Here is a 43373-nt window from a genome sequence, read left to right on the forward strand (position 1 = left end):
CAGAACAGAACAGAACAGAACAGAACAGAACAGAACAGAACAGAACAGAACAGAACAGAGAAGTCTTATTCAAACTACTTTCTCTGTTAAAACGAGCCACATCCTCTGCTGACTTAGAAAAGCCTATTCCTAAAATAAAGCTCATCACATTTGAAAAAACCTAGCACGAGTGGTGCTAGGTTACTTAATGCCAGGTGGATTGAATGACAGATTAATTAATTTCTTTAAATTGAATCAAACTTTCCCCTGAAAAATCAGGTTGTTCATCATCTTCATCAAATTTTAATGTCGTAGGCAATTCTTCTTTATCGAAAGCAATATCTCCCACAATCCCGTCCATTTGTTGACCATGTTGAATACCCTGGAAATCAAATAATTTCGGATCGCACAAATGGGATGGCACCACATCTTGCATCGCCGCAAACATCGTTTCTAAACGTCCCGGGTATTGACGATCCCAAGTATTAAGCATTTCTTTGACCACTTGACGCTGTAAATTAGGTTGGGAGCCGCAAAGATTACAAGGGATAATTGGGAACTGTTTTGCCACAGCATATTTTTCAATATCTTTTTCTTTACAATAAGCGAGAGGGCGAATCACGATATGTTTACCATCATCACTCATTAATTTAGGCGGCATAGATTTCATTTTGCCCCCGTAGAACATATTTAAAAATAAGGTCGCTAACATATCATCACGGTGATGACCTAAAGCAATTTTAGTTGCGCCTAGTTCTGTGGCGGTGCGATATAGAATCCCACGGCGTAAACGAGAGCAGAGCGAACAAGTGGTTTTACCTTCAGGAATTTTTTCTTTCACAATACCGTAAGTATTTTCTTCCACAATTTTGTAGTCCACTCCGATAGATTGCAAATATTCAGGCAAAACATGTTCGGGAAATCCCGGTTGTTTTTGGTCTAAATTTACCGCCACAATATCAAAATGAATCGGTGCGCTCAGTTTTAAGTTCAACAAAATATCAAGCAAGGTGTAGCTGTCTTTTCCGCCTGAAAGACAAACCATCACTTTATCGCCATCTTCAATCATATTGAAATCAGCAATGGCATTGCCCACATTGCGACGCAAGCGTTTTTGCAATTTATTTAAGTTATAAATCTGTTTTTTCTCTTTTTCAGTTTGCTCGTTCATCAAAATCTTCTTCTACGCTAAGTTTAAAATAAATGTCGCGTATAGTACGTTTTTATTTATAAAAATCAAGCTGTAAGATCTGCATAAAATACTGTATAATCGGCAAAATTTTTTGTGTCTTGAGAAAAATCAATGTCTGAAACATCACAAACTATTCCGGAACTGGTTTCTTGGGCAAGAGAACGCGAGTTTTCCCTAAACCTAAATACAGAACGTTTAGCCTTTTTACTGGCCATTGCCCTTTTTAACAACGAACGCTTCGACGGCGAAATGCAAGAGAGTGATTTGGTGGATATTTATCGCCAAGTTTCAAAAGAGTTCGAGCTATCAGAAGCAGTCACAACACGTGCGAATAATGCGATTAATGATTTAGTAAAACAACGTTTTCTTAATCGTTTTAGCAGTGAATTTACCGAAGGATTATCTATCTACCGCCTCACCCCATTGGGCGTAGGTGTCTCAGATTATTATATTCGTCAACGAGAATTTTCTGCATTGCGATTGTCTGTACAATTAGCTATTGTTGCCGATGAAATTCAACGTGCCGCCAAATCTGCGGAAGAAGGTCATCTCAAAAATGAAGATGAATACTTTTGGCGTCGCAATGTATTTGCACCACTGAAATATTCTGTTGCAGAAATTTTCGATAGCATTGATTTATCTCAACGTATTATGGATGAAAATCAACAGAGTATTAAAGAAGAAATCGCCGAACTCCTCACTAAAGATTGGCAAGCGGCAATTGCGAGTTGTGAGCGTTTATTAGATGAAACATCAGGGAATTTGCGCGAGTTACAGGATACCCTAAATGCTGCCGGCGATAAATTACAAGCTCAATTATTACGCATTCAAGACTGCGTTATTGAACATGATGAATTGTATTTTATTGACCAACTTATCATTGATTTGCAAGCGAAATTAGACCGTATTATTAGTTGGGGGCAACAGGCCATTGATTTATGGATTGGATACGACCGCCATGTGCACAAATTTATTCGTACTGCCATTGATATGGATAAAAATCGGGTATTTAGCCAACGTTTACGCAATTCTATTCATCACTATTTTGATGCGCCTTGGTATTTATGGACGGCACAAGCAGAACGTTTAATTGATTTACGTGACGAAGAATTGACATTGAGAGATGAAGATGCGCTTGGTGAGTTGCCTGAAGAATTACAATATGAACAACTCTCTGATTTACACGATCAAATCGTAGAAGCGATGCAAGCCTTATTAATTAATCACCGTGAACATAATCAACCGATTGATCTAAGCTTGGTATTAAAACAACAGCTTGATAACTATCCATTATCACGTCATTTTGATGTAGCACGCATCATTGTTGACCAAGCTGTTCGTTTAGGCATGGCAAGCGCGGATTTATCAGGCGTTTATTCCCAATGGCATGAAATCAATGATTACGGTGCTGAAGTACAAGCCAATGTGATTGATGAATATAAATAGCAATCGGAAACGAATTTTATAAAGAGAAGAAAAAATGAACGAAAATCTTCAAGACTTAATTTCAACAAAATTAGCCGCAGCCATTGCAAATCCGTTATTTCCTGCGGTGGATAGCCTGTTACGTTCGGGCAGACATATTGGGCAGGAACATATTGATAATTATGCGTTTTTGGCTGATTTCCAAAATGAATTAGATGGTTTTTATCGCCGTTATAATGTAGAGCTCATTCGCGCGCCTGAAGGCTTTTTCTATTTGCGTCCGAAAGCGACAACGTTGATTGCCCGTTCAGTGTTGAGTGAATTGGAAATGTTGGTGGGTAAGGTGTTGTGTTATTTATATCTTAGTCCGGAACGTTTAGCGCAACAGGGCATTTTTACCGTACAAGAAGTGTATGACGAGTTATTAAATTTGGCGGATGAAGCAAAATTGCTGAAAGCCATTAATTTGCGTGCTAGCGGTTCGGATTTAGATAAACAGAAATTAGCAGAAAAAGTGCGAGCAGCCATTGGGCGTTTACGCCGTTTAGGAATGTTGCATACGGTCGGTGAGCAAAATAGCGGTAAATTTACCATTTCTGAATCTGTGTTCCGTTTTGGGGCGGAAGTGCGTGGTGGTGAAGATTTACGTGAAGCGCAGTTGCGTTTAATTCGCGATGGGGAAGCCGCAACACCAGAATCCTTGACAGCGGAGAAAAACGCTTTGGACGAGGAAAGTGCGATAGAAAATGAAGAAGATTTTGAAGATGATAATAATCAAGAAGGAGCGGAATAATGGCGGAGTTTGAATTAGAGCAAGATGTGCTTGAAGCGGAAGAAGTGATTGAGACCGCCGAAAGTGAAGATGAAACTCTCGATAATTTCACCGCGCTTTCGCCCTTTGCTACACCGGCCGGCGTTGAGCGGGGTAAATTCCGTTCTTTAACCTTAATTAACTGGAATGGTTTCTTTGCGCGTACCTTCGATTTAGACGAACTGGTGACCACTCTTTCAGGGGGGAATGGGGCAGGTAAATCCACCACCATGGCAGGTTTTGTGACAGCCTTAATTCCTGATTTAACGCTGTTACATTTCCGTAATACCACAGAAGCGGGCGCGAGCGGCGGTTCGCGCGATAAAGGCTTGCACGGTAAATTACGCCCGGGCGTTTGTTACGCGGTGTTAGATTGCGTGAATTCACGTCATCAGCGTGTACTGGTGGGCGCGCGTCTACAACAGGTTGCGGGACGTGATAAAAAAGTGGATATTAAAACCTTCAGCTTGCAAGGTATCGAATTATCCATCAATCCGACCGCACTTTTCACGGACGTGGTGAATGAACGTCAAGCTAAAGTCTTAGGTTTAACGGAACTTAAAGACAAAATCGATCAACTTGGCGGTCAATTTAAGCAATATCATTCCATTGCTGATTATCACGGCATGATGTTTGATTTGGGCATTATTCCAAAACGTTTACGTTCATCTTCTGACCGTAGCAAATTCTATAAACTTATCGAAGCTTCGCTTTATGGTGGGATTTCCAGTGCCATTACAAAATCCTTGCGCGATTATTTATTGCCTGAAAACTTGGGCGTACGCAAGGCGTTCCAAGATATGGAAAGCGCGTTGCGTGAAAACCGTATGACCCTTGAAGCCATTAAAGTGACCCAATCCGATCGTGATTTATTCAAACATTTGATTACGGAAACCACAAACTATGTGGCGTCAGATTATATGCGCAACGCCAATGAGCGTCAGGGTAATATTGAAGCGGCATTAACCTTCCGTAAAGAATGGTATCAAGCGAAATCTGAACAAGATTTATCCCAACATCGTTTGGTTGATTTAAGCCGTGAAGCGGCAGAATTGGCAGAGAGCGAGAAAACTCTTGAAGTGGATCATCAAAGCGCGGCGGATCACTTAAATTTAGTGCTGAATGCTTTACGCCATCAAGAAAAAATCGAACGTTATCAAGATGATGTGACCGAGCTAAATGAAAAACTCGAAGAACAAAAAATGGTGGTCGAAACGGCGAATGAGCAGCTTGAAGAAAGCCAAGCGCAATTTGAGCAACTTGAAACCGAAGTGGATCAAATTCGTAGCCAATTAGCGGATTACCAACAAGCACTTGATGCGCAACAAACCCGTGCCTTGCAATATCAACAAGCGATTCAAGCTTTAGAAAAAGCGAAAACCTTATGTGGTTTAGCGGATCTTGCGGTGAAAAATGTGGACGAATATCACGAAGAATTTGCGGCACAAGCGGAAACCTTGACAGATCGCGTCCTTGAACTTGAGCAAAAAATGGCGATTTCCGAAGCGGCGAAAACCCAATTTGATAAAGCCTATCAGTTGGTTTGTAAAATTGCCGGCGAAGTCCCTCGTTCAGCGGCTTGGGAAAGTGCAAAAGAATTATTGCGCGAATATCCAACCCAAAAAGTGCAAGCGGCACAAACGCCACAATTGCGCGCGAAATTACACGAATTAGAGCAGCGTTATGCACAACAACAAAGTGCGGTGAAATTATTAAATGATTTTAATCAACGCGCGAATACCAGCCTTGAAACTGCCGATGAGTTGGAAGAATGCTATAATGAGCAAGAAGCTTTATTAGATGACTTAAATGCGGAACTTTCCGAGCAAGTGGAAAATCGCTCCACTTTACGTCAAAAACGCGAGCAGTTGAATGCGGCTTACAATGAAAATGCAGCCAAAGCTCCAGCTTGGTTAACGGCTCAAGCCGCGTTAGAACGTTTAGAAGAACAATCCGGCGAGCGTTTTGAAGATAGCCAAGATGTGATGAATTTCATGCAAGGGCAAGTGACTAAAGAGCGCGAATTGACCATTCAACGCGATAAATTGGAACAAAAACGCCAACAATTAGATGAACAAATTACGCGTTTAAGTCAACCGGATGGTTCAGAAGATGCGCGTTTGAATATGTTAGCGGAACGCTTTGGTGGCGTGTTGCTGTCTGAGCTTTATGATGATGTACCAATTGAAGATGCGCCATATTTCTCCGCACTTTATGGACCGGCACGTCATGCGATTGTGGTACGTGATATTCAAGCGGTAAAAGCACAGTTAGCAACCTTAGAGGATTGCCCTGATGATTTATATTTAATCGAAGGGGATCCGTCTGAGTTTGATGACAGTGTATTGTCGGCACAAGAGCTTGAACACGGTGTGGTTGTTCAGGTTTCAGAACGCGAAGTCCGCTATTCAAAATTTCCTGAAATTCCATTATTTGGTCGTGCAGCACGTGAAAAACATTTAGCTGAACTGGAAATTCAACGTGATGAAGTGGCGGAAAACTATGCGCAAGTGGCATTTGACGTACAAAAATGCCAGCGTATCCATAGTCAATTCAGTCAGTTTATTAGCTTGCATTTGGCGTTAGCATTTTTACCTAACCCTGAAGAATTGATGCGCGAAATCAATGTGGAACGTAATGAAATTGACCGTGAATTGACCGCACTTTCTACTACAGAACAACAATTACGCATTAAATTAGACAACGCCAAAGAGCGTATGCAGTTGTTAAATAAACTCATTCCACAATTAGCGATCATTGCCGATGACAGTTTGCTTGATCGTATTGAAGAATGTCGTGAACAATTGGATACGGCGGAACAAGATGAAATCTTTATTCGTCAACATGGCAACAGCTTGGCGCAGTTAGAACCGATCGCCAATACCTTGCAAAGCGACCCTGAGAATTATGAACGCTTAAAAGGTGATTTAGCGCAAGCGATTGAACAGCAAAAACAAGTGCAACAAAAAGTGTTTGCGTTGGCAGATGTGGTTCAACGTAAAAACCATTTTAGTTATGAAGATGATGTGCAAACGGAAAGCAATGGCTTAAATGAGCAATTACGTTCGCGCTTAGAACAGGTTCAAGCCAAACGTGATGTGCAACGCGAACAAGTGCGTCAAAAACAAGCACAATTTGCCCAGTACAATCAGGTATTTATTCAATTACAAAGTTCGCAAGTGAGTAAAAATCAGTTATTACAAGAGTTAATGACTGAGGTTTCAGAACTGGGTGTTCGTGCGGATGTTGGTGCAGAAGAGCGTGCGCGTGTACGTAAAGATGAGTTGTATCAACAACTTTCCACCAGCCGTCAACGCCGTTCTTATGTAGAAAAACAGTTGACCTTGATTGAAAGCGAAGCAGAAAATCTCAGTCGCCGTATTCGTAAAGCGGAACGTGATTACAAACAACAGCGCGAGCTTGTCGTAGCAGCAAAAGTAAGTTGGTGCGTGGTGTTGCGTTTATCTCGTCATTCAGATGTGGAAAAACGTTTAAATCGCCGTGAATTAGCTTATTTATCTGCGGATGAATTGCGTTCAATGTCGGATAAAGCGTTAGGAGCGTTGCGTCAAGCCGTGGCGGACAATGAATATTTACGTGACGCATTGCGTTTATCGGAAGATAGCCGTAAACCTGAAAATAAAGTGCGGTTCTTTATCGCGGTGTATCAACATTTGCGCGAGCGTATTCGTCAAGACATTATTAAAACCGATGACCCAATTGACGCTATCGAGCAAATGGAAATTGAGTTAAGCCGTTTAACGGATGAATTGACTAACCGTGAGCAAAAATTGGCGATTAGCTCAGAATCCGTGGCGAATATTATGCGTAAAACCATTCAACGTGAGCAAAATCGTATTCGTATGCTTAACCAAGGACTACAAAATATTGCCTTTGGTCAGGTGAAATCTGTGCGTTTGGTGGTGAATATTCGCGATACACACGCCATGTTATTAGACGCACTTTCAGGTAGCCAAGAAGATTATCAGGATTTATTTAATGATAATCGTATGACCTTCTCTGAAGCGATGGCAAAACTTTATCAACGCTTAAATCCACATATTGATATGGGACAACGTACCGCGCAAACCATTGGGGAAGAATTACTGGATTACCGTAATTACCTCGATCTTGAAGTGGAAGTGTACCGTGGCGCAGATGGTTGGTTACGTGCAGAAAGTGGGGCATTATCAACAGGTGAAGCGATCGGTACAGGGATGTCAATCTTACTTATGGTGGTGCAAAGCTGGGAAGAAGAAAGCCGCCGTTTACGCGGTAAAGACATCTTACCATGTCGCTTATTATTCTTAGATGAAGCGGCGCGTTTAGACGGTAAATCTATTAGCACTTTATTCGAATTGTGCGAACGTTTAGATATGCAATTGCTCATCGCCGCCCCTGAAAATATTAGTCCGGAAAAAGGCACAACCTATAAACTGGTGCGTAAAATTTCAGGCAATCAAGAACATGTACATGTTGTTGGGTTGCGTGGTTTTGGGGCAACAGAGTAGCATACTCAAGTAATTAAGTCAGAAGTGCGGTTAAAAAATCAATTACTTTTAACCGCACTTTGTCTATTTCCGCTATTACTGAAGCAAAATGACATTATGTTTATGTCTAAATACCATTTGGGTTCTCAACAATCAAGCCTTCAAATCAATCCTCAATCTACAAATTGAAGATGGGTTGGAATGATGGAATGAATTTGACCATAAATAATAGGACAAATAACTTGCCCCGAATACCTAAACCCGAATACAAACGCCCCACTCAAATTCTGTTTCATTCAGACGATATTTTGTTTTTAAGGCAGGACCGCAAGAATTAGAGCCCACACCACTCATTTTATAATCTATACATAATACCCTTGAAGGGTATTCCATTAAATCATAGCAATGAGACTTTTGCGTCATTTCTTCTTGAGTATAAGGCAAAAAGCTAAAACTAAACGGTGTATTTGCAGTAATAGTTAGCTTATCTGCTGTCACAAAATGGGTGCCATAATGGCTATTATTTTCCTGTGGTTTAACATATGGCATTGTGTAATCAGCCAGATCGATTTCATAACGCCCTAGTTTTGCTAAATGATGTTTATCTATATAGCTTTCCGCTTCACCATAGCCAAAATATTGCACTTTATCTTGTATTTTAGGCAAGAAGAAACGCAAGCCAAAGCGCGGCAAATAAGGCAAATGAGCAGGGCGGTTGGCGGTAACTTTTATCGTTAATTCGCCGTCAGCATGGATTTGATAACGAACATGCAACGTTAAAATTCGGCTTTTTGATGTAGCAACGATGCCTAAATCAGCGTCAATAATGGCCGCGCTTTCTGTCTGCTGCCAACGAGTTTTATAAGCACGAGTATAAGCCAGATGATAGCCTGCATTTTGCCATTGTTCACGAATAAGGCGATCGTTATCTGTTGGTGCACGCCAAATGTTGAAATCTAAAGGCTGTTCAATGAGAGCCTCTCCATTTTTATTAATTTCCGTGAAAATACCACGATTTTTATCGAATTTGTAACGATAATGCGCATTTTCAATGATAAATTCATGGCTGCTCTCAATGACATTAAATGACGAAAGTGCGGTTAAATTTTCACGTATTTTAGGGCAAACTAATTTATCGTTGTTAATCACAATTTGATCAAAGCCCAAGGAATGACCGATATTAACTAATGGCTGAGCTTGACGCTGAATATATTCTAAATCAAGGGTGACAAATCCATTTGGATATGATGGAATGTCGAGAGGTAAATAAACCCGTTGTTTTGGTGGGCAATTCACTTGTAATTCACCTTGTTTCACTACATCGCCATTGACGACAAAGGCAAATCGAATCGAAACAACATCTTGTAGATTGGTAAAATCCCAATGGTTGGTTATTTCTATTTTATTATCTACAAGTGCAGCACGAATTGGGCGATTCACATTTTTTAATTCCAATAAATTTGTGTGCGGAATGCGATCTTGGGAAACTAAGCCATCCATACAGAAATTGCCATCATTAGGCGTGTCGCCAAAATCCCCACCGTAACCTACGCGACCTGAATTATCAGGTAGATATGGCGCATGGTCGCACCATTCCCACACAAAACCACCGCAGGATTTTTCATATTTTTCAAAAGTTTGCCAATAATCTTCCGCATCGCCATTAGAGTTCCCCATGGCGTGCGTATATTCGCAAAGAATATAGGGTTTCGTTTTGCTTGGATCGGTGCAATAACGGTCTAAGGATTCCGTTGCCGGATACATTTCGCTGTAAAAATCTAAATTAGACACATCATTTGGGTGTTGACTATGTTGATAAATTGAACTTTCATAATGAACTAAACGGCTCGCATCACGTTGTTTAATCCAAGCCGCTGCGGCTTCAAAATTTTCACCATAACCACTCTCATTGCCTAGCGACCAAATCACCACAGAAGTGCGGTTTTTATCTCGTTCAATATTCGCAAAAGTGCGGTCTAAAATAGCGGATTTATATTCAGGCGCGCGTGCAAAATAACAGAAATTATCGATAGTTTGCTGACGGATTTTTTCATCATGATTGATACAAGGGTCATTAAGGAAAATACTTTTTTCCGGTGTTTCCACATAAACCATACTTGCACCATGACTTTCTATATCGCTTTCTGCAATAAGATAGAATCCATATTGGTCACAAAGTTCGCTAAACCAAGGTGCGTTAGGGTAGTGCGCTGTACGAATGGCGTTGATATTATGCTGTTTCATTAAGGTCAAATCCACTAACGCTTGTTCGCGTGAAATAGCATAACCGGTTCTAGGATCGCTATCATGTCGATTGACTCCTTTAAACTTAATCGCTTGCCCATTCAGTTTTAACACGGCATTTTCTACATAGATTTTGCGGAAACCGATTTTTTGTTCAATCACTTCATTGCCCGATGTCATCATTAAGCGATAAAGTTGCGGATTTTCCGCATTCCACAAGATCGGATTATCCAAAATCAGAGAAAAGGTTGTCGTATTCTGACGTGCGATTTCAGTCCCTTTCGGATCGAATAAAACAAATTCAATAGGTTGTTTTTCTTGATAAAATAGTGTTTCTACGGTGAGCGTTGCTTGATTGAATGTATCATTTAAATCCGTTTTAATAAAAAAGTCTTGTAAATAATTCACATCTCGTGTTAACAAATAGACATCGCGGAAAATCCCCGACATGCGGAATTTATCTTGATCTTCTAAATAGCTCCCGGCACACCATTTCAACACCACGACATCAAGTTGGTTTACACCTGATTTTAGATGATCGGTAATCTCAAATTCGTTCGTGCTATGGCTAATCTGCCCAAAGCCTACAAATTGTTGATTGACGTAAACAAAGAAACAACTGTCTACGCCCTCAAAATTGAGCAAGTAACGTTTATCTACCATTGGCGTGAAATCAAAGCAATGACGATAATGCCCACAAGGATTATCTTTCGGTACAAATGGTGGGTCAAATGGAAAAGGGTAGTTGATATTGGTGTAATGATGTTGATCAAATCCTTGTGTTTGCCAATTAGATGGCACAGGGATTTGCGTCTTTAATGGTGCAGTCAAGAAATTCTCTGGCAACTCCTGCATGCTGTGATAATAAGTAAAATCCCAATTTTTTCCCGAAAGTGCGGTAAAAAATGAAGAGGTTTCGCGCGAAAGCGAGGCAGCGTTTTGCCCTATTGCAAATGGCACAAAATAAGCATGATGCGGTTGACGATTGATATGTAAGGTTTCAGGATTTTCAAAATATTGTGGTAATTGCATAGGAAACTCCATTTTAGCGTAATGAATTGCGTTTATGTAATTGGTAGCGTTCAGATAAGGACATTTTGCCGGTTAAGGTGAACGCAGAAATTAAGGTAAAGGTAACAGCTATACAACCTAAAATAAAGTAGGTATGTTGATAACCGTAAATATCATAGCCTATGCCAACAAGCGGCGATACAATCATATTACCTACTTGTTTGGCAAAATGGCAGGCGACTAAATAAATAGTGGCAGAAAAATGTAACTCAAACGTATTGGCGATATATTTGAATACGCCCACAAGGTAAAAAGGTACTTCAAACATATGTAAGGTTTTTAATACAACCACATGCCAAGCTTCTGTTGCAAATGACGAGCCAATAATTCGAACACTCATAATTGAACCGGCAATCAATAGGGCATTTTTCGCTCCAATACGGTTAATAATCAATGGAACAAAGAACATAATCAATGCATTTAGCATTTCGCCGGCAGTAGTCACATAGCCAAACATTTGAATGCCTTCTGCGTGAGAAGTGAAAAAGGTATTAAAAAAGTTACCGAATTGTTGGTCAAAAATATCATAAATACAAGCCACACCAACTACATAAGCCAGCAATGCCCAGAATTTTGCACGTTTAAAAATAGCGATAGCTTGTTTTAAAGTCACGGGATTTTTGTTAGATACAAGTTGCTCAACCACTTTAGTCGTTGAACTTTCCTGTGGATTGGCAAGGGCAATAAGTACCAATAACACCAACGCACCTGCAGAGCCTAACCAAAATACTGCATTAGGGTTATGCCCATAGAGATTGCCTGCAATAGAGGCACAAATCGCCCAACCGAACATGCCAAACATCCGCGCACGACCATATTCAAATTGGCTTCGGCGGCTAACGCGTTCAATATAGGCTTCGGAAGCAGGGGAACCTGCTTGGAATACAAATCCCATGTATGCCCCACCCACTAAGGAACCTAGCCAAATATTCGTTTTGAGCAATGGCGCAAATACATAAATAAAGAATGGGGCATAAAAGACTAAGGTAATAGCCAGCACCCAAAGCAAATGTTTTTTCACACCTAATTTATCAGAAACATAACCGAAAATAGGTTGAAAACAAAGAGCAAAAAAAGACATCATGGCAAAAACCATGCCTGCATCTTCGCCTGAAAGCCCGTTAATATCGCCAAGCCAAATCCCCAAGAAAGGATAGCAGGTCGCCATAATAAAGAAGTAAACAAAGAAATACCCACCAAAAAGCCAATAATTTTTATTGGCAAGATAATAAGTTTGTGGATTTGTTGCTTCCATAGAAACTCCTATTTCAAATTAGTTAATGATTTTTAGCGAATGTTAACGTTATCATTTATCATTAACAACAAATTTTTGATAAAAATGTGAAGTAGATCACATTTTTTAACGTTAACATTTTATTTCTATGACAAAAATCACAATTTTCAAAGTTAACGTTAACTATAGCGAAAAAAGAAGGTAATATATAAGGCACAAGCGTAGTAAAAATGGGAGTTGTTATGGCATCATTGAAAGAGGTAGCAAAATTAGCCGGGGTTTCATTAATGACAGTGTCACGGGCATTAAATAATCCCGAAAAGCTATCAAAGTCCACTTATGATGTAGTAAAAAAAGCCATTGATGAATTAGGCTATGTCCCTAATTTTGCTGCACAAAATATCCGTGGGGTAGCACGCAAAACCATCGGTGTTCTATCGCTTGGCACAGCAACGACACCGTTTTCTGTGGAAATATTATTAGCTATCGAAAAAACAGTGCGAAAATATGGTTGGCATTCCTATGTGATTAATACCTTTGAAAATGATGAAGATGAGCTTGAACAAGCGGTTGAACAGCTGATTTCTCATCGTCCCAATGCCATTATTATTGCGCGGAATGGACTAAAAAAAGTCAAAATTCCCGAAAGATTGCGACAATTTCCTATTGCGCTCGCAAATTGTGTCACTGATGATGCAGCTGTTGCTAGTTATATTCCTGATGATTTCCATGGACAGCAAGCCATAGGGGAGTTGTTGGTCAAAAAAGGTTATAAAAAAGCCTTATTTTTGCATATACCACGTAATTATATTGCTACCAAAGCCCGTAAAGCTGGTTTTGAGCAGGTTTTTGAAACCAATCGGAAAAGTGAAAATGCGGTTAAAATTGATCACTTTTTTATGGAAGATGATGGTGAAAATTATTTTACCGGCGCAAAACCTCTTATTGATTTGCTACAACGTCACAAAAAATTAGATTATGATGTCATCGTTTGCGGAAATGACCGAATTGCTTTTGTGGCATATCAATTATTATTACAGCAGGGATACCGTATTCCTGAAGATATTGCTGTTACAGGTTATGATAACATGGTCGGTGTAACGCATTTATTTTTACCGTCATTAACTACGGTGCAATTACCACATTATGAAATGGGAGAGCAAGCTGCGTTACATTTAATTGAAGAACGCACATCAACAGAAGCGGTTTTAATTCATTGCCCATTGATTATTGGTGAATCTTGTTAACTTTATCTTAAACATTTATTTAAATTCATTTCTATAAAATCCGGCAACGTTTACAAGAAAAATCTTTTATTTTTCACGTAGCGTTGCCATTTCTATTTTTTATTTCTGCAAATAATCACGTATCTCATCCCACATATTAAATATAAAAAATAAATATTCTCACAACAAAATAAATCGCAAGAGTAGCCCTTCTCACAAAAGTGACTTTTTGTAATTAATTATTTAACATAATATAGATTATGCGAAATCAGTTATCTGGTTAGGAAATACTACGATCTAAATAAATCACAAGGTTATCAACAGGTATCTTGTATCGGTGAAGCTAGATAATGATTGATTGAATTGTGTTATTTGAGTGATTCTTTTAGCAAGTTATTACAGTAAAATTATAAAAATACTGCTTAGATAATACATGAATGTGATATACTGATTACAAGGTAGCAACGTTTTGAACTTAAAAGGAAGAATAATGATAGATAATATGATTAAATGCCCATTTTGTTTTACAGAATCTGAACGAGGAATCTCTGTATGTCGAGGTTGTCACGCTACAGTGAAATATGGAGAAAGTATAATACCTTATTTCGTTATATCTTTAATTTTTGGCTTAGTTGGTGGATTTTTTCTATTACGTTTTTTAGGAGAAAATGTATTTATATCAATACAAAATTTAAGTAAAGAAACTGGGTTGACTTTATTTATAGTTATTGTTGCAATACTCTTTTCATTATCGCTTTATATTCTGCTAAGCTATGTTAGAAGTCCCAATGCAAGAAATAAAGTGACATTTCATCGATATATGCCTAAATAACATCAAAAAAGCCGACAATCCGTCGGCTTTTTATTTAGTTCACTAATATGCGCTACACTGTCACAAAATAATTACAACAATTTCATCGCGTATTCATAAACTTGATGCAATAACTGCAATTTTTCTTCATTACCTGAATACTCCTGTACCAAATTATGCATCCGTTGTTCGAAATCTATCACACTATTTTCCAATTTACGACGGCGATAGCGTTCCCATTGCAGCTGCTCTGTTCGACTTAAAGTTTTAAAGAAATGACGCGCTCGATAATGTAGCAACAAGTCAGGAATACGTTTATCTTCAAAAGTTAATCCATTTTCAATCAGCTTTTCTGGCGGTAATTGGCGTAAAATTGCCATATTGTTTTTATCATTGGAACTAAAGAAACCATTATATAATTCAGTTTCCACGTTATCGCTAGGCTCAAATTGACGTTCTTCCTTGAAAATCTCTTCTATTTTTGACCGCACTTCAGGTGAATGCTGTAATTTCTTGAGATTATCTAGACAATATTGACGATCAATCCCTAATCGTTCTGCGTTTTCAGGTAATAACACCTTAGCGGGTGCAAGAATGGGGCATTTATTAATATGAACCAATTTCAGCGGAACCGGCACAATCCCCTGTTCTTCTAACACTGATTTTTTAGTATACAAATTTTCGCGCAATTCCACCGCACTTTTTGTCAGTAGATCATCAATATTTTGCGATAAATCACAAACAATGACTGCATTTTGATTGATTGGATGCCACGCAATAGGAGCAACCCAAGTACAATTACCACGATAATTGCCTAACATGCCGGAAACATGTACCAATGGTGTCATCTCCGCTGTATTAATCAACTTCTCTACTTCCCTTTTACCCCGATTTTCAAAGAAAAATTGGAATAATTTAGGTTGTTTCTCTTTGATTAATTTCGCCATAGCAATAGTCGCATAAACATCGGACATGGCATCATGGGCATTTTCATGGGCAATACCATTGGCTTCAGTTAGCTTCTCTAAGCGGAAACTCGGCATTCCTTCATCATCATACGCCCATTCAATACCCTCTGGACGTAAGGCGTAACAGGCTCGAACTACATCTAGCAGATCCCAACGAGAATTACCATTCTTCCAACTATATTCATAAGGGTCGATAAAATTACGATAGAACGTGTATCGCGTCATTTCATCATCATAGCGAATATTGTTAAAGCCCATAACACAAGTATTCGGCCGGCTAAATTCAGCGAGAATTTTCGCCGCAAATTCAGGTTCACTAATCCCCTTTTCATTACATTCTTGTGGCGTAATTCCCGTTACCAAAACCGCTTCAGGTGAAGGCAAATAATCGTTGGTCTGTTTGCAATACAACATTACAGGATCACCGATAATATTAAAATCTTTATCGGTTCGAATTCCTGCAAATTGTGCCGGACGATCGCTGGCTGGATTAATACCAAAGCTTTCGTAATCATAAATAAAAAAGGTAAAATCCGTCATTAAATCCGTCTCACCTGCCAAAATACTTTATTCCAATAGGCATTATTCAGTGATGAATAAATTACACCACCTTTTGTTGAAGCGTGTAAGAATTGTCCATTTTTGACATAAATGCCCACATGATAACCATTCGGTCCTCGACCTGTTTTGAAGAAAACCAGATCACCTGTTTGAATTTGCTCTTTAGGTACTTTCTTACCGTATTTCGATTGTTCCGTTGTGGTTCGTGGCAACTTAATATTAAACCGATCCATAAAAGTGACACGCGTAAAACCGGAACAATCTACACCACTACGCGTATTGCCCCCCAAGACATAAGGTGTCCCTTGCCATTCTCTTTGCTGTTCACTTAATAAGGTAATCACCATAATAGGGTCATTTAATTGACCTTTATAACCAATACCATCATATTCTTCACTACGTAGCCCTGAACAGGCGGCAAGTGAAAAAAGTGCGGTAGTAAAAAGCAGTGCTTTAATTGAAATAAATCTCATATAAATAATTTTGTGACGTTGTATCAAATAACGCAAAAGAAAGAAAAGCTACCCTTTCGAGTAGCTTCTATTTATTTATTTATTTATTTTGCTTTGGTTTTCTCTACACGAGCGCGTAGTTTTTGCCCCGGTTTGAACACAACAACGCGACGCGCAGAAACAGGGACACTTTCGCCGGTTTTAGGATTGCGACCCGGTCGAGATGATTTGTCACGTAATTCAAAATTACCAAAACCTGAAAGTTTCACATCAATACCGCTAGCTAAGGTTGAACGAATTTCTTCAAAAAAACTTTCAACAATCGCTTTCGCTTCCGCTTTTGTTAAACCATGTTTATGCACAAGGTTATCTGCAATTTCAATTTTCGTTAACGCCATAATTAATCTCTCAATGTTGCATTAAAACGTTGTTTTAATTCGGTTAGTACCATAGAAATTACCGCATTAATATCTTCTTCTTCCAAAGTTTTCTCTGTATCTTGAATAGTTAAGCTAACGGCTAAGCTCTTATAACCATCCGCCACACCCGGACCTTGGTAAACATCAAATAAATTTACAGCAACTAATTTATCCCCACCCACAGCACGGCAAGTAGCAAGAATATCACTCGCTGGCGTAGAATCGGCCACAACTAACGCTAAATCACGGCGGTTTGCCGGGAATTTAGAAATTTCTTTTGCTACGGTTACATTACGTTGAGTGATTTTCTCAACTAAAATTTCTGCAGCAAATGCTTTGCCATTTAAACCTATTTTTTGTGCGATACTTGGATGGATTTGACCAATGAAGCCAATTTCCTCGCCATTCAACATAATTGCTGCAGATTGACCGGGATGGAATGCATCATAGGTTTTGGCTACAAATTGTACTTGATTTCCGACCGCAGTTAAACTAAGAACGTTTTCAATATAACCTTTTAAGTCATAAAAATCAGCAGGTTCAGATTTTAATGCCCAATGTTCATTAAATTTCGCTCCAGTCATCACCATGCCAAGAACAAATTCTTGACGCACACCAAACTCAGCGTTCGCATCAGGAACAAAACGTAAACCAGTTTCAAATAAACGTACACGTGATTGTTGACGATTTTGGTTATAGGCAACAGCACCCAATAAGCCCGTCAATAAAGACACACGCATTGCCGACATTTCGCTAGAAATTGGGTTTGGTAACACCAATGGCTGTACCGTTGGATGTAACAAACTTTGAATTTTCGGATCAACAAAGCTATAAGTAATGGCTTCATGGAAATCTGCAGATACAAGTGCGGTCTTGATACGCGAAATTTCTAAATCCGCTTCTTTGTGTTCACGCATACGTAAATGGGCTAATGGCGCATTATTTGGAATACTGTTATAGCCGTAAATACGCGCCACTTCTTCAATTAAGTCTTCTTCAATTTCAATATCAAAACGCCAGCTTGCAGAAGTCACTGTCCAAATATCGTTTTCATAACGAACAGGTAATCCTAAACGTTGGAAAATATCTGTCACCGTTTCTGTTTCAATATGATGACCTAATAAACTATCTAGTTTTTCACGGCGTAACTGCACGTCTTTCACTTTTGGTAAAGCTTGTTCACTGACAACTTCACAAATTTCACCGGCTTCACCACCACAGATCTCAAGTAAAAGTGCAGTCGCACGCTCCATCGCTTTGTGTTGCAATTCAAAATCCACACCACGTTCAAAACGGTGTGAACTATCGGTGTGCAAACCATATTGACGGGCGCGACCTGTAATGGCTAATGGCGCAAAGAATGCTGCTTCTAAAATAACCTCTTTCGTTTCGGCATTCACACCACTTGCTTGACCACCAAAAATCCCTGCCATGGCTAAAGGCCCGGTTTGATCCGCAATAACCAAGGTATTGCTTTGCAATTTTGCTGTTGTACCGTCTAAAAGGACTAATTCTTCACCTTCTTTTGCCATACGCACTTGAACCGGTTGTACCACTTTTGCCGCATCAAAGGCATGCATTGGTTGACCAAATTCAAGTAAGATATAGTTCGTAATATCCACAATCGGGTCGATAGAACGAATACCGCAACGGCGAAGTTTTTCTTTCATCCACATTGGTGTTGCCGCATTCACATTGACATTTTTTACACTACGCAATAAATAACGTGGACAAGCTTCAGGGGCCTGTACATCAATTTCTACTTTTTCATCGGAAGTCACCTTAACCGCATCAAAGTGCGGTGTATTAACAGGTAATTTATTCACTACACCGATTTCACGCGCAATGCCGGCAATACTTAAACAGTCTGCACGATTGGGCGTTAAGCTGATTTCAATCGCATTGTCGTTAAGATTTAAATATTCACGGAAATCAACGCCAATTGGCGCATCAAATGGTAATTCAATAATACCACTATGATCTTCTGAAATACCTAATTCACTAAATGAACACAGCATGCCTTCTGAAGGTTGACCACGTAATTTCGTTTTCTTAATTTTAAAATTACCCGGTAATACCGCACCATCAATTGCACAAGCCACTTTCAAACCTTGACGACAGTTTGGCGCACCGCAAACAATATCCAATAAACGTTCGCCACCAACATTCACTTTGGTAACACGCAATTTATCTGCATCAGGATGTTGTGCACATTCCACAACTTCCCCAACAACCACACCCGTAAATTCACCCGCTGCAGCTTCAACGCCGTCAACTTCCAAACCAAGCATCGTAATTTGATCACATAATTGCTCGGTAGTAACGGTTGGGTTAACCCACTCTCGCACCCACTGTTCACTAAATTTCATTCTTTTTTCTCACTTCTTATTTTATTACTGTAAATTTCAAATCTTTGAAAATCGCATTATTAAATTGCGTATCTAATTTATATTCCCCAATAGGATCGTTGGCATTAAATTTCCAACAGAACATAAATTGATTGTTAGGCATTTCTGCTTTGACCACATTTCTTGAGATTAAATAATTTTTCTTTTCTTCCACAGATTCAATTTTTGCGATTTCAGGCGGAATATCCAAGTCAATTGCAGCAGGCGCTTGCAAATATTGTGCAAAGAGGTTGTCCTCTTCCACCACAACATTTCCCACCGTAACACAAACATTACGTGCTTTGGCACGAGATAAGCGATTCCCTTTCAACAACTTTGGTTCTTTACCACTCGTATCAAACACCTGAAGCACTGCAATGGGTTGGGCCACTTGTGGTGACGGCTGTGAGCCAACTTCATTAGCATTAGCAACCGCGCTTATCGCCAAACCCAGTGAAAGCATGATGAATTTTTTCATTGCACATTCCTATTTAAATTGTTTTAAGAATCGTAAGTCATTTTCAAAGAATGAACGTAAATCTGTGACGTTGTAGCGAAGCATGGTTAAACGCTCGACCCCCATGCCTACAGCGAAACCGCTATATTCATTCGGATCAATACCCACGTTACGCAATACATTTGGATGCACCATACCGCAACCCAAAACTTCTAACCATTTACCATTTTTCCCCATAACATCCACTTCCGCAGATGGCTCTGTGAATGGGAAATAAGACGGACGGAAACGTACTTGCAAATCTTCTTCAAAGAATGCTCGCAAGAAATCGTGTAGCAACCCTTTCAATTCAGTAAAGTTCGCTTTTTTATCCACGTAAAGCAATTCAATTTGATGGAACATAGGGGTATGCGTTTGGTCGTAGTCATTACGATAAACACGCCCAGGTGCCATAATGCGAATTGGAGGCTGTTTTTTCTCCATGGTACGAATTTGCACACCCGATGTTTGAGTACGTAACAATAATTCAGGATTAAACCAGAATGTATCGTGATCTGCACGAGCCGGATGATGTTTCGGAATATTCAACGCATCAAAGTTATAGTAATCACTTTCAATTTCAGGGCCACTTTCAACACTAAAACCTAATTCAGAGAAGAATTTCGTCACACGTTCAATAGTAATAGAAACAGGATGCAAACCGCCAACTTCCACTTTACGCCCTGGTAAAGACACATCAATACGTTCATTTTCTAATTTAGCATTTAATGCCGCACGTTCAATGTCTTCTTTTTTTCCATTAAGTGCATCTAGCACGATTTGTTTGGCTTCATTAATTTTAGCACCAATAGCTGGACGCTCTTCAGCAGAAACATCACGCAAGCCTTGCATTAATTGAGTGAAATGGCCTTTTTTACCAAAATATTCTACTCGGAAATTTTCTAATGCCTCTAAGCCTTTATCCTGTAAATTATCCAGTGTCGCAAGTGCCTGTTCGGTTAATTCTTTAAGGTTTTGCATACCCATCCTTCTTTAATCACAATAATAGTTTAAAAACAGCCACAATGATAATACTAACTCATTAAAAAATCACGCATTTTCACTGTTTATTTGCGAAATTTGCTGTTGAACAGACATTTTCTTAAAAAACTCACCACACTTTGCCATTTTTTCAGGCGAAAAACAGACATCATAAGTTTTACCGAGATACTCAAATTCTAAGCGATAAGCATGCAAATAAGTGCGGTCAATATTCCTCTGATTTCCTCCATATAGTTCATCCCCCAAAATAGGGCTACCCAAACTTTTCATAGCAACGCGCAACTGATGCGTTTTGCCGGTTTGCGGTTTTAATAGAAATAAACGCAAATGAGGTTCACAGCTTACGGAATAAAATCGTGTAATCGCAGGATTTTCTTTAGATTTCCGTAACTTCCAAGCTCCACGCCGTGCTTTTTCCATATCTCCGATAATCAATCCTTGTTTTTTCTTCGGCTTAAACTCCGATAATGCAAGATAGGTTTTTTGAATTTTATGCTGAGCAAATAAGCCTGATAAGGTTGCGGCGGCCTTTTCATTTAAGGCTAAAATTAATAATCCAGAAGTCACCTTATCTAAACGATGAACCAACCATACTTGAGGTAACTTTAATTGTTGTGCGACTAATGTGGTTAACCCAAGTGGTTCAGCATCCTTATGTACACTGATTCCATGGGGTTTATTGATAATGATAAAATCATCAGTTTGTATTATAATTTCAAACAATTGCATAATCTCACAGAATAAAAATGACAGAGCATTTTAGCACAGACCAAAACACTTCTGTTATCTGTGCTTGCGCTTAAAGACATGAGGAATACCACGATGAATACCGTTAAATTATTGCAAACTCGCCGTTCAAATAAAAAGCTTGTTGCACCGGCACCAAATCAAGAACAACTGGAACAGATTTTTCAAGCTGCCCTACGCACCCCTGATCACGGCAAATTACAGCCCTATCATTTTATCGTCATAGAAAAAGAAGGCTTAACCCGATTAGCGGCAATACTCAGAGAAGACGCGACGACTATGAATTTAGATGAACGCCAATTTCATAAAATTGAAGGTATATGTCAAAAACCTATGATTATTGGCGTGGTAGCCAAAATAGATAATAACATAGAAAAAGTGCCGGCATGGGAACAATTATTAACCGCCGGTTGCGCGGCCTATGGTATCCAACTTGCTGCCCAAGATTTAGGTTTTGATAATGTTTGGATTACGGGAAAATGGGTCAAAGGCCCGGCTCTACGCCGAGCTTTTCACTGTCAGGAACAAGATGAAATTGTGGCATTAATTATGCTTGGCACAGCAGAAGAACGTGTGGAAAAAGAACCTAAGACCGGTAAATTAGAAACATTTGTCAGTTATTTATAGTGCGTTCTTTAGCACTAGCCGGATTGAGTTTAATAAACCTAGCACGGCGCGTGCTAGGTAACCTATTTCAACACATCCCAAATTGGCTTTATATTTTCAGGCAACCACAAAGATTTACCTAGCTCAATCCAACCACAAGGAAAATGGAAGTCAGAACCTACGGATCCCAACAATTCATGCTCTTTTGCCCAACGTGCAAGTAAATGGCGTTGGTCAGCGGTTTGTCCGCTTCCGGCGACTTCTAAACCATCACCACCCCATTCCTTAAATTCCGCAATAAGACGTTTAAGCCAACGTGTCGTCATAGTATAACGCAAAGGATGAGCAAGTACCGCTAAGCCACCTGATTGATGAATAACATGAATGGCAGTGGGAATATCTACCCAAGCCGATTTGACATAACAAGATTTACCTTGCGAAAGATATTTCTTAAAGGCTTGATTTTCATTCGACACCTTACCAATTTGCACCAAATAACGCGCATAATGTGCGCGCGTCACTTCCCCATTGGCTAAACTTTTCGCACCTTCAAAGGCATGAGGTACACCGATTTTTTCTAGTTTCTCACCAATTTGGATAGCACGTTGTAAACGCGTTTCTGCTTGTTGTTGCAAAAGTGCGGTCATTTCAGGGGAGGTTTCATCAAACCCTAAGCCGACAATATGAATACCGCGGTTTTCCCATTCTGTCGAAATTTCCACACCATTAATCAGTCTAATACCGCATTGTTCCGCTTGCTTTCGCGCGTCAGGAATGCCGGAAATACTATCATGATCCGTTAAAGCCAATACATTGACACCCTGCTCAGCCGCGCGTTGCACTAATTCTGCCGGTGTTAAAATACCGTCAGATGCCGTACTGTGGCAATGTAAATCATAGACTGGTGTTGTCATTTAATTTCTTGAACCAACTGTTTAACTAAAGCAGGTCCATGATAAATTAAACCTGAATATACCTGTAATAATTCCGCTCCGGCAGCCATTTTTTCTTGTGCATTTTGAATACCATCAATACCACCACTCCCAATAATTGGAATCTCACCTTTTAGTTCCTGATGTAACCGGCGAATAATTTCCGTACTTTTATGCTGTAACGGCTTACCGCTTAACCCACCCATTTCTGTGGCATAAGGCAATCCGGCAACCGTATCACGAGAAATGGTCGTATTTGTTGCAATCACCCCATCCATTTTGTGACGTTGTAATGTATCAGCAATTTGCACTAACTCCGCCTCCGTTAAATCCGGTGCAATTTTAACCGCAATAGGCACATATTTATTATATTGATCGGCTAGAATTTTTTGACGTTCTTTAATGCCTTTTAACAAATCATCTAAAGCATCACCATATTGCAACGTACGTAAATCCGGCGTATTGGGAGAGGAAATATTCACCGTAATATAATCCGCATAGTTATAGGCTTTATTCAAACAGAAAATATAATCATCTTTACCATGCTCAATAGGGGTGATTTTATTTTTTCCAATATTAATCCCCAATGTACCGTCAAAGCGTGCTTTTTTTACGTTTTCAATTAAATAATCAATACCGTTATTATTAAAGCCATTACGATTAATGATCCCTTCCGCTTCAATTACACGGAATTGACGCGGCTTGGCATTACCGTCTTGTGCCAATGGGGTAACTGTCCCCACTTCAATAAAACCAAAACCCATTGCGCCAAAACCGTCAATGGCTTCTGCATTTTTATCTGCCCCGGCCGCCAAACCGATAGGGTTTTTAAATTTCACCCCCATCACTGTTTTTTCATTGCCTTTCGGACAAGCCAACAAGCTTTTAAGCAGTTGATTTAATAAAGGATGACCTGCAATTTTTAAGGTTTGAATAGCAAGATCATGCGCTGTTTCAGGTTCTAACGCAAAAATACCTTTTTTAATCAATGGATATAGCATGATGTGTTTTTTCTACTCCGAGTTAAAAGTGCGGTCAATTCATCAAGAATTTAACGCTTTCTCAATTTTTTCAAATAAATCTTTAGATAAATTTTCTACTTCATTTAAACGTTCCAATGCACGTTTCATCAAGGTTTGACGTTGACCATCATAACGCCCAAAACGAATTAAGGGTTCAATTAAACGTGCAGCAACTTGTGGATTGCTCTCATTTAATTTAAGCAAAATATCCGTTAAGAAACGATAACCTGAACCGTCTGCACGATGGAATGCCTGTGGATTTTGATTGACAAAACTTCCGACCAACGCACGCAACCGATTTGGATTATTAAAATTAAAGCTTGGATGTGCCATTAATTGTTGCACAATCGACAACACATTCCCATCAGGACGTGTTGCTTGTAAGGCAAACCATTTATCCATCACCAAACCATCTTGATGCCATTTTTCTTCAAAATCACGCAACAAATTATCGCGACACATTAATTGTGCTTTCGTGGCGGCATTTAAGGCACTCAAACTATCCGTCATATTATTGGCATACAAATAATGCTTATTCACCAAGGTGTTACCAATATCCGTAAAGGCAAGATATTGTAAACAGGCATTACGTAACCCACGTAATGCAATGTCTTGAGTATTAATACGATATTCATCCAAATGAATTTGGTTGTACACCTCTAAAAGCTGCGGTTTTAAATGTTCCGCAATGGCACGTTGCATAAAATCGCGTACCATAAAAATCCCTTCAGGATCGATTGTTTTAAAGGTTTCTGCAAACTCTGTTTCTTTTGGCAAAGTTAAAATCAACGTAGTCAGCTCAACATTTTGCTTGTAGTCTGTAAGAATATAAGAAAGTGCGGCTAAAATTTCTGGTGAAAATTCAAGTGGCAACCCGTCTTGATGTAAGGCCAAATTGCGACGTAATTCCTGAGAGAATAGCATCTGCATCGCATCCCAACGCACAAACTCATTTTGAGCATATTGAAGTAACGTAATCAACTGTGCGGTGCTATAATCGTAATCTAATTTTACCGGTGCAGAGAAATCACAAAGCAACGCGGGTACCGGGCATGATTTAATATCTGCAAATTCAAAAATCTGATCACGCTGTGTCACATTCAACACATCACTCACCACTTCCCCATTATTGACCAACATTTGCGGCATGCCATTCAAATCATATAACGCAATCTTTAATGGAATATGCAAATTCGCTTTATCCATTTGATCCGCTGTCGGCGGAGTCATTTGTGACACAATAAGTTGATAACGATGTGTCTTTTCATCATAACGGTCTGAAATACTCAATTCAGGTGTCCCTGATTGGCTATACCAACGACGGAATTGGGTTAAATCCACACCGGAAGCACGCTCCATCGCTGAAACAAAGTCTTCACAAGTCGCCGCTTTTCCGTCATTTTCCGCAATATACAGTTTCATCCCGGCTTGGAATCCTTTTTCCCCTAACAGGGTATGCATCATCCGAATGACCTCTGCCCCTTTTTCATATACCGTCATCGTATAGAAGTTATTCATTTCTAACACTTTTTCAGGACGAATTGGATGAGCCATTGGACTCGCATCTTCGGCAAATTGTGCGGTACGTAATAATTTCACATTATTAATTCGATTTACCGCACGAGAGCCGGTATCTGAAGAAAATTCTTGATCACGGAAAACCGTTAAGCCTTCTTTTAAGCTCAACTGGAACCAATCGCGACAAGTCACACGATTACCTGTCCAGTTATGGAAATATTCATGACCGATCACCGATTCAATAGCAAGATAATCATCATCCGTTGCAGTTTGTGGATTTGCTAAGACAAATTTTGAATTGAATACATTCAAGCCTTTATTTTCCATCGCACCCATATTAAAGAAATCCACCGCAACGATCATATAAATATCTAAATCATATTCCAAGTCAAAACGGTCTTCATCCCATTTCATGGCTTTTTTCAGGCTCTGCATTGCCCAATGGGCGCGGTCTAAATTACCGCGATCCACATATAATTCTAAGGCAACCTGACGACCACTTTTAGTCACAAAACTGTCTTTCAACAAATCAAAATCACCGGCCACCAAAGCAAATAAATAACTCGGTTTCGGGAACGGATCTTGCCATTCGACCCAATGGCGACCATTGTCTAATTCCCCACAAGCGATACGATTACCGTTTGAAAGCAAGAAAGGATAATGGGTTTTGTCTGCCGTAATACGCACATGATAACGCGCCAACACGTCAGGACGGTCTAAGAAATAAGTAATTTGACGGAAACCTTCCGCTTCGCATTGGGTACAGATGCCTTCGCCTGATTGATAAAGCCCTTGCAATGACGTATTCGTGGCGGGCACTAAATTCGTCACAATTTCTAATTCAAATTGCTCCGCACTTTGCCCACTTAAATCTAACGTCAAGCCTTCGCCATCTTGTTGATAGGCGGTGAAATTTTCGCCGTTAAATTTAATAGAAACAAACTGAAAGCTGTGTCCATCAAGGCGTAATTCCGTAGCAGCATTGTTTAAACGTTGGAATGTTGAAACCGCGGTAACAACGGTATGGTTGGGATCTAATTGAAAATCAAGGGAAATATCGGTAACGGTAAAATCAGGGGTTTTGTAATCTTTGCGATATTTAGCTTTTGACTGCATAAAAAACATCCATTATCCTGCGAAAAAATTGCGTTTAGGATATGACTTTTGAACCCAACTTGCAAAGGATTTTTCATTTTAATTAGACGCTATTTGCGATAGACTTATGCTATTTTCAATCAAGGAATTATTATGCAAAAAGAACTCACCTTTTATCTCATCCGCCACGGTCGCACCATTTGGAATGATCAAGGCTTAATGCAAGGCTCAGGCAATTCAAATTTAACGGAAGAAGGCGTTAAAGGCGCACAACTAACCGGAAAAGCACTCGCTGACGTACCTTTTGTTGCGCTTATTCAAGCTGTTTACAACGCACCATTGACACCGCCAACCATATCTTAGGTCAACGGGATATTCCACTTTTCCAACATAACGGCTTAAATGAACAATATTTTGGTTCTTGGGAAGGGCAAAATGTCGAGTTAATCCGCCCGTTGAAAGAATTTCAATTAATGCTGGAAGACCCTGCTAATTACAAAGCAGAAAGCAACGGCGGCGAAACTTGGGATAAAGTGGCTGAGCGTGCCATGAAAGCTATTCACGACATTGCCAAAGTCCACCCAAGCGGCAATATTTTAGTGGTTTCCCACGGACACACCATCCGCTTATTAATGGGATTATTCAACGGTGCAAGCTGGCAAAATCACCGCGAAGAAGGTTACAGCGAATCCATCCGCAATACAGCGATTAACGTTGTTCGTTATCAACAAAAAGACGGCAAAGTAACATTTACCGTAGAAAAAATGAATGATGTCGCGCACTTAGAATAGCGATTAGCTTCGGCCCCAACGGTGCGAAGTTTAATGAACCTAGCCCTGATCGGGCTAGGTTGTTTTGCCAAGCGTTACTTATCAATAAACGCCAAAAACTCACCCACCGTATGAAATGACCCAAATACTAAAACGACATCATTTTTCACCGCACTTTGTAAGGCTTGTTTAACGCCGTCTTCCACACTTATTGCAGTAAACGTATGCACGCGTTTTTCTTGTGCAACCGACAATAACTTCGTTTGTAAAGCTGTACTGCTCTGTCCACGCGGCACATCTAAGGTGACACAATACCATTGGTCAATGACCGATAACAGCGGTTCAATCACCCCCGCCGCATCTTTATCTTTCAATAAGCCAAAAACCGCCATGATTTTACCGGTGGTTTGTGCCTTAAGTGCGGTTAATTTTTCAGCCAAATAACGTGCAGCATGAGGATTATGTCCCACATCAATCATCACACGCGGCATCTCCGTCAAAGAGAATCCTGCCTTATTTGCCAGCTTCGCCAAGGCTTCATTTTTCAACGTTTGAAAACGTCCTGTTAATTCAACGGATTGAAGCGATTGACGAATAATCTGTTCTGAAATGGTAAAAGGCAAGGCTTTTACCGCCGCCAATGCCGTAGCCGCATTTGGCAATGGAATCTGACAAAGAGGTAAATTTTCTAACCGCACTTCAGCATTCTGCCAACACCAACTGTTTTCTTGTGGGTAAAATTGCCAATCTTTATCACGACAAGACACCACACAATGCAAACGTTCTGCTTGCTCAAGCATAGATTGTGGCACATCAGGTTCACCAATGATCACAGGCTTATTGGCTCGAAAAATTCCTGCTTTCTCAAACCCAATTTTTTCGCGATTGTCCCCTAAAAAATCCACGTGATCGATATCAATACTGGTAATTACCGCTAAATCCGCATCCACAATATTGGTCGCATCTAAACGTCCACCTAACCCAACTTCCAAAATCACCACATCCAAATTAGCCTGTTTAAACAAGTGCAAGGCGGATAAAGTGCTAAATTCAAAATAGGTTAAAGACTGATTTTTGTTGGCTTCAATAAAGGCAAAGGATGCCGTGTGTAATTCATCGGCGACATCTTGATTTTGAATACGAACGCGTTCGTTATAACGAATCAAATGGGGCGAAGAATAAACCCCCACACGAAACCCGGCATTCAATAAAATTGTTTCCAACAACCGACAAGTCGTCCCCTTGCCATTGGTTCCGCCTACAGTAATCACATAAGGCGCAGGACGCAATAAATCCAAATGTTCCGCCACAGATTTTACGCGCTCAAGCCCCAAATCAATGGCTTTAAAATGGGCATTTTCCAAATAAGAAAGCCACTCGGCAAGAGTCGAAGTGGCTTTTAAATTATGTTTCATCATTTTCTTAATCGTTGTTTAATTATGACTAATGACTTCAGGTTCGATAAATGGCGAAGATTGACGCGTTAATTTACTTAACACACTTGCCAATTTCTCACGCATTTCAGCGCGTTTTACGATCATATCAATGGCACCATGCTCTAATAAGAACTCTGCACGTTGGAAACCTTCCGGTAATTTTTCACGTACAGTTTGTTCAATAACACGTGGACCGGCAAAACCAATTAACGCTTTGGGTTCTGCAATATTTAAATCCCCCAACATGGCAAAACTTGCTGAAACCCCACCTAAAGTAGGATCTGTTAACACCGAAATAAACGGTACTCCTTTTTCTTTCATTTTTGCCAATACCGCACTGGTTTTCGCCATTTGCATTAATGAGAATAACGCTTCTTGCATACGCGCACCGCCTGAGGCTGAAAAACACACAAACGGACAATTTTTCGCAATGGCTTCTTCCGCGGCTTTAACAAATTTTGCGCCCACAACAGAGCCCATTGAACCGCCCATAAAACTAAAGTTTGACGCAGCAGCGACGATTGGCATGCCGTAAAGCGTACCTGAAACAGTGATTAAAGCATCTTTTTCACCGGTTTCTTTTTGCGCAGCTTTAATACGATCAGAATATTTTTTCAAATCTTTAAATTTCAAAATATCTTTCGGTTCAAGCTCGGCTGAAATTTCAACAAGGCTACCTTTATCTAATAAGGCTTCCAAACGCTCACGTGCATCAATACGCATATGATGTCCACATTTCGGACAAACTTCTAAATGACGTTTTAACTCATCACGATATAAAACTTGTTCACAGGAAGTACACTTCGTCCAAACGCCTTCCGGTACATTCGCTCGGCGTGAATCCGAAGTGGTTTTCTCTCTACTAAAAATTCTGTCAATCCAACTCATTTTTTAACCTTTTTGTTAAAACGAAAAATTTCGCGTATTTAACCATAAATTCAGCTAAGATTCTAGGGGCTTTATTGGCACAACACCCAACCGTCATCCAACCAGTTACAAATACTATCGATTAACAGCAACATTAAATCGTCATCGGATTGCTGTGCTGCCACAAGGGCTTGCAAGGTTGCCCAATCCAAGGCTTCGCCATCCGCCAAACGTTTTAACACCGTTTTTTCCAAGGCATTTAGCTCATCCAACCATTCCCCATTGGCATAAATTTCCAACGGTTCTGCCAAATAAGCTAATTTACAGTTATTATCCTGCACCAACACCGCACCATCTTCCAGCCATTCTTGTACTTCATCAGGCTCGGAAAGTTCATCCGATACCAACATTTCATAACGGCGAGAAGTTACCGTTGTCGCAACCGCTTGTTGGAATAAACGGTCAAACTCCGCAGATTGGGATAAGGTTTGTAAGAATTGGGTTTTCATGGCTTGAATTTCCGCTTGCCCCAACAAACCTGTTTTTTGCTCTGATTGGCTTAAACGTAAGGGCACTAAAAATTCCGTTAAATTTAATCGGTCATCTTGATGACAAAAACCGCGGTTAATATTTTCCAACAAATCCGCTAAATTGGGATAACGCAAACCAAAGGAAAAGGTTAGGCAATCATCTTGCGCCACGCCATAATGCGCCATGCGCGAAGGGATGTACAATAAATCCCCCGGTGCCATCACTTCATCAATGACCAATTCGCCCATATCATCAAAAATACGAATAGGTTGATTCGGTTTAAATTCTGTACTCGGGTCGCACCATTTCCCCACTTGCCAACGGCGATGCCCATAGCCTTGCACCAAAAACACATCATATTCATCATAATGCTTACCCACGGAGCCCCCTTGGGGTGCATAAGACACCATAATATCATCGCGTTGCCATTGAGGAATAAAGCCGAAAGCGTTCCACATTTCCCCCAATTCTTCCGACCATTGTTCCATATTTTGCACCAGCACCGACCATTTTTCAGGCACATCTGCTAAATCCGCTTCCGTAATACCACCGAGTTTTACCCGCCAATCGTCATCCGTGTACTGCTTTACTAAACGTGCGGTCGCCTCTTCGTTAGTTGCCAACTCAAAAATATCCGCCGGCTCAAACATGCCCACAATTTGTGGTAAGGCGTTACGAACCACCAAAGGCTTTTTCTGCCAATAATCACGTAAAAAGATTTCAGGGGTAATTTCATTGGGTAAACAATAATTCATAGGTATTCTCTTGTTGCGCTTATTTTTTCGGGATTATGTCGCACTTGCACAGCTGAAATGGCGGTTGGTGAGCTTGTCGAACCATAGACATTTCAGCGACTGCACAAGACTTACGTTTCGACAGGCTCAACGACCGTCTTGTACAACTGGTGCATAATATCTTATTTTTTTGCATCTTGTTGCTGTTGTGCCGCGCGTTGACGGCGAATTTCTTTTGGATCAGCCAATAAAGGACGGTAAATTTCAATACGATCGCCGTTTTTCAATCCATCCGTTAATTTCACAGGACGACCAAAAATGCCCACCTTGTTCTCGCGTAAATCAATCTCTTTATATTGCTCTAAAATCCCCGATTGCAAAATTGCAATTTGCACCGTGGCTTCTTTGTTGAGATTAAATTTTTTCAGATAATGCTTATTGGGCAAGGCATAAGCAATTTCAATCGTAATTTGTTGTTCCATAATATGTTTTCAAAATAATGAGTTAAGTTTGAGTTAGCGGTAGATTTACAGCAATTTTTCAATATACATCAAAATAATCGCGCAAACGCCCAAGGTAATCCCTGTTATATTCACTTTACTCAAACGCTCTTTAAACGCCCACGCGCCCACTAACGCGCCCAAACAAATCACGCCTAAATCCATGGTCGCAAAGACAATGGTTGGGTTTTCTTTAAAATACTGATGGGCATAAATATAAAACAGAATATTACCAAAATTCAGACAGCCCAACAGCAAACCGCCCACAAAACTCGGCACTGTCCATTGAGTACGTTTCAATAACAACACCGTAAACATAATGACCGCTGCAAGGCTGAAGGAAATAAATAAAGTGGTTGGAAATGCACCGCCCATTAATGCGGTTTTCTTATACAAAATGCCTGAAGTTCCCCAAATTAACCAAACCCCAGCCAACGCCAATGTCGCTTTAAAGGCATTTTCTACCGCACTTGCCGGTTTAAACAGCAAACAAAATAATGCGGCAAAAGCAATAACTGTACCTACAATACGGAAATCGGTCAGGGTTTCGTCAAATAGGGTCACTGCGGCAATGATTTGCAAAAACAACGCCAAACGTTGCGCTGCGTCCGTCCGCACAATCCCACCATATTCAACCGCTTTTGACATCACCATAAACCCTAAGGGTAAAAGCACCCCTAAGGCTAAAAATATCGGCATAGCAGAACTTTGCACAAAAAATTCTGTAAAGCTCAATCCTTGAAAGTCAGGTTTTAATAAAAAATGACTTAAAGACAATGCCACGAGATACCCCACGGCAATCATTTGAGGAATCACAATATTAAATTTCTTTGTCAGCTTAAATAACACCGATACAGACACACTACAAAGAATGGCGATAACAAGAAAGTGCATGATATTTCTCCGATTATGTCGCGATTTCCGCCTATCTTTCTTCTAATTTTACTTTCTCGAAAAGTTTCTGAATTGCGGTGTTATCTTGCAAACTTTCCGCTTTTTCCACATTCTGACGAGTTAAGTGCGGTGAAAAATCATTGATAAAATCATACATATAATTGCGTAAAAAAATACTGCGCTTAAAGGCAATTTGTGTCGTGCTGGATTTAAATAAATGGCTTGCATCAATTGCCACCAAATCCGAATCTGCTTCAGTATATGCCATAGAGGCAATAATCCCCACGCCAAATCCCAACTTCACATAGGTTTTAATCACATCCGCATCGGTCGCCATAAACACAATATTAGGTAAAATTCCCGCGCTATTAAAGGCGTAGTCTAGATCGGATTGCCCTGTAAAACCAAAGGTATAAGTCACTAAAGGATATTTCCCCAAGTCTTCAATGGTCACTTTCTTAAGTTTCGCCAAAGGATGATCAGGTTTGACCACAATAGAACGATTCCATTTATAGCAAGGCAACAAAATCACATCATTAAATAAATATTGCGCTTCCGTGACAATAGCAAAATCCACCTCCCCTGATAACAACGCATCAGACAACTGATTTGGCGAACCTTGGTGAACATGCAAACTCACATTCGGATATTTTTTAGAAAATTTTTCCACCACAGCCGGCAACATATAGCGTGCTTGTGTATTCGTGGTAGCAATACGCAATACCCCATGATCAGGTTGTGTATATTCATCTGCAATAGCACGAATTGCTTGGGTTTTAACCAATAACTCACGAGCAATCGCAATAATCTTTTTGCCTGCAGGCGTTACCGCTTTAAGATTTTTACCGTTGCGCTCAAAAATCTCTAACCCCAATTCATCTTCTAACAAACGAACCTGTTTACTAATACCGGGCTGCGAAGTGTAAAGCACATTGGCCGCTTCGGTTACATTAAGATTTTGATTAGCGATTTCAACGATATAGCGTAATTGTTGGATTTTCATTGGTCACCTTATTTTTTGTAGCGTTTCGTTGCTTCTGAATAACGTTTTACTGCACGGCGAATTTGTCCGGTTTTCGCACGGCGTTTAGATTTAGTCACATCTAACTTCGATTCCGTTTCAGGCGGTAATCCCACCAATTCACGCAAATAGTTCACATTTTCCAAATCCATTTCTTCCCAACCACCGCGCGGCAACGTTTTCATTAATTGAATATTACCATAACGAATACGAATCAATCGGCTAACTTGAATACCTTGGCTTTCCCATAAACGGCGCACTTCTCGATTACGACCTTCCATTAAAGTCACATCAAACCACTGATTTAACCCGGTTCCGCCCACGGCTTTAATGGTTTTAAAATGAGCAGGACCATCTTCTAACTGCACGCCTTTACGCAAACGATTAAGCATCGCCTCATCCACTTCACCAAAAACACGCACAGAATATTCACGCTCAACTTCCTGACTAGGATGCATCAAACGATTGGCTAACTCACCATCAGTGGTAAACAACAACAAGCCCGACGTGTTAATATCCAAACGTCCCACCGCAATCCAGCGTGAGCCGGTTAAACGCGGCAAACGATCAAATACCGTTGCACGCCCTTCCGGATCATGACGCGTACAAAGCTCCCCTTCAGGTTTGTAATACATCAACACACGGCACACTTCTTTCTGTACCGCATTTAAATTCACCACATGCCCATCAATACGAATTTTTAAACCGGCATGCACTGTGACGCGGTCACCCAATGCGGCAATTTTACCATCTACAGACACACGCCCTTCCGCAATAATCGCTTCAATTTCACGGCGAGACCCTTGCCCGGCATTGGCCAAAACTTTCTGTAATTTTTCACCTGGCACAGTAGGCTTACGCTCAACAGTGACTGCTGGTTTAGGTTTACGCATAGGCAACGGCTTACGTTCGAACTTTGCTTTTTCTTCCGAATGTTTTGTCACAGAGCGTGCTTGCTGCCCCTGACGGGAACGAGATGAACGGTTATCATCAGCGCGCTCATGACGATTAAAGCGCGGTTGATGTTCCGAATGTTTTTGACGAGATGTTTGAAATTTCATAAGTATTCCTTGTCGCTTTCACAAGCGTCACAAAAGTATAAAAAGTGTTAAATAAAAGGCTCAATACTGCCCGAACCTTCTCGTAATATAACAGGGGTATCTTCCGTTAAATCCACCACTGTTGTTGGTTCTTGTCCTAAATAACCGCCATGAATAATCAAATCCACCTGACGTTCTAGGCGATCACGAATTTCTTCAGGATCTGCATAAGTTAAATGCTCCTCATTTGGTAACATCAATGAACAAGATAAAATTGGCTCACCAAGAGCTTTTAACAAATCCAACGCAATTTGATTATCAGGCACACGCAACCCAATGGTTTTACGTTTTGATGTCATCAAACGGCGCGGCAATTCTTTCGTTGCCGTCAAAATAAAGGTATAACGTCCCGGGGTATTATTTTTAATCAAACGATAGGCTTGATTAGATACCGTCGAATAATGGGAAAGCTCCGATAAATCGCTACAGACCAAAGTAAAATTATGTCCTTCCGGCAAATGACGAATAGCCACAATACGATCCATCGCATGTTTATCCCCAATAGAACAACCCAAGGCATAACCGGAGTCCGTAGGATAAACAATCACTCCCCCTTTTTTTAAAATCTCCACGGCTTGATTAATCAACCGCGGCTGTGGATTTTCAGGGTGAATATAAAAAAACTGGCTCATAACTATTTATACAACAATAAAAAAGTGCGGTAAATTATAGCGCATAACAGACAAGCTGCCAATCTCACCACATAATGAAATTGGGCATAAAAAAACCGCCATACGGGCGGCTTCAGACTGATGACAAACGCTATGTTTCAGGAAAAAAACAGCGGTCCCATGGGCGTTTGGGGTAAATGAAATTTTTCAGGATAATCTACGCGAACCAAATACAACCCATCAGGTTTAGCGGTAGGGGCAGCTAATTTACGGTCTTTTTGTTCCAACAACCATTTAATCCATTCCACAGGTTGACGACCACACCCGACTTCCATCAAACTGCCCACAATATTTCGCACCATATGATGCACAAACGCATTCGCTTTAATATCCACCACAACATAATCCCCATAGCGTGAAACCTGCAAATGATGCACATTACGCCAAGGTGTGTGCGACTGACATTGTGCCGCGCGAAAAGAGGAAAAATCATTTTCCCCTAACAAAAATTGCCCGGCTTGATGCATTTTTTGATGATCGAGTGCCAAATGTGTATGTGTCACCCCATAAGGCAAAATCGCAGAACGTAACTTATTCCCATAAATCACATAACGATAACGGCGTGCTGTAGCGGAAAAACGCGCATGAAAATCATCATCTACCACCTTCGCCCATTTCACCGCAATATCATCAGGCAAATTCGCATTCGTCCCAAATGCCCATGCTTTCTCAGGGCGCACCGCCTCCGTTTCAAAATGCACCACTTGCCCCGTACCATGCACACCACTATCCGTCCGTCCGGCGCAAAACACCTCAATTTTCTCATTGGCTACAAAAGACAAGGCTTTTTCCAATTCTTCTTGCACGCTCAAGACTTTTTCTTGCCGCTGCCAACCAAAATAATTTTTACCGTTATATTCAATGCCTAATGCAATTTTCATTGTTTATACCCTAAGGTCTGCCCTTGCAAAACCCTAATGCTATCGCAAATTCACATTTTTTTCATCACCTGCATGGAGAGATTATTTTTCATTTCTATGAATGGGTGCCACATTCTCACCTTGTTCACATTCATGAATCAACACAAAACCTGCCATTAATTTTCTACATTGAGAAAAAAACAGGTTTCAAGTACAATACGCGCCTATTTCATATGGGAAATATAAAAAATGTCTGAAATCAAATTGATTGTTGGTCTTGGCAATCCCGGGGCAAAATATGAAGGCACGCGCCATAACGCTGGCGAATGGCTGATTAATGAGCTGGCGAGGATGTACAACGTAACCCTTAAAGATGACGCCAAATATTTTGGCAAAACCGCTAAAATTTCGACTGCCGGCGGCGAGGTTTGGTTGCTTGTTCCCACAACTTTTATGAATTTGAGTGGAAAAGCGGTTGGCGCGTTGGCGAATTTCTTTCGTATTAAACCTGAACAAATTGTAGTTGCTCACGATGAATTAGATTTGCCTTGTGGTGTAGCAAAAATCAAGCAAGGTGGCGGTCATGGTGGACATAACGGTTTGAAAGATATTGTAGCGGCGTTAGGCAATAACAATAATTTCTATCGGATTCGTATTGGTATCAATCACCCCGGTAGCAAAGAATTGGTCGCCGGTTATGTATTAAGCAAAGCCGCACCGCAGGATCAAGAAAAAATTAACGCTGCGATTGATGAAGCAAGCCGTTGCGTGGAACTGCTGTTCAAAGAAGGGATTGTCAAAGCGACAAACCGATTAAATAGCTTTAAAATATAAGGAAAAAATATGAAAAAAAGTGTATTAATAACTCTTTGTACAATTATATTATCTGCTTGTTCGGCAAGAGCTGTACTTGTAACTAAAAAAGTTGATTATGATCCACAAAGTGAAGCTCGTATTCGTGTTTATAACAATAATGGCAATGCAACAACTAAGGTTCTTAGTGATACAAGTTGTCAAGATATTGAAGATAAAAAGAAAAAAGGCATCAGCCGTAATCCGTTTAGTAAAGATAATATGCACAATGGTTTACCTAAGCGTACATTGAAAAATATAAGTATTGGTATGCCATTGACCACTAGTAGTGTTCAAGCTCTGCAACGTGATTCATTCACTGATACAATTTCTTTTACGGAACAGCTAATTATAGCAGGTAAACCGACTTTTATCCGTGGCAGTCAATTTGATATTTATTCGTGCGATATTCGTGGCGAATTTACTCCTGAGGCGGGTAAAGACTATGAAATTTCTTACGGTACGATTGAGGTTCCAGAAAGTAAGACGGGATTAGGATGTGTATTATTTATTAACGAATTGGTTCCAATAACATCAGATGATCCAAAAGTAACAGCTAAATTGGGAAAAGAAATATCTTACAAAAAATGTAATTAATAGGAAAATAAAATGGGATTTAAATGTGGCATTGTCGGTTTACCAAACGTAGGTAAATCCACTCTTTTTAATGCATTAACTAAAGCGGGTATCGAAGCGGCAAACTATCCGTTCTGTACCATTGAACCAAACACAGGCGTTGTGCCTATGCCAGATCCACGTTTAGATGCGTTGGCGGAAATCGTTAAGCCAGAACGTGTATTGCCAACTACGATGGAATTTGTGGATATTGCAGGCTTAGTGGCTGGGGCAAGTAAAGGCGAAGGTTTAGGTAATAAATTCTTAGCGAATATCCGTGAAACCGATGCCATTGGTCACGTTGTTCGCTGTTTTGAGAATGATGATATTGTTCACGTTGCAGGCAAAATCAGCCCACTTGATGATATTGAAGTAATCAATACGGAATTAGCCCTAGCGGATTTAGATAGCTGTGAACGTGCTATCCAACGTTTACAAAAACGTGCCAAAGGCGGCGACAAAGACGCGAAATTTGAGCTTTCCATTATGGAAAAAATCCTACCGACCTTAGAAAATGGCGGTATGATCCGTTCTGTTGAGTTGGATAAAGATGAATTGCACGCTATCAAAGGTTATAACTTTTTAACCTTAAAGCCAACCATGTACATTGCCAACGTGAATGAAGACGGCTTTGAAAACAACCCTTATTTAGACCAAGTGCGTGAAATTGCGGCAAAAGAAAATGCGGTCGTTGTACCTGTTTGTGCAGCGATTGAAGCGGAAATTGCTGAGCTTGACGATGATGAAAAGATCGAGTTCTTACAAGATTTAGGCATTGAAGAACCGGGATTAAACCGTGTAATCCGTGCAGGTTACAAGCTATTAAATTTACAAACTTACTTCACTGCCGGCGTGAAAGAAGTGCGTGCTTGGACAGTGTCTATTGGTGCAACGGCACCAAAAGCGGCGGCGGTTATTCATACCGACTTTGAACGTGGCTTTATCCGTGCGGAAGTCATTGCCTATGAAGATTTTATTCAATTCAAAGGCGAGACCGGTGCAAAAGAAGCAGGTAAATGGCGTTTAGAAGGTAAAGAGTATATCGTTCAAGATGGCGATGTGATGCATTTCCGCTTTAACGTGTAATAACTTATACAATAAAGTTCTAACAAAATAGAAAAAAACTCACCGCACTTTTGACAAAATTTGTTAAAGTGCGGTTTCTTTTAGGAAAAATCATGAAATTGAAAATTCCACCACCAGTTTTATTTTTGCTCTGTATTGCCATTATTAAACTTCTACCGACAACAGAATTGTTAAACTTTACATTTTTGGTATTAGCAAGTGTATTGTTCTTCGTTGGATTGGTCATTGCTTTAGCTAGTTTATTAACATTTTGGCAAGCAAAAACCACTGTAAGCCCTAAAAAAATTGAACAAGCATCAACATTAATTACAACGGGTGTTTTTCGCTTAAGTCGTAATCCAATGTATTTGAGCCTTGCTCTTTGGCTATTGACGTGGACAATATTTTGCGAAACTTTATGGGGCGTGCTGGTAGTTATCGGTTTTATTGCCTATCTCACCGAATTTCAAATTAAACCTGAAGAAAAATTTTTAGTACAAAAATTTGGTAAACAATATTTAAACTATAAACAATCTGTTAGACGATGGATTTAAGGAAATTTTATGTCAATCACAATCTTAGATGGCGGTATGAGCCGTGAATTAATGCGTTTAAACGCGCCTTTCAAACAACCTGAATGGTCTGCCCTTTCTTTATATGAAAAACCTTCCGCAGTACAACAAGTACATGAAGAATTTATCAAAGCCGGTGCGCAAGTCATCACCACCAATAGCTACGCCGTTGTACCATTCCATATTGGCGAACAACGCTTTCATGCAGACGGCAAAATGTTGTCTGATTTAGCAGGGCGTTTGGCAAAAAGTGCGGTGAAAAATTCAGGGGTTTTAACCACCAAAATTGCCGGTTCTTTGCCGCCTATGTTTGGCTCTTATCGCGCAGATTTAATTGAGCAAGATCGTTTTGCCGATATTGCCCAGCCTATTATTGACGGACTTTCGCCTTATGTGGATTTGTGGCTTTGTGAAACCCAAAGTGCCATTATTGAGCCGGTTTCAGTGCAAAAATTATTGCCAAAAGATGAACGTCCGTTGTGGGTTTCCTTTACGTTAATTGACGAAAAACCAACACCGGAGCCGCAACTTCGTTCAGGTGAAACGGTAAAAAGTGCGGTGGAAAAAATGGTTGAAATTGGCGTATCTGCCATTCTGTTTAACTGTTGCCAACCTGAAGTCATTGAGCAGGCGTTAATTGTAACACGTGAAACATTAAAACAGCTTAATGCCACTCATATTCAAACAGGGGCTTACGCCAATGCTTTTGCACCACAACCCGAAGATGCGACTGCCAATGATGGCTTGGATGAAGTGCGTAAAGATTTAACCCCTGAATCCTATCTAGATTGGGCCAAAAAATGGACAGAGCAAGGTGCAACAATTGTAGGCGGTTGCTGTGGCATTGGTCGTGAATTTATCAAAGTATTAAGCGAAAATTTAGCATAGGTGTATAAGGATTTTTTATGTCAAACAAAAAAATCGGACTACTCTCGCTCACGGCGTTAGTGTTGAGCTCCATGATTGGTTCGGGTATTTTTAGTCTTCCTCAAAATATGGCGGCAGTGGCGGGGGCAGAAGGAATTTCCATCGGCTGGCTCATTACAGGCGTCGGAATTATCTTTCTCGGACTTTCTTTTTTCTTTATTTCTCGCCTGCGTCCTGATTTAGACGGCGGTATTTATACCTACGCGCGCGAAGGCTTTGGTGATTTACTCGGTTTTATGTCGGCTTGGGGCTATTGGCTCTGTGCAACTATCGGGATTGTGGGCTATTTAACCGTTGCCTTTGAAGGCTTGGGTGTATTTACCGACAGCGAAAGTGCGGTGATTTTTGGTCAAGGAAATACCATTGCGTCTTTCATTGGTGCATCGATTATCGTTTGGTTGGTTCATGCTTTAATTGCAGGTGGGATCAAGGAAGCGGCATCGGTGAATTTAGTGGCAACCTTTGTGAAAGTCGCGCCGTTGGTCTTATTTATTTTGCTGGGCTTGTGGTATTTTGATGTGGACATTTTCAAATCTGACCTAAAAGCCACCGCACTTGGCAACAGCACCACAGCGCAAGTAAAAGATACCATGTTAATTACCCTTTGGGTGTTTACCGGCGTGGAAGGTGCATCGATCTTATCGGCACACGCGAAAAAGAAAAGCGATGTGGGCTTAGCCACTGTTTTGGGCATTATTATTGCCTTAGGTTTATATGTCGCCATTACTATTCTGTCTTTAGGCATTTTACCCCGTGAAACCATTGCCAATTTAGCCAATCCTTCGATGGGACCATTGCTCGATGTGATGATGGGACCAACAGGCAAAGTGATTATCACGGCGTGTTTAATTGTGTCCGTATTAGCCTCTTATGTCAGCTGGACAATGTATTCGGCGGAAGTGCCTTATTTAGGTTCAAAAAATGGTGCTTTCCCGAAAATTCTCGATAAGCTGAATGACAACGGAACACCGATAAACTCTCTGTGGTTTACCGGGTTTATCGTGCAATTATGTTTGGTGATGGTGTTGGTGTTTGAACAAAGCTATAACACATTGTTGCTGATTTCCACCTCAATGATCCTGATCCCCTACTTCTTAATTGGGGCGTATTTAACGAAACTCGCTTTTCAAACGCAGGCAAAATGGTTTGTGAAATTAACAGGTATTATGGCGTCCATTTATGGTTTATGGATCGTTTACGCGGCAGGTTTGCAATATTTGCTTTTATCTGTGGTGCTTTACGTCCCTGGTATTGCATTATTCCTTTATTCAAATCGTCAATTTCACGGCAAAATCAAATTAACCGCTTTAGAAAAAATGTTGCTTATAATTATCTTGGCTATTTTTGCTTATGCGGTTTGTGTGCTGCCTGAATTATTAGGTTCATAATTCACAAAAAAATAGGGGCGAAAGATTTTTCGCCCCTACAAATGTTCATCAATCCCACGCCGTTTTTACGTTTGTGGACAGGAATAAAGCCTGTCCCTACGGGATCGTGATATTGCCCATTTTTTAATGTCTCACCTAAATCGTAGGGACACACTGCGTGTGTCCATTGTGATGACTGAGTGAGATTTGAGAAAATAACTGTAGGGGCGAAACATCTTTCGCCCCAAAATAATCACCATAAATTAAGGTGAAAATTAACGCCAAGCTTTGAATTGGTTGATTAAGCCATTGGTTGAGCTGTCGTGGCTTGAAACTTGTTCATTACCGGCAAGTTCAGGCAAGATGCGGTTTGCTAGTTGTTTACCTAACTCTACGCCCCATTGGTCAAAGCTGTAGATATTAAAGATAACGCCTTGTACAAAGATTTTGTGTTCATACAGGGCAATTAATGCACCTAAGCTGAACGGTGTGATTTTTTGTAACAAGATAGAGTTCGTTGGTTTGTTACCTTGGAACACTTTAAATGGCACAATATCTTTCACATCCTCTAAAGATTTGCCTGCTTTCACAAATTCCGCTTCCACTTCTTCTTTGGTTTTACCGAAAGCTAAGGCTTCTGTTTGCGCAAAGAAGTTTGAAAGTAATTTGGCATGATGATCCGCTAATGGATTATGGGTTTGTGCTGGCGCAATAAAATCACAAGGAATTAAAGTTGTACCTTGGTGAATTAATTGATAGAACGCATGTTGACCGTTTGTACCCGGTTCACCCCAAATAATCGGGCCGGTTTGGTAACTGTCAATCACTTTGCCATCGCGACCTACGTATTTACCGTTAGATTCCATGTTGCCTTGTTGGAAATAAGCTGCAAAACGGTGTAAATATTGGTCATAAGGTAAAATCGCTTCTGTTTGTGCGCCTAAGAAATTGGTATTCCATAATCCCACAAGCGCTAAGGTTGCTGGAATATTTTGTTCAATTGGCGTATGGCGGAAATGCTTATCCATTTCATGCGCACCGCGTAACAATTCCACAAAATTATCAAAACCCACAGATAATGCGATAGATAAACCGATAGCTGACCATAAAGAATAACGTCCGCCGACCCAATCCCAGAACTCAAACATGTTAGCGGTATCAATACCGAATTTTTCCACTTCTTTGGCATTTGTGGAAAGTGCTGCAAAATGTTTTGCTACGTGAGCTTCGTCTTTTGCCGATGCTAAGAACCATTCACGTGCTGAATGTGCATTGGTCATGGTTTCTTGTGTAGTAAAGGTTTTTGACGCCACTAAGATTAAAGTAGTTTCCGGATTGACTTTTTTCAGTGTTTCTGCGATATGAGTACCATCTACGTTAGAAACAAAATGCATGGTGAGGTGATTTTTATAAGGACGCAACGCTTCGGTTACCATATATGGACCTAAATCGGAACCACCAATACCAATATTGATCACATCCGTAATCGCTTTGCCGGTATAACCTTTCCATTCGCCGGAAATTACGCGCTCACAGAAGGCTTGCATTTTATTTAAAACCGCATTCACCTCCGGCATCACATCTTTACCATCCACTAATACTGGTGTATTTGAACGGTTACGCAATGCGGTGTGTAAGACCGCGCGATTTTCGGTACGGTTAATTTTTTCGCCACTAAACATCGCATCAATAGCGGAGTCTAAATCGCATTCCGTCGCAAGTTGACGTAATAATGTCAACGTTTCTTGATTAATCTTATTTTTTGAAAAATCGACTAATATTTCATTATTAAAAGTTAATGAATATTTAGCAAAACGTTCCGTATCTTGAGCAAACAATTGTTGAATGGTGGTATCAGCAAATGCGGCTTGATGCTGTTCTAATGCTTTCCACGCACTGGTTT

At 40.3% G+C, this 43373-nt stretch carries 35 protein-coding genes and 1 pseudogene; 13 read left to right on the forward strand and 23 right to left on the reverse strand.

Annotated features, from left to right (window positions below):
• Positions 1-211: 211 nt before the first annotated feature.
• Positions 212-1150 (reverse strand): tRNA 2-thiocytidine(32) synthetase TtcA, encoded by a 939-nt coding sequence (gene ttcA / locus Q0O89_RS05655; RefSeq protein ID WP_293730758.1) that lies wholly within the window; start codon positions 1148-1150, stop codon positions 212-214.
• A 132-nt stretch (positions 1151-1282) separates the two neighbouring features.
• On the opposite strand from ttcA, the gene mukF reads away from it, so the two are divergent.
• Genes mukF through mukB form a run of 3 tightly spaced genes read left to right on the forward strand, consistent with a single transcriptional unit; the run spans position 1283 to position 7918 of the window.
• Complete coding sequence (gene mukF / locus Q0O89_RS05660) at positions 1283-2617, forward strand: chromosome partition protein MukF (RefSeq protein ID WP_293730759.1); 1335 nt, start codon at positions 1283-1285, stop codon at positions 2615-2617.
• 34 nt (positions 2618-2651) lie between these two features.
• Positions 2652-3389 (forward strand): chromosome partition protein MukE, encoded by a 738-nt coding sequence (gene mukE / locus Q0O89_RS05665; protein ID WP_293730760.1) that lies wholly within the window; start codon positions 2652-2654, stop codon positions 3387-3389.
• Positions 3389-7918 (forward strand): chromosome partition protein MukB, encoded by a 4530-nt coding sequence (gene mukB / locus Q0O89_RS05670; RefSeq protein WP_293730761.1) that lies wholly within the window; start codon positions 3389-3391, stop codon positions 7916-7918. The genes mukE and mukB overlap by 1 nt, the downstream gene beginning before the upstream one ends.
• 234 nt (positions 7919-8152) lie before the next feature.
• Here the strand turns inward: mukB and Q0O89_RS05675 are convergent, their stop codons facing one another.
• Entirely contained in the window at positions 8153-11173 is a 3021-nt protein-coding gene (locus Q0O89_RS05675) for a glycoside hydrolase family 2 TIM barrel-domain containing protein (protein ID WP_293730762.1), read from the reverse strand.
• A 13-nt stretch (positions 11174-11186) separates the two neighbouring features.
• A complete protein-coding gene (locus tag Q0O89_RS05680) occupies positions 11187-12467 on the reverse strand; it encodes an MFS transporter (RefSeq protein ID WP_293730763.1) in 1281 nt (426 codons plus the stop codon).
• 221 nt (positions 12468-12688) lie between these two features.
• Between Q0O89_RS05680 and Q0O89_RS05685 the strand changes: the two genes are divergently transcribed.
• Both Q0O89_RS05685 and Q0O89_RS05690 read left to right on the forward strand, forming a co-directional pair.
• Positions 12689-13693 carry a LacI family DNA-binding transcriptional regulator gene (locus Q0O89_RS05685; protein ID WP_293730764.1) on the forward strand — a complete coding sequence of 335 codons (1005 nt, stop codon included), beginning with the start codon at positions 12689-12691 and terminating at the stop codon, positions 13691-13693.
• Between the two features lie 469 nt (positions 13694-14162).
• A complete protein-coding gene (locus Q0O89_RS05690) occupies positions 14163-14504 on the forward strand; it encodes a hypothetical protein (RefSeq protein WP_293730765.1) in 342 nt (113 codons plus the stop codon).
• A 71-nt stretch (positions 14505-14575) separates the two neighbouring features.
• On the opposite strand, the gene sbcB is transcribed toward Q0O89_RS05690, so the two are convergent.
• From sbcB to Q0O89_RS05725, 7 genes are all read right to left on the reverse strand, one after another.
• Positions 14576-15991 (reverse strand): exodeoxyribonuclease I, encoded by a 1416-nt coding sequence (gene sbcB / locus Q0O89_RS05695; RefSeq protein WP_293730790.1) that lies wholly within the window; start codon positions 15989-15991, stop codon positions 14576-14578.
• Complete coding sequence (locus tag Q0O89_RS05700) at positions 15991-16485, reverse strand: C40 family peptidase (protein ID WP_293730766.1); 495 nt, start codon at positions 16483-16485, stop codon at positions 15991-15993. The genes sbcB and Q0O89_RS05700 overlap by 1 nt, the downstream gene beginning before the upstream one ends.
• Before the next feature lie 83 nt (positions 16486-16568).
• Positions 16569-16862 (reverse strand): integration host factor subunit alpha, encoded by a 294-nt coding sequence (locus tag Q0O89_RS05705; protein WP_293730767.1) that lies wholly within the window; start codon positions 16860-16862, stop codon positions 16569-16571.
• A gap of 2 nt (positions 16863-16864) precedes the next feature.
• The gene (gene pheT / locus Q0O89_RS05710; protein WP_293730768.1) at positions 16865-19252 is read right to left on the reverse strand and encodes a phenylalanine--tRNA ligase subunit beta; all 2388 of its coding nucleotides are present in this window, start codon (positions 19250-19252) and stop codon (positions 16865-16867) included.
• A 16-nt stretch (positions 19253-19268) separates the two neighbouring features.
• Positions 19269-19748 (reverse strand): hypothetical protein, encoded by a 480-nt coding sequence (locus Q0O89_RS05715; RefSeq protein ID WP_293730769.1) that lies wholly within the window; start codon positions 19746-19748, stop codon positions 19269-19271.
• A 9-nt stretch (positions 19749-19757) separates the two neighbouring features.
• The gene (pheS, locus tag Q0O89_RS05720) at positions 19758-20747 is read right to left on the reverse strand and encodes a phenylalanine--tRNA ligase subunit alpha (protein WP_293730770.1); all 990 of its coding nucleotides are present in this window, start codon (positions 20745-20747) and stop codon (positions 19758-19760) included.
• A gap of 69 nt (positions 20748-20816) precedes the next feature.
• On the reverse strand, positions 20817-21497 hold the full coding sequence (locus Q0O89_RS05725) for a TIGR01621 family pseudouridine synthase (RefSeq protein ID WP_293730771.1): 681 nt from the start codon (positions 21495-21497) through the stop codon (positions 20817-20819).
• 93 nt (positions 21498-21590) lie between these two features.
• Here Q0O89_RS05725 and Q0O89_RS05730 point away from each other — a divergent pair, with 93 nt between their 5' ends.
• Positions 21591-22142, forward strand: a complete 552-nt coding sequence (locus tag Q0O89_RS05730) for a nitroreductase family protein (protein WP_293730772.1) — start codon at positions 21591-21593, stop codon at positions 22140-22142.
• Between the two features lie 62 nt (positions 22143-22204).
• Here Q0O89_RS05730 and Q0O89_RS05735 read toward each other — a convergent pair whose 3' ends face one another.
• From Q0O89_RS05735 to pepN, 3 genes are read right to left on the reverse strand one after another with little or no spacing between them, the layout of a single operon-like run.
• Complete coding sequence (locus Q0O89_RS05735) at positions 22205-23035, reverse strand: PHP domain-containing protein (protein WP_293730773.1); 831 nt, start codon at positions 23033-23035, stop codon at positions 22205-22207.
• Positions 23032-24054 (reverse strand): quinone-dependent dihydroorotate dehydrogenase, encoded by a 1023-nt coding sequence (pyrD, locus tag Q0O89_RS05740; RefSeq protein WP_293730774.1) that lies wholly within the window; start codon positions 24052-24054, stop codon positions 23032-23034. The genes Q0O89_RS05735 and pyrD overlap by 4 nt, the downstream gene beginning before the upstream one ends.
• Before the next feature lie 42 nt (positions 24055-24096).
• A complete protein-coding gene (gene pepN / locus Q0O89_RS05745) occupies positions 24097-26709 on the reverse strand; it encodes an aminopeptidase N (protein ID WP_293730775.1) in 2613 nt (870 codons plus the stop codon).
• Between the two features lie 132 nt (positions 26710-26841).
• On the opposite strand from pepN, the pseudogene Q0O89_RS05750 reads away from it, so the two are divergent.
• Positions 26842-27479: pseudogene (locus Q0O89_RS05750) on the forward strand (histidine phosphatase family protein).
• 74 nt (positions 27480-27553) lie between these two features.
• Here the strand turns inward: Q0O89_RS05750 and folC are convergent.
• The 9 genes from folC to truA all read right to left on the reverse strand — a co-directional run bounded on the left by folC (position 27554) and on the right by truA (position 36093).
• Positions 27554-28873: a bifunctional tetrahydrofolate synthase/dihydrofolate synthase gene (gene folC / locus Q0O89_RS05755; RefSeq protein WP_293730791.1), complete on the reverse strand. Its 1320-nt coding sequence runs from the start codon at positions 28871-28873 to the stop codon at positions 27554-27556.
• An 18-nt stretch (positions 28874-28891) separates the two neighbouring features.
• Positions 28892-29782 (reverse strand): acetyl-CoA carboxylase, carboxyltransferase subunit beta, encoded by an 891-nt coding sequence (gene accD, locus Q0O89_RS05760; RefSeq protein ID WP_273315013.1) that lies wholly within the window; start codon positions 29780-29782, stop codon positions 28892-28894.
• A gap of 71 nt (positions 29783-29853) precedes the next feature.
• Positions 29854-31047 (reverse strand): cupin domain-containing protein, encoded by a 1194-nt coding sequence (locus Q0O89_RS05765; RefSeq protein ID WP_293730777.1) that lies wholly within the window; start codon positions 31045-31047, stop codon positions 29854-29856.
• 161 nt (positions 31048-31208) lie between these two features.
• The gene (locus Q0O89_RS05770; protein WP_135710586.1) at positions 31209-31508 is read right to left on the reverse strand and encodes an RnfH family protein; all 300 of its coding nucleotides are present in this window, start codon (positions 31506-31508) and stop codon (positions 31209-31211) included.
• Positions 31509-31553: 45 nt separating this feature from the next.
• Positions 31554-32420 (reverse strand): EamA/RhaT family transporter, encoded by an 867-nt coding sequence (locus Q0O89_RS05775; RefSeq protein ID WP_293730778.1) that lies wholly within the window; start codon positions 32418-32420, stop codon positions 31554-31556.
• Between the two features lie 31 nt (positions 32421-32451).
• Positions 32452-33423: an HTH-type transcriptional regulator CysB gene (gene cysB, locus Q0O89_RS05780; RefSeq protein WP_293730779.1), complete on the reverse strand. Its 972-nt coding sequence runs from the start codon at positions 33421-33423 to the stop codon at positions 32452-32454.
• Positions 33424-33431: 8 nt separating this feature from the next.
• Positions 33432-34502 (reverse strand): 23S rRNA pseudouridine(2605) synthase RluB, encoded by a 1071-nt coding sequence (gene rluB / locus Q0O89_RS05785; protein WP_293730780.1) that lies wholly within the window; start codon positions 34500-34502, stop codon positions 33432-33434.
• 47 nt (positions 34503-34549) lie between these two features.
• Positions 34550-35173 (reverse strand): L-threonylcarbamoyladenylate synthase, encoded by a 624-nt coding sequence (locus tag Q0O89_RS05790; protein WP_293730781.1) that lies wholly within the window; start codon positions 35171-35173, stop codon positions 34550-34552.
• A 137-nt stretch (positions 35174-35310) separates the two neighbouring features.
• Positions 35311-36093, reverse strand: a complete 783-nt coding sequence (truA, locus tag Q0O89_RS05795) for a tRNA pseudouridine(38-40) synthase TruA (protein WP_293730782.1) — start codon at positions 36091-36093, stop codon at positions 35311-35313.
• Between the two features lie 228 nt (positions 36094-36321).
• Here truA and pth point away from each other — a divergent pair, with 228 nt between their 5' ends.
• The 6 genes from pth (at position 36322) to Q0O89_RS05825 (ending at position 41491) form a co-directional block, all read left to right on the forward strand.
• Complete coding sequence (gene pth, locus Q0O89_RS05800) at positions 36322-36906, forward strand: aminoacyl-tRNA hydrolase (RefSeq protein ID WP_293730784.1); 585 nt, start codon at positions 36322-36324, stop codon at positions 36904-36906.
• 9 nt (positions 36907-36915) lie between these two features.
• The gene (locus tag Q0O89_RS05805; RefSeq protein WP_293730785.1) at positions 36916-37521 is read left to right on the forward strand and encodes a hypothetical protein; all 606 of its coding nucleotides are present in this window, start codon (positions 36916-36918) and stop codon (positions 37519-37521) included.
• Between the two features lie 12 nt (positions 37522-37533).
• Complete coding sequence (gene ychF, locus Q0O89_RS05810; protein WP_276984210.1) at positions 37534-38625, forward strand: redox-regulated ATPase YchF; 1092 nt, start codon at positions 37534-37536, stop codon at positions 38623-38625.
• A 92-nt stretch (positions 38626-38717) separates the two neighbouring features.
• Complete coding sequence (locus Q0O89_RS05815; protein ID WP_293730786.1) at positions 38718-39158, forward strand: isoprenylcysteine carboxylmethyltransferase family protein; 441 nt, start codon at positions 38718-38720, stop codon at positions 39156-39158.
• A 9-nt stretch (positions 39159-39167) separates the two neighbouring features.
• Positions 39168-40064 (forward strand): homocysteine S-methyltransferase family protein, encoded by an 897-nt coding sequence (locus tag Q0O89_RS05820; protein WP_293730787.1) that lies wholly within the window; start codon positions 39168-39170, stop codon positions 40062-40064.
• Positions 40065-40081: 17 nt separating this feature from the next.
• A complete protein-coding gene (locus tag Q0O89_RS05825) occupies positions 40082-41491 on the forward strand; it encodes a basic amino acid/polyamine antiporter (RefSeq protein WP_293730788.1) in 1410 nt (469 codons plus the stop codon).
• Between the two features lie 254 nt (positions 41492-41745).
• On the opposite strand, the gene pgi is transcribed toward Q0O89_RS05825, so the two are convergent.
• The coding region (gene pgi / locus Q0O89_RS05830; protein WP_293730789.1) for a glucose-6-phosphate isomerase at positions 41746-43373 on the reverse strand (1628 nt) is incomplete at its 5' end.

This window comes from uncultured Actinobacillus sp. (genome assembly GCF_945915845.1).
GTDB lineage: Bacteria > Pseudomonadota > Gammaproteobacteria > Enterobacterales > Pasteurellaceae > Exercitatus.

Bases quoted from the DNA above. Each gene is read 5' to 3' on its own strand.
- ttcA (WP_293730758.1), bottom strand. From the start codon at position 1,150: ATGAACGAGCAAACTGAAAAAGAGAAAAAACAGATTTATAACTTAAAT.
- mukF (WP_293730759.1), top strand. From the start codon at position 1,283: ATGTCTGAAACATCACAAACTATTCCGGAACTGGTTTCTTGGGCAAGA.
- mukE (WP_293730760.1), top strand. From the start codon at position 2,652: ATGAACGAAAATCTTCAAGACTTAATTTCAACAAAATTAGCCGCAGCC.
- mukB (WP_293730761.1), top strand. From the start codon at position 3,389: ATGGCGGAGTTTGAATTAGAGCAAGATGTGCTTGAAGCGGAAGAAGTG.
- Q0O89_RS05675 (WP_293730762.1), bottom strand. From the start codon at position 11,173: ATGCAATTACCACAATATTTTGAAAATCCTGAAACCTTACATATCAAT.
- Q0O89_RS05680 (WP_293730763.1), bottom strand. From the start codon at position 12,467: ATGGAAGCAACAAATCCACAAACTTATTATCTTGCCAATAAAAATTAT.
- Q0O89_RS05685 (WP_293730764.1), top strand. From the start codon at position 12,689: ATGGCATCATTGAAAGAGGTAGCAAAATTAGCCGGGGTTTCATTAATG.
- Q0O89_RS05690 (WP_293730765.1), top strand. From the start codon at position 14,163: ATGATAGATAATATGATTAAATGCCCATTTTGTTTTACAGAATCTGAA.
- sbcB (WP_293730790.1), bottom strand. From the start codon at position 15,991: ATGACGGATTTTACCTTTTTTATTTATGATTACGAAAGCTTTGGTATT.
- Q0O89_RS05700 (WP_293730766.1), bottom strand. From the start codon at position 16,485: ATGAGATTTATTTCAATTAAAGCACTGCTTTTTACTACCGCACTTTTT.
- Q0O89_RS05705 (WP_293730767.1), bottom strand. From the start codon at position 16,862: ATGGCGTTAACGAAAATTGAAATTGCAGATAACCTTGTGCATAAACAT.
- pheT (WP_293730768.1), bottom strand. From the start codon at position 19,252: ATGAAATTTAGTGAACAGTGGGTGCGAGAGTGGGTTAACCCAACCGTT.
- Q0O89_RS05715 (WP_293730769.1), bottom strand. From the start codon at position 19,748: ATGAAAAAATTCATCATGCTTTCACTGGGTTTGGCGATAAGCGCGGTT.
- pheS (WP_293730770.1), bottom strand. From the start codon at position 20,747: ATGCAAAACCTTAAAGAATTAACCGAACAGGCACTTGCGACACTGGAT.
- Q0O89_RS05725 (WP_293730771.1), bottom strand. From the start codon at position 21,497: ATGCAATTGTTTGAAATTATAATACAAACTGATGATTTTATCATTATC.
- Q0O89_RS05730 (WP_293730772.1), top strand. From the start codon at position 21,591: ATGAATACCGTTAAATTATTGCAAACTCGCCGTTCAAATAAAAAGCTT.
- Q0O89_RS05735 (WP_293730773.1), bottom strand. From the start codon at position 23,035: ATGACAACACCAGTCTATGATTTACATTGCCACAGTACGGCATCTGAC.
- pyrD (WP_293730774.1), bottom strand. From the start codon at position 24,054: ATGCTATATCCATTGATTAAAAAAGGTATTTTTGCGTTAGAACCTGAA.
- pepN (WP_293730775.1), bottom strand. From the start codon at position 26,709: ATGCAGTCAAAAGCTAAATATCGCAAAGATTACAAAACCCCTGATTTT.
- folC (WP_293730791.1), bottom strand. From the start codon at position 28,873: ATGAAACATAATTTAAAAGCCACTTCGACTCTTGCCGAGTGGCTTTCT.
- accD (WP_273315013.1), bottom strand. From the start codon at position 29,782: ATGAGTTGGATTGACAGAATTTTTAGTAGAGAGAAAACCACTTCGGAT.
- Q0O89_RS05765 (WP_293730777.1), bottom strand. From the start codon at position 31,047: ATGAATTATTGTTTACCCAATGAAATTACCCCTGAAATCTTTTTACGT.
- Q0O89_RS05770 (WP_135710586.1), bottom strand. From the start codon at position 31,508: ATGGAACAACAAATTACGATTGAAATTGCTTATGCCTTGCCCAATAAG.
- Q0O89_RS05775 (WP_293730778.1), bottom strand. From the start codon at position 32,420: ATGCACTTTCTTGTTATCGCCATTCTTTGTAGTGTGTCTGTATCGGTG.
- cysB (WP_293730779.1), bottom strand. From the start codon at position 33,423: ATGAAAATCCAACAATTACGCTATATCGTTGAAATCGCTAATCAAAAT.
- rluB (WP_293730780.1), bottom strand. From the start codon at position 34,502: ATGAAATTTCAAACATCTCGTCAAAAACATTCGGAACATCAACCGCGC.
- Q0O89_RS05790 (WP_293730781.1), bottom strand. From the start codon at position 35,173: ATGAGCCAGTTTTTTTATATTCACCCTGAAAATCCACAGCCGCGGTTG.
- truA (WP_293730782.1), bottom strand. From the start codon at position 36,093: ATGAAAATTGCATTAGGCATTGAATATAACGGTAAAAATTATTTTGGT.
- pth (WP_293730784.1), top strand. From the start codon at position 36,322: ATGTCTGAAATCAAATTGATTGTTGGTCTTGGCAATCCCGGGGCAAAA.
- Q0O89_RS05805 (WP_293730785.1), top strand. From the start codon at position 36,916: ATGAAAAAAAGTGTATTAATAACTCTTTGTACAATTATATTATCTGCT.
- ychF (WP_276984210.1), top strand. From the start codon at position 37,534: ATGGGATTTAAATGTGGCATTGTCGGTTTACCAAACGTAGGTAAATCC.
- Q0O89_RS05815 (WP_293730786.1), top strand. From the start codon at position 38,718: ATGAAATTGAAAATTCCACCACCAGTTTTATTTTTGCTCTGTATTGCC.
- Q0O89_RS05820 (WP_293730787.1), top strand. From the start codon at position 39,168: ATGTCAATCACAATCTTAGATGGCGGTATGAGCCGTGAATTAATGCGT.
- Q0O89_RS05825 (WP_293730788.1), top strand. From the start codon at position 40,082: ATGTCAAACAAAAAAATCGGACTACTCTCGCTCACGGCGTTAGTGTTG.